The organism is Flavobacterium sp. HJJ, assembly GCF_015351475.1.
Taxonomy (GTDB): domain Bacteria; phylum Bacteroidota; class Bacteroidia; order Flavobacteriales; family Flavobacteriaceae; genus Flavobacterium; species Flavobacterium marginilacus.
Map to the genome: position 1 here is coordinate 1 of NZ_JADKPR010000032.1, position 45,797 is coordinate 45,797.

General features: G+C 36.1%; 27 protein-coding genes. 12 read left to right on the forward strand and 15 right to left on the reverse strand.

The features are described 5' to 3' along the window. Positions 1–229: 229 nt before the first annotated feature. Positions 230–835 (forward strand): nucleosidase, encoded by a 606-nt coding sequence (locus IRZ80_RS18900; RefSeq protein WP_194643594.1) that lies wholly within the window; start codon positions 230–232, stop codon positions 833–835. A gap of 93 nt (positions 836–928) precedes the next feature. Here the strand turns inward: IRZ80_RS18900 and IRZ80_RS18905 are convergent, their stop codons facing one another. Next, a complete protein-coding gene (locus IRZ80_RS18905) occupies positions 929–3,430 on the reverse strand; it encodes a cation-translocating P-type ATPase (protein WP_194643597.1) in 2,502 nt (833 codons plus the stop codon). A 317-nt stretch (positions 3,431–3,747) separates the two neighbouring features. Here IRZ80_RS18905 and IRZ80_RS18910 point away from each other — a divergent pair, with 317 nt between their 5' ends. From IRZ80_RS18910 to IRZ80_RS18925, 4 genes are read left to right on the forward strand one after another with little or no spacing between them, the layout of a single operon-like run. After that, complete coding sequence (locus IRZ80_RS18910) at positions 3,748–4,185, forward strand: thioredoxin family protein (RefSeq protein ID WP_194643599.1); 438 nt, start codon at positions 3,748–3,750, stop codon at positions 4,183–4,185. 40 nt (positions 4,186–4,225) lie between these two features. Continuing rightward, positions 4,226–5,119 (forward strand): FAD:protein FMN transferase, encoded by an 894-nt coding sequence (locus IRZ80_RS18915; RefSeq protein WP_228520957.1) that lies wholly within the window; start codon positions 4,226–4,228, stop codon positions 5,117–5,119. Continuing rightward, positions 5,116–5,349, forward strand: a complete 234-nt coding sequence (locus IRZ80_RS18920) for a DUF4266 domain-containing protein (protein ID WP_194643600.1) — start codon at positions 5,116–5,118, stop codon at positions 5,347–5,349. Before IRZ80_RS18915 ends, IRZ80_RS18920 begins: the two co-directional genes overlap by 4 nt. Positions 5,350–5,367: 18 nt before the next feature. Further along, positions 5,368–6,552 (forward strand): DUF3570 domain-containing protein, encoded by a 1,185-nt coding sequence (locus tag IRZ80_RS18925; RefSeq protein WP_194643602.1) that lies wholly within the window; start codon positions 5,368–5,370, stop codon positions 6,550–6,552. Between the two features lie 292 nt (positions 6,553–6,844). On the opposite strand, the gene IRZ80_RS18930 is transcribed toward IRZ80_RS18925, so the two are convergent. The 13 genes from IRZ80_RS18930 to pnuC form a co-directional block, all read right to left on the reverse strand. Continuing rightward, the gene (locus IRZ80_RS18930; protein ID WP_194643604.1) at positions 6,845–7,342 is read right to left on the reverse strand and encodes a DUF2231 domain-containing protein; all 498 of its coding nucleotides are present in this window, start codon (positions 7,340–7,342) and stop codon (positions 6,845–6,847) included. A 67-nt stretch (positions 7,343–7,409) separates the two neighbouring features. Further along, complete coding sequence (locus tag IRZ80_RS18935) at positions 7,410–8,525, reverse strand: efflux RND transporter periplasmic adaptor subunit (RefSeq protein ID WP_194643606.1); 1,116 nt, start codon at positions 8,523–8,525, stop codon at positions 7,410–7,412. A gap of 132 nt (positions 8,526–8,657) precedes the next feature. Next, positions 8,658–12,992 carry a CusA/CzcA family heavy metal efflux RND transporter gene (locus IRZ80_RS18940; protein ID WP_194643608.1) on the reverse strand — a complete coding sequence of 1,445 codons (4,335 nt, stop codon included), beginning with the start codon at positions 12,990–12,992 and terminating at the stop codon, positions 8,658–8,660. A 160-nt stretch (positions 12,993–13,152) separates the two neighbouring features. After that, positions 13,153–14,532, reverse strand: coding sequence for a sensor histidine kinase (locus IRZ80_RS18945; RefSeq protein ID WP_194643610.1), 1,380 nt, complete (start codon positions 14,530–14,532; stop codon positions 13,153–13,155). Positions 14,533–14,536: 4 nt separating this feature from the next. Further along, positions 14,537–15,205: a response regulator transcription factor gene (locus IRZ80_RS18950; RefSeq protein ID WP_194643611.1), complete on the reverse strand. Its 669-nt coding sequence runs from the start codon at positions 15,203–15,205 to the stop codon at positions 14,537–14,539. A gap of 6 nt (positions 15,206–15,211) precedes the next feature. Continuing rightward, positions 15,212–15,655: a thioredoxin family protein gene (locus IRZ80_RS18955; protein WP_194643613.1), complete on the reverse strand. Its 444-nt coding sequence runs from the start codon at positions 15,653–15,655 to the stop codon at positions 15,212–15,214. Positions 15,656–16,095: 440 nt separating this feature from the next. After that, entirely contained in the window at positions 16,096–17,457 is a 1,362-nt protein-coding gene (locus IRZ80_RS18960; protein WP_194643615.1) for an AMP-binding protein, read from the reverse strand. Further along, complete coding sequence (locus tag IRZ80_RS18965; protein WP_194643617.1) at positions 17,444–18,025, reverse strand: hypothetical protein; 582 nt, start codon at positions 18,023–18,025, stop codon at positions 17,444–17,446. Before IRZ80_RS18965 ends, IRZ80_RS18960 begins: the two co-directional genes overlap by 14 nt. Next, on the reverse strand, positions 18,018–19,769 hold the full coding sequence (locus IRZ80_RS18970) for a hypothetical protein (protein WP_194643619.1): 1,752 nt from the start codon (positions 19,767–19,769) through the stop codon (positions 18,018–18,020). Before IRZ80_RS18970 ends, IRZ80_RS18965 begins: the two co-directional genes overlap by 8 nt. Continuing rightward, positions 19,762–20,733, reverse strand: a complete 972-nt coding sequence (locus IRZ80_RS18975; protein ID WP_194643621.1) for a hypothetical protein — start codon at positions 20,731–20,733, stop codon at positions 19,762–19,764. The genes IRZ80_RS18970 and IRZ80_RS18975 overlap by 8 nt, the downstream gene beginning before the upstream one ends. Beyond that, the gene (locus IRZ80_RS18980) at positions 20,721–22,313 is read right to left on the reverse strand and encodes an AAA family ATPase (RefSeq protein ID WP_228520958.1); all 1,593 of its coding nucleotides are present in this window, start codon (positions 22,311–22,313) and stop codon (positions 20,721–20,723) included. Before IRZ80_RS18980 ends, IRZ80_RS18975 begins: the two co-directional genes overlap by 13 nt. Before the next feature lie 20 nt (positions 22,314–22,333). Continuing rightward, positions 22,334–23,350 carry an AAA family ATPase gene (locus IRZ80_RS18985; protein ID WP_228520959.1) on the reverse strand — a complete coding sequence of 339 codons (1,017 nt, stop codon included), beginning with the start codon at positions 23,348–23,350 and terminating at the stop codon, positions 22,334–22,336. Beyond that, positions 23,319–23,897, reverse strand: coding sequence for a nicotinamide riboside transporter PnuC (gene pnuC / locus IRZ80_RS18990; protein WP_194643622.1), 579 nt, complete (start codon positions 23,895–23,897; stop codon positions 23,319–23,321). Before pnuC ends, IRZ80_RS18985 begins: the two co-directional genes overlap by 32 nt. Positions 23,898–24,279: 382 nt before the next feature. Here pnuC and IRZ80_RS18995 point away from each other — a divergent pair, with 382 nt between their 5' ends. The 5 genes from IRZ80_RS18995 (at position 24,280) to IRZ80_RS19015 (ending at position 41,176) form a co-directional block, all read left to right on the forward strand. Next, positions 24,280–26,709 carry a beta-galactosidase gene (locus tag IRZ80_RS18995; RefSeq protein ID WP_194643624.1) on the forward strand — a complete coding sequence of 810 codons (2,430 nt, stop codon included), beginning with the start codon at positions 24,280–24,282 and terminating at the stop codon, positions 26,707–26,709. 228 nt (positions 26,710–26,937) lie between these two features. After that, positions 26,938–30,882 carry a hybrid sensor histidine kinase/response regulator transcription factor gene (locus IRZ80_RS19000; protein ID WP_194643626.1) on the forward strand — a complete coding sequence of 1,315 codons (3,945 nt, stop codon included), beginning with the start codon at positions 26,938–26,940 and terminating at the stop codon, positions 30,880–30,882. A 334-nt stretch (positions 30,883–31,216) separates the two neighbouring features. Then, positions 31,217–33,589, forward strand: coding sequence for a TIM-barrel domain-containing protein (locus IRZ80_RS19005; protein WP_194643628.1), 2,373 nt, complete (start codon positions 31,217–31,219; stop codon positions 33,587–33,589). Positions 33,590–33,846: 257 nt separating this feature from the next. Continuing rightward, positions 33,847–37,551: a hybrid sensor histidine kinase/response regulator transcription factor gene (locus IRZ80_RS19010; RefSeq protein WP_194643630.1), complete on the forward strand. Its 3,705-nt coding sequence runs from the start codon at positions 33,847–33,849 to the stop codon at positions 37,549–37,551. 637 nt (positions 37,552–38,188) lie between these two features. Further along, positions 38,189–41,176 carry a glycoside hydrolase family 2 protein gene (locus IRZ80_RS19015; protein ID WP_194643633.1) on the forward strand — a complete coding sequence of 996 codons (2,988 nt, stop codon included), beginning with the start codon at positions 38,189–38,191 and terminating at the stop codon, positions 41,174–41,176. Positions 41,177–41,340: 164 nt separating this feature from the next. Here the strand turns inward: IRZ80_RS19015 and IRZ80_RS19020 are convergent, their stop codons facing one another. Further along, on the reverse strand, positions 41,341–41,535 hold the full coding sequence (locus tag IRZ80_RS19020) for a hypothetical protein (RefSeq protein WP_194643634.1): 195 nt from the start codon (positions 41,533–41,535) through the stop codon (positions 41,341–41,343). A 521-nt stretch (positions 41,536–42,056) separates the two neighbouring features. On the opposite strand from IRZ80_RS19020, the gene IRZ80_RS19025 reads away from it, so the two are divergent. Then, on the forward strand, positions 42,057–44,162 hold the full coding sequence (locus tag IRZ80_RS19025) for a hypothetical protein (protein WP_194643636.1): 2,106 nt from the start codon (positions 42,057–42,059) through the stop codon (positions 44,160–44,162). Positions 44,163–44,258: 96 nt separating this feature from the next. Further along, positions 44,259–45,797 (forward strand): hypothetical protein (locus tag IRZ80_RS19030; RefSeq protein ID WP_194643638.1); only part of this gene is annotated, 1,539 nt, incomplete at its 3' end.

Genomic DNA, 45,797 nt, shown 5'->3' on the forward strand with positions numbered 1-45,797 from the left:
ACAGATAAAAATGGTTTTGAAATCTATGAATCTGTAGCAAATGAATATTTATTAGAATCAAAAAGCAAATGCAATAAAGTGCTTAATTTAAAACTTTACTTGAGACCAATAAAAAAGAAAAGTTTTGAAGCCAATGATAAATCGGGAAATCTATAATTTCACCACCACACCGATAAATAGCTGATTAAAATTGAATATTTTTGCACATCCGAAAAAAATATAAAAACCGATGATAAATATAAATACCGATCACTCATTTTCAATAAAAAACACGTTATTCTCTTTTGCCTTAGCCTCCGAAGCTGCCGATGTTTTTGAAGAGTGCAACACTATTATAACAGGAATAGGAAAAGTAAATGCCGCTTACGAACTAACAAAAATCATTCAAGATAAAAAACCCTCATTGATTGTGAACCTGGGGTCGGCTGGAAGTAACTTTTTTCAGAAAGGAGATATTGTCTGCTGTACCAAATTCATACAAAGAGACATGGATGTACGCGGTTTAGGTTTTCAGTTGTATGAAACTCCTCTATCTGGCTTACCTCCTATTTTAGAATATGGTTTAAAAATGGACGGTTTACAGGAAGGAATCTGCGGAACGGGCGATAGTTTTGAGATGGAACACTCCGAAGTGTTATATAATGTTGTGGATATGGAAGCCTATGCCTTGGCAATGATTGCCATGAAAGAACAAATTCCATTTTTGTGTCTGAAATACATCTCGGATGGCGCTGATGATAATGCTGCTGAGGACTGGAGTATTCAGGTTCATAAAGCAGCAATGGCTTATGGAAATCTTTTGGGAATAAATAAGTGCAGCGCTGATAAACTTTAAAAAATCAGAAAGCATTTTTAGAACCAATAAAAACCTCCAAAACTGAATGATTTTGGAGGTTTTATTTTTTTGGCAAAAGGTAACAAAATGGTATTAGCCTCTTTTTCTTCTTCTAAAATACTTCACCCCTTCAAACCAGAGTACAGATAGTGAACCTATTGAAATACATGAAATTAATTGAAAAAATGTAATTGATTCAAAACTAAATAAAGAACGTAAATATGGTATAGCAAACAATAATGTGACCAAAAATACAGTAATGCCTACTATTATAGGAATCAAAACATTTTTGTATTGAAGTGTCACCAATAATGAATAATAAAAAGATCTATTCACCAGCGTAAGAACAACATTGGCTGTTATTAAAGTCAGAAAGACCATGCTTCGCGTACTGTTTTCATCCCATTGATTATATAATGACCACTGATATATTAGTAATACTCCTAAAGTTATAGCAATCCCTTGTAAAACACTTATCGTAAGTTCTTTTATATTAAAAAAAGTCGAAGTCATCGGTCTTGGTCCTCTTTGCATCGTATCAGCTTCTGCAGGTTCGTTTTCATATATTATGGAGCAGGTTGGCCCCATAACAAGTTCGAGTAAAATTACATGAAGAGGACTGAATATATTAGGATAGATCCACCCTAAAGCAAGCGGAAGGAAAACAATCAGGATTATGGGAATGTGTATTGAAATGATATATTGAATAGCTTTTTTCAAATTGGTATAAATCTTTCTGCCCATTGCAACGGCATCCACCATTTTAGAAAGATCATCTTCCACAAGAATAAGAGAAGCTGCATCTTTGGCTATAGCCGTACCTTTTGTCCCCATTGCAATGCCTATGTGAGCCGATTTTAGCGAAGGACCGTCATTGACACCGTCTCCTGTCATGGCTACGATCTGTCCATTAGCTTTTAAGGCATTAACAATCCTTAATTTAGCTTCGGGAAACATTCTGCTAAATACATTAATATTCATTACTTTGCTTTGCAATTCAGCATCGCTTAACTTCATGAGCTCTTCGCCTGTAATGGCTTTATCGGAACCCAAAAAGTTAATTTCCTCCGCAATGGCATTTGTAGTACGCGCATTATCACCCGTAATAATTTTTACCCCTATTCCTGCTGTATAAAAAGACTGTAAGACCTCTTTAATATTGTCTTTTGGCGGGTCATAAAAAGCTACCAAACCTTTGAATATAAATGGTATTTCCTGCTGTGTTTCCGGAAAATTAGTACCCTGCAGATTCCCTTTGGCAACGCCAAGAACCCTGTAACCTTTGCTCATCAGTTTTTCCATAGCCAATGTTACCTTTTCTTTTTCTTCTTTTGAAAGATGACAAACTTCAAAAATAGCCTCGGGTGCACCTTTTGCAGCAATTATACGACTTCCATTAGCTTCTTGAAATACATGCGTCATCATTGGAGGAGTGCCAGATAAAGGATATTCATGAACCATTTTATAACTAATTCTTAAATCTGTATCGGTGAATTTTTTATAAGCATTATGGAGGGCAATTTCCATTGGATCAAAAGCTATCGGCTCGCTTGCCCACATAGCAATTGTAAGGAGTTCTTCTGTTTCTTTTGATTCACTGAAAGTATCTGCTGAAACCTCGGAACCTGATGGCACATAAAGTCTTGCCAATTCCATCTTATTCTGTGTGATCGTTCCGGTCTTATCGGTACAGATTACTGTTGCACTGCCTAATGTTTCGACCGTTTTCATTTGCTTGACAATAATTCCCAGCTTCATCAGTCTGCGGGAACCAAGAGCCATAAATGTCGTGAAAGCAACCGGAATCTCTTCCGGCAGTATACTCATGGCCAAAGTTAGTGCCAGCAAAAGGCTTCCAAGAATATTTCCAAGTTTAATATAGTTGATGCACCAAACCAAAATGAACATTAAAGCTCCGGCAAAAACCATTTTTTTTATAAAATTCCCAATCTGAAGTTCTAAAGGTGTTTTCTCCTCTGAAATGGCTTCCAGACTGCTTCCTATTTTCCCTAAATTGGTCTGATTGCCAATCTCAGTTACCTGAATGACAGCCAGTCCGCTGACAACGGTTGTTCCTGAAAAAACGGTATTATCATCCTTTTTCCTATCCTTGAAAACAGACATCGATTCACCGGTTAGTATCGATTCATTTACTGAAAAATCATTCGACCGTATTATAAAACCATCAGCAGGAACCATACTGCCTTCTTCAATAACGACGAGATCTCCAACCACAATATCATGCGTTTTTATATCCTGCTGTTGTCCTTCACGAATAACTTTGCATAAAGGTTCTGTGAATTCCTGTAATTTTGCCAGCGCATTTTGGCTTCTTTTTTCCTGATAAAGTGAAATGGCAACAATTAATAAAATTGAAACCGAAAGAAAAACAGCATCACTGTATTGACTGTTGATAAAATAAATGGCAGAGGCAATAAGCAATAAAACAACCATTGGTTCGGCAAATACAATTTTTAGAAAAGCCAAAAACCGGTTCTCTTTTTTGTAATCATTCTTATTGATTCCAAATTTTTTTCTATTTTCAACTACTTCGTCAAAACTTAGTCCTTTTAATTCCTGTTCAGTTGTATTCATCGAATATTTCAGATTTTTAATTTTATTTTTTTTAATAACTTTAAATCAAGCATTTATTTACTAATTATAAAGTTTTAAATCGACATGAATCATTCAAATTTTCATAAACAAATTCGTGTAAATTAGTGTAATTCGTGTTTTTTTCAGGTGCTGCCACACCTATTTCTTGTCAGAATAATTTTAAATCTTCATGCTGTAAATTTATTAAATATATGAAGTAACCTTTTTGTCCGATTTTAAAATTAATTAAATCTTAAGCTGAGAAAAAAAATAAGACCAGCTATAATTCGTTATTTCGTATATCTAAAACAATCATTATGAAACTGATAACAATGTTCCTTTTTTTAACATTTATTCCTACAATAAATTGGGAAACTGACTTTACTATTGCAAAAAAAACTGCAAAGGAAAAAAACGAACTGATACTATTAAATTTCTCCGGATCGGACTGGTGCGGACCTTGTATTGTACTGCACAGGGATTATATCCAAAGCGAGGTTTTTAAAGAAATGGCAGACAAAAATTTAGTACTTGTTAATGCTGATTTTCCGCGAAAAAAGAAAAACATAGGCACACCCGAACAAGTTAAGCAAAATGAGCAGCTAGCTGATTTATATAACAAAGAAGGAAACTTTCCTTTTACACTGCTGCTTGACGCGAACGGAAAAATAATTAAAACATGGCACGGAAAACCTCAAAACAGTCCTGAGGAATGGACTGCCGAGATAAAAGCAATCTGTGACAGCAGAAAATAATATGCATAAAGATCAAAAGTATTCTCAATCCCTGAAACTCATGGGTAACATCTTTACCATCACCGTTGTAGCGGCTGATGAAAGGACTGCCAATGGACATATTGAGACTGCCATAGAAGAAATCAAAAGAATTGAAAAGCTTCTTACAACTTACAGCGATGACAGCCAGACCAATCTCATCAATGCAAATGCGGGCATTCAACCCATAAAAGTTGACCAGGAAGTTTTTAATCTCATTGAAAGATCCATCGGCATATCCAAAATTACCCAGGGTGCTTTTGATATTTCGTACGGAAGCATTGATAAAAGTCTGTGGAATTTTGACAGATCAATGACCAAACTGCCGGACAGTGAAACTGCTTTAAAAATGGTACATCTTATTGATTACCGAAATATTATTTTGGATAAAGAAAATACAACCGTTTTTTTAAAAGAAAAAGGAATGCGGATTGGTTTTGGCGGAATCGGAAAAGGGTACGCCGCCGAAATGGCAAAACAGATTCTTCTCAAACAAAATGTAAAGAGCGGAATTATTAATGCAAGTGGTGATCTCTGCGTTTGGGGACAACAGCCCGATAACAAAAAATGGACCATCGGTGTGGCCGATCCTGTTTCTCCCAATAAGCCTTTCTCCTATATGGAAATTTCCAATAGCGCAGTGGCTACATCAGGGAATTATGAAAAATATGTAACAATCAACGGCAAAAAATATTCGCATACGATAGATCCAAAAACAGGACTGCCAATATCAGGCATCAAAAGTGTCACCATTATAGCGCCAAATGCTGAGTTTGCAGATGCGATGGCGACGCCAATAGCGGTGATGGGAATCAAAGCCGGCTTGTTTTTGATCGATCAAATACCCGATTTACACTGTATTATAATAGATGACAACAATAAAATTTACACCTCAAAAAATATCCGTTTAAAATGAAAAAGCCTAATCAGAAAAGACTCCTGCTTGCATGCGGTATCGTTTTATCGACAACGCTCTTTGCTTCCTGCAGTCCTGTGAAAGAATACCAGAAAGGAAAAATCAACGATTCTGAAATGGTACTTTCCAACAGAAAAATCGAAAAAACAGAACTCAGTTTTCAATCCTACCGAGAAGGAGCTTCCGGAGCAAATTCAGGAAAAAGCGGCGGAGGATGCGGCTGTAATTAATTTTTGATAGTATAAAAAATGAAAAGAATATTCATATCAGGGTTTGCTTTATTGGCATTTTTCCAATTAAAAGCACAAAACGTTTCTAAGGACACAACTAATTATGAAAACCGAAAATTAAAAGTTGAGGAAGTAAATTTAGTTTCCAGTTATTATACCCAAAATGGAGATAATTCAGCCGTTACGGGAGGAATTGGCTCGGAACATCTTACCGATATTGCCAATACCATAGACGTCAAACTTGTCAAGTACGGACAAACGGGAATCAGACACACTTTTGATATCGAAGCGGGAATTGATCATTATACTTCTGCATCTTCAGACATGATTGATTTAAGTGCTAATTCATCAGCTTCATCTTCTGACATTCGTTTCTATCCATCTTTAAGTTATCTTAGAGAAAATATTGATAAAGGGAGAAGTTTTGGCGCAGGTGTTTCGTCTTCAAGCGAATTTGATTACCAGTCTTTTGGTGCGAACCTTAGTTTTTCTCAAAAAACAAAAGATAGAAATGGTGAGTTTACGGCCAAATTCCAAACCTTTATCGACCAATTAAAACTAATTGCACCTATTGAACTCCGAACATACGGACATCAAGGCTATGACAGTGCTAACCGAAATACTTTCGTAGGAACGCTTAGTTATTCCCAGATTATAAACAAGGAACTCCAAATAATGCTTGTTGGAGACATTATCAGCCAGAATGGATATTTGAGTCTTCCATTCCATCGCGTTTACTTTGCAGACGGTTCCGTTCACCAGGAAAAAATGCCGGATACGAGGCTTAAAATTCCGCTAGGAATCAGGGCGAGTTATTTCTTGGGAGACAACATAATTTTAAGAGCTTATTACAGATATTATTCGGATGATTGGAGCATCAAGTCACATACAGCCGACCTTGAAATTCCTGTAAAATTAACACAGGCATTTTCACTGAGTCCTTTTTACAGGTATTATACCCAGAGCGGAACCAAATACTTTAAGCCCCATGGCGAGCATACCTCAGCAGATGAGTATTACACCAGTAATTATGATTTATCAAAATTTAACAGTGGCTTTTTTGGAATGGGCGTTAAATTCACACCTCCCGAAGGTGTCTTTGGTGTCAAACATTTGAACACTTTAGAATTGCGATATGGACATTATACCAGAACCACCAACATGGTTTCCGACATTGTAAGCCTTAATATTAAATTTAGATAAAATTTTATTGCCAATTCGAGCGCAGTCGAAACAATTATAGCTTTCGACTGCACTCGATAACAAAGCTATTAAGTTTGGATAAAATTCAATCTCGCAAAGATGCGAAGTCGCAAAGTTGTTAACGTATTACTTTGCGACTTCGCATCTTTGCGAGCCTTATTTAGAAAAAAGATAGCTAGAAAACCTTAGCTTAATAACATTTTATACTCAACTTTATAATCAAAAAAAATAGACCGCTTGAGTCTATTTTTTTTGATTTATATCAATCCCTTGACGAGTATAAATCTAAACCTTAATCTTCTTCCTTTTCTTCCAATTGTTTTACGGCTCCGTTAACCATTGTATTGGCATTAGCTCTAATTTCAGTATGACGAATTTCCCCTCCTGAAGTTCCAACTTTTTGAACCAAAACTAATCCGATGGCAGAAATAACCACAATCAAAAAAGAAAGTAATTTTGCTTTGGCATGATTTTTAAAATTCAGATACAATCCAACAAGCGAAAATGCTCCCAAAACATACAGCAATACCGCTAATTTTTCGGCCAACTCTTCGTGTTCGTGAATAATCTGTTTCCCGACATTTGGCATATCTTCAACGAACTCCTCTGCTCCTTCTCCTGTACCCATACTGATTGCCCCAAAAATGGCCGCAACAATAAATAATACATAAGAGGTATTCATCAGGGTCTTGTTCTTTAAAACCAATCCTGCTATCAAAATTCCAAATCCAAAAATGGTTCCGATAATCGGAAAATGGTTTACTACCATGTGTAAATGTGCATCGTTCATGACTTTATTAAATTTAATGGTTATAAGACTTTTTTAATTTATTTCCTTTATATAAATGTGATAAAAATCAATTTGCTATATCAAACACACCTTTGGTCAAGATTTTAGATGTAGCGTTAATTTCATTATCCGGAATTATCTCGACGTATTTCTCTGATTTTTCACCTAGAGTAACTTTAGTTTTTTTGAAAGAATATTCCTTTTTTGAACTATCTAATAAAAGTACGAAATTTTTATTATTTTCTGTAATTAATGCTTCCGCAGGAATCGCCAAACCTTTCTTGGAATCCACAAATATTCCAGCCTCAACAAACATTCCTGTCAATAATTTTTGCTTAATGTTGTCTTCCAAATGTCCGTGAACATTTATTGTCCTGTCATTGCCTTCAATGGATTTCCCAACCAAATGAACTTCGGCATTAAATACTTCTTTTGTAGCTTCAGGTACCGTAAATTCAATTTTTTGACCTTCTTTTACTTTTAAAATATCTTTTTCAAAAACAGACAATTCCAGGTGCAAATGTTGTGTATCGACGATTTCCAATATTACATCGGAAGGAGAAATAGGCATACCAACATTAGCATTCATAATAACAATATCACCCGAAATTGGAGAATAAATAGTTATTGTCGAAGTTAATTTTCCTTTTTCAACTTGAGCAGGATTAATATTGAGCATCAGCAATTTTTCGCGCAAGCTTTGATACATTGCTTTTGTTTTACGATAATCACTTTCTGCTTTCAAATAATTTTTTTGTGAAGAAATTTTCTCATCATATAAAGTTTTTTGACGCTCATATTCCGATTTTAAATAATTAATTTGTTCAGCCACTTCGAGGTATTCCTTTTGAATATCCAAAAACTCCGTATTCTGCAGAGTCAATAAAGCTTGACCTTTGGTTACTTTATCTCCAACCAAGAGATGGGTTGACTTAACATAACCTCCAATAAACGAAGTAATTTGAGCTCGGTTTTGCGGTGGGACATCAATCTTTCCGGAACATTTGATAACTACATTAAAATCCTGTTCTGATGGTGAAGCAATTTCCATTCCTGAAGACTGAAACTGTTGCTTAGTCACAGTAATCAATCCATCATCTTTAGGCATAGCTTCGGTCTTTTTTGCTTCTTTACAAGAAAAAAACAATGATGTAAACAGTAGGGTGTATATAATTCTTTTCATGTATGTAAAATTTATTTGTTATAGGTCATATATGGTATGCTTCGCCAATTCGCTACCGCTCGGGTCGCCTTTTATTTAGTGGTGTTTGTTTGCAACAAACCATTTGTTAATGGCGATTTCATATATTTAAATTTAAAAATTAAGGTATTGTAAATCCAATTGGGTAAAATTAAACTGCAATATTGCATCAAGATGTTCTATCTGAATGGTGGTTGCGTTTTCTAAACTTTGAATGTATTGAAAAAAGTCAATTTCTCCTTGTTTATAGCTTTTATTGGCCACTTTTAAAATCTCTTCAGACAATTTTTTCCCGTATTTATTATAGTAATCCAAAGCTTCCTGATATTTCATTAATTCATTATTCTTTTGGGTCACATAGTTGTCAATTTTACGCTCTTCATTTTGCTTTCTTTGCTCCCAGCTTTGCAGTTCCAGTTTTGCCACCTTTGTTTTAGACACAGTCCCTGAAAATAAAACAGGAATAGCCAAACCTACTTGAAATCCATATAAAGACTGTGTCAAACCACTATTTTTTCCTTGAAAATAATCGACATTTATGTCGGGCAGCCAGTTTTGTTTTTTTAGTTTCACCTGATTTTCATATACATTGGTCACACTATTCAGATAAGCGTTATAATACGATTTCACAGTGTCGTTTACAACTTTACCGAGAGGCTTAATCTGATTGTTTTTAACTGTAATTTTTTCATCAGCCTGAATCAAAGAATATAAGATTTCGTACTGTGCCCTTTTCTCGCTTTCAATTTGGGAAAGCTTAGACCTGATGTGCCTGAATTTGGATTCTGCCGTAATTTTTTCAAGATAATTGGTTTCACCTAATTCAAACTTTCTCCCGCTTGCATTCGAAAAATTTTGGTACAGACTATCCAAATATATATACAGTTTTTCCTGATTTTGCAGAAAAACAATCTGTTGATAGGTCTTTGAAACCTCCAATGAAAGTTTCATTTTTTGAATATCATAATTGGCTTTTTCTTTTTTGTATTCGGAATTATATACTTTTTTTTGAGCCCCATACACCGTTGGAAATTCGAACTTCTGCTGTACTCCAAATACTTTTAACGGAACATTGTTAATAGCCAAATTGTTTTGGTCATAACTATAATACACATTGGTTTTATCAAAAGAATAGGCCGTTTTTGTATTCTCTTTCATTCGCTGCACCTGAAGTTCGGCTGCTTTTATCCCTTTGTTGTTTCCTAAGGCTTTTGCCACCAGACTATCTAATTCCGAATTATTGTTTTGAGAGAATGCCAATGAAGTACTCAACAGCATTAGTATAATTAAATTCGATTTATTGTGTAATTTGAACTTTGGTTTTTTAACTTCTTTTTCATCCAAAAACTTATATAAAATTGGCAAAACAATCATTGTTAATATTGTTGCAGTGAAGAGTCCACCGATAACCACCGTAGCCAATGGTTTTTGAACTTCGGCACCTGCAGATGAAGAAACAGCCATCGGCAGGAAACCCAAAGCAGCCGCCGCAGCGGTTAATAAAACAGGACGTAATCTATCGGTTGTTCCTTTTAAAATCAATTCATCCAAATCTGTCATTCCTTTATGTTTGAGTTCTTTAAAATGTTCAATCAGCACGATACCGTTCAGCACCGCAATTCCAAATAGTGCAATAAACCCGACACCTGCCGAAATACTGAAAGGCAGATCACGAAGCCACAGAAACAATATTCCCCCAACAGCCGAAAGCGGAATAGCAGAATAAACCATCAAGGCTTCTTTAATCGAGCCAAAGGCAAAATGCAACAGTATGAATATCAACACTAGAGCAATAGGCACTGCAATTGCCAAACGGGCTTTGGCACTATTCAGGTTCTCAAATTGTCCGCCGTATTTCACATAATATCCAGGAGGCAGTTTTATTTTGGTATTAACAATTTTCTGAATGTCAGTCACGACACTTTGCAAATCTCGGTTTCTAACGTTTACTCCTACTACAATCCTTCTGTTGGTATTGTCTCTTGAAATCTTGGCAGGCCCTTCGGTATATTCTATTTTTGCCAATTCACTCAATGGAATTTGCTGTCCATTTGGAACCGAAACATATAAATTTCTCAAATCTTCAATATCATGACGGTTTGCATCGTCCAAACGAACCACCATATCAAAACGTTTTTCTCCTTCAAAAACATTTCCAACCGTTTTCCCTGCAAAACTCAATGCTATCATGTCATTCAAATCTGAAATATTAAGTCCGTACCTTGCAATTTTGGAACGGTCATATTGCACATACATCTGAGGCAGACCAGCTGTTTTTTCGATAATAACATCAGAAGCTCCTTCAACATTTTTTATTGCTTTTTCTATTTCATGTGCTTTTTGAGCCAAAATAGTAAGGTCTTCGCCAAAAACTTTAATAGCCACATCTGAACGTGTTCCCGACACCAATTCGTTGAATCTCATTTCAATTGGCTGCGTAAACTCGATTTCCATATTTGGAATTTCTGCTGTAATGGCTGCTTTTATTTTGTCGGCCAGTTCATCTTTGCTCGAAGCCGAAACCCACTCCTCTTTTGGTTTCAGCTTTACAATAATATCGCTTTCTTCCATAGACATTGGGTCTGTAGGAACTTCGGCAGCACCAATTCTGCTCACAACCTGAAGCACTTCGGGAAATTTCTTTAAAATTATTTTTTCAATTTTGGTAGTAGTGGCAATCGTTTTAGACAACGACGTTCCAGTTTTCAACACAGGCTGAATCACAAAATCGCCTTCATCCAGCGTTGGTATAAATTCACCTCCCATTGTAGAAAACAATGCTACGGCAAAAACCAAAAGTGCTATTGATCCATAAAGGACTTTTTTTGTATTGTGTAATGCCCATGTAATTACCGGCAAATACCAACTATTTAATTTTTGAATTAACTTAGAGGATATCGAATTTGGATTTTCCTCTTTTGGTTTTAAAAACAAAGAAGAAACCACCGGAACATAAGTAAAACAAAAGATCATGGCTCCCAATAATGCAAAACTGAAAGTCATAGCCATCGGTTTGAACATCTTTCCCTCAATCCCCGTCAAAGAAAGAATCGGGATAAATACAATTAAAATGATAAGCTGTCCGAAAACGGCGGAATTCATCATTTTGGAAGCACTTTTATAAGTTATTTGGTCAATTTGAAGTTGGCGGTCTTCTTTGTTCAAACTAACCAAATCAGACGATTTATGGGCAATTTGAAAAGCAATAAACTCAACTATAATTACTGCTCCATCAATGATAATCCCAAAATCTATAGCTCCCAAACTCATCAAATTGGCATCAATTCCGAAAATATTCATAAACGATATGGCAAAAAGCAAACACAATGGAATTACCGAAGCAACCACAAGTCCCGAACGCCAGTTGCCCAACAAAAGAACCACAACAAAAATTACGATAAGACAACCTAAGATTAAATTTTCGGCAACAGTGAAAGTAGTTTTGCCTACCAATTCGCTTCGTTCAAGGAAACCATTGATATAAACACCTTTTGGCAATGTTTTTTGAATTTGGGCTATCCTTTCTTTTACAGCACCAATAACCTGTTTCGAATTGGCATCTTTTAGCATCATCACCTGACCCAGAACTTTTTCTCCTTCTCCATTACCGGTAATGGCTCCAAAGCGATTGGCATGACTAAAGCGAACCTGAGCAACATTTTTAATATAAACAGGAATACCGTTAGTGTTGTTTACCACAATATTTTCAATGTCTTCAATTGAATTGACCTTTCCTTCACCTCGGATAAAATAACTCTGATTTACTTTTTCAATATAGGCACCACCCGCAATACTGTTGTTTTTTTCCAATGCGGTAAAAACATCCCTCATGGTAACGTTCATGGCTTTCAAACGGGAAGGAACAATGGCTATTTCATACTGTTTTAAATAACCACCCCAGGTATTTATTTCAACAACCCCTTTAATTCCGGAAAGTTGTCTTTTTACAACCCAATCTTGAAGTGTACGTAAATCGGTGACTGAATATTGCTTTTTATATTCGGGCTTTACCTCCAAAGTATATTGATAAATCTCTCCCAAACCTGTTGTAATCGGTCCCATTTCAGGCACACCAAAACCTTCCGGAATTTTTTCTGAAGCTGATTTTAATTTTTCGGCAATCAATTGTCGGGGAAGATATGTACCTATACCATCATTAAAGACAATCGTTACCACAGACAATCCAAATTTTGACACCGAACGAATTTCTTCGACTCCAGGTAAATTGGCCATTTCAATTTCAACCGGATAGGTAATGAACTGCTCAATATCTTGTGTAGAAAGATTTCTGGAGGTGGTGATTACCTGTACCTGGTTATTGGTAACATCGGGAACAGCTCCTATAGAAATTTGGAAAACAGAGAACAAACCAAATCCCAATACTGAAGCAGTAAAAAGCAAAACAACCGCTTTATTTTTTAAACTGAAAGCAATAATTTTTTCTAACATTTTTCTTCTTAATTTATTATACAAAATTGCATCTAAGAAATAAAGTTATGCTTAAGAACAAATTAAAAACCGCTTAATAATGTCTTAATAAAAGATCGCTTGGTACGTATGAAATCAATATAGAATTCATAAAACCTTTACTCTAAAAAAAATAAGAGCTTTAACTAAAAATAAAAAAAACTGTAGTTCCTTTGTTTAATTCGCTTTCGATTTTGAATTTAATATTTAACAATCGTGTTATTCGTTCTACAATCGAAAGCCCTAAACCGGAACCTTTTATTTCAGGATGTAACGTTGGATTTGACCTGAAAAATGGATTTACGATTTTGTCCAAATCACTTGCAGGAATTCCTATGCCGCAGTCTGATATGGAACAGATTGTTTTTGAGTCTTTTTTATCAATATTTATGACAATTTTCCCATTTTCATGAGAATATTTTATGGCATTTGAAATTACGTTGCTCACGATTGTAGAAACCAAATAATTATCGGAGGTAACAAAATAGTCTTTTGTAAAATCATGCAAAACCTCCATTTTTTTATCGTTTATTTTGCTTGAATACAATGAAAGTGCATCCAAAATTATGGCATTCAGGTAAATTTGTTCGATACGCAGACTTTGTTTTTGATTTTCAAACCGGGCCAATAAGAGCAGCTGATCCACCAGATTATTCAAACGGTTAACTTCTGAAATGCTGAAATTAATTTTTTCCTCATATTCAGTCTGGTTTCTTGGCTTCCGTATTAAAACTTCCAAGGTTCCTTTTAAAACCGTCAAAGGCGTTCTTAACTCATGAGAAGCATCAGAGGTGAATTGTTTTTCCCTTTCGACTGCATTTTCAATTCGATCTAACAAATCATTAATTGTTTTAGAAAGCACATACAATTCATCCTTATTTTGAGGCAGAATGATTCTGTCTTTCAAATTGTCTTTGGTAATTCTGCTGGAAGTTTCGGTAATTAGGGTTACGGGTTTGATACTGCGCCCTGCAATCAATCTGGCAATAAAAAACAACAGTACTAAAATTAATGGAAAGGCTACAAAAAGAGTGTTTCTAAGATTGGTCAGTATCAATGACGCTTCATCCAAAGACATCGCTACAAAAAGATATCCTATTTTTTTATTTTTATCAAAAAGCGGAATCTGAATCTGCCTGATTGGTTTATTATTCAGATAAGTATCGACAAATTGATTGTCTTTTTCGGGTTTGTGCAGTTTAAGCTGAAATCCTTTGAGATTGGGAGATTTATCAATTAATTTATTGTCATTGTCCAGAAACTGTACAAAAACAGGATTTACATTGACTCTATTATTATCGCTTTCTCTCCATTGATCCACTTGAATCAGATAGGCATTATTGCTGTCAATTTTTATCTGCTCCAAATATTCACTGGATTCCTCTAGAATATCATCATTTATATGCTTGTTAATGCTGTATAAAGTAATTCCATAAATAGTGCAGAACACAACCGAAATCAATAGTGCTGTACTGAGAATGTAATTAAAGGCAATTCGGTTTTTATAGGAGAATGAAAACATCAATTTAATTTATGTCGTTTGCAATATAACCAACCCCTCTAATGGTTTTTATAAGATCTTCGTCTTTAGTCAAATTAAGTTTTTTCCGGATGGCATTTATAAAAACATCAATTACACCAGTATCGTATTCAAAATGTATATCCCAGACATCATTGATAATTTCATTTCGTGTGCATACTTTTCCCTTGTTTTTTATCAAATAAGCAAGCAGTTCGTATTCTCTTTGGGTAAGCGAAACTTCATCATCATTTACCAATACCTGATGTTTGGACAGTATTATTCTGATCCTGCCAAGGGAAAGCACATCATTTTGACTTTCATTTCTAAAATGAATCTTGATACGCTCCACCAATTCGTCAAAACTGAATGGCTTTTTAATATAATCATTGGCACCTGCCTTCAAACCTTCGATGGTTTCCTGAATAGTATCTTTGGCCGTTAGAAACAAAATAGGTGTTTTTGAATCTTCTTTTCGGATTTCTCTGCAAACATCAATCCCCAGCATTTGAGGCAAAATCCAATCCAGCAGAACGATATCTACTTTTTGCTTTTTAGTTAATTCAAGTCCTGACTTTCCATCGTGGGCAACCAAGACTTCGTAGCCTTCCTCTTCCAAACCCTGCTTTAGAAAATTGGCAATACCTATTTCATCTTCAACAATTAAAACTTTCATTTTTTACTATTTTTCAAACGAATGGATGAGCTTAATATATTCGGATGCCGATGCATTTTTGAAACCCGTAGTACCAATTATTTTTCCTTTTTTATCCAAAAGCAAAACCAATGGAAAGCTGCCATGCTTATTATATTTTTCGGCTAATTTATTATTGCTTTCTGCCCGTTCCGGAGAAAGCTGATTTATTTTTTTTCTAGGAAAATCAGCTCTGTAGATAACCCAGTTATTATCAGCTTCGGTTTGAAATTCCTGTGATTTCCAAACTATTTTTTCCAATCTCATACAAGGTCCGCACCAATCTGACCCAGAGAAAACCAACAAAATGTTTTTATTTTCTTTTTCCGCTTTCATTTTAGCATCTTCAAAATTAGCGCTCCAATTTTGGGAATATCCAAAAACTGTGGTTGATAAAAACAAAAAACAGATTAGGTGTTTTATAAGTCTCATTTGTACATTTTATAAAATTAACTTAAATAATTTTGTATGATTGTATGATTGAATCGGTCTTAAGCCAAATTTAAGAAATGAATTCCTTGTGGTATCGTGTTACTCAAAAGTCAGCCGTAGTTGATTTTTGTTAAACGACTTATAAACAGTCTTTTCTTTCCCTTGATTTTGAATATATTTCTGAATCTGGCGGTATATAGTTTTTTCGCTTATTTTATTAATTTAAGCATCAAATATAAAGATTAATTGCAAACAGCTGGATGTACATCATGTATTATGTTTATCATCTGCCCCCCTATCTTCTGTGGATTTAACATGCATATGAATAAATTTCTTAAATAGTGATTAGGTAAATTCTGTTTTCAAAATACACACATAAACCTATTAATCAATACTTAAAATATAATATTGATAACCAGAAACACGGCTATTTTAAACAGTTAACCGATAATCAGATCCGAGGAATACTTAGACTTTTCGGCAGTATTATTTTGAGATACTGCTTGAATAACTGCATGAATATCGATATCATTTTTAAAAATGACATTCAATAGCTCAATAATTTCTTCCGAAGTAATGTCATTAGAATATCCCGTAAATTCAATCAGCTTGTCTTTTTTCTGATGCATCTTAAAACCTGCTAAAGGCAGTTGGGACAAACGGTTTGAAATATCGATGTTATTGATTTTTACATCTGATTTTGTAAAGAAAACTATTGGATTCCTGGCTTCCAGATCCATTAAAAACGGAACGCCGTTTTCTATTTTCAAACTACAGAAATCACCTGTTCTATAACGTATCAAAGGAAGAAAAGGGTTGATGCCTCCTGTAACAACTAATTCGCCTCTTTGCCCGTAAGGGAGCTGTATGTCCTGATATTCATCAAAAATTTCAAGGTATAAATCGGGACGGATAACTTTATGACCGGTTTCGGAAGCGTAGGCTATATTTCTGCACTCCGTCAGCGAATAAAGATCTATAACGGGGCAGTTAAAGTAATTTTCTAATTTGCTTTTTGTGCCTTCTGTCAGCTTCATGGCCGAAGATATCAGTGCTTTTGGAGTAAGCTGAGGCTTTAATTCTGCTAATGCTGTAAAAGCCAGCGGATCACCCGTAAGGAGCTGTGGATTGTATTTTTCAAGATATTTTTTGGCATCATCAGGCCGGTTCCATTCGGATGGATTTAGATTTATTTTCAAGACCCCTGCTCCCTCCAGATAAGTTGATAAAGAAGCATATGTCAATGTTTTTTCCTGAGCACAGATCAAAGCAATTGCAGCAGTATCTTTGCCTTCATCTATAGAAATATTAAAATCACTTAATACAGATTCTATTTGTGGCAGCCAGGAAGCCTGAGAAACAGCATCAAAAAGAACATCCAGCTTTGGTCCGGTAGAGCCAGATGTATAATACACCAGCAGCTCGGCTAAATCAGCCTCATTGGAAACAAGTAAATGAGCATACTCTCTTATATCATCTCTGGAAATGGTTGGAAAAGAATCGAAGTCATTTCCTTTGTGTTTATTTTGGTAAAAAGGAACAGTTTTAAGACACCATTGTAAATAATCAGTTAACCAATCAGGAGTTTGTCCTTCGTTCCAGAATATTTTTTTATCATAATACTTTTTTTTATAATCCTTAACCTTTGAAAGCTGTACGGCATTTAATCTGTCACCGCTTTTAAAATTAAACTTTGGAGCAAACTCATCTTGTTTAAGTGCATTTAAAAAACTTAAATCATTTAGCAGCGGAAAACGTTCCTCGTCTGTTAATGCTATCTGCGGATTACTACTCTCGTCCATAAGTATTTGCGGCTTCTCTTGCTGCTTTTTCAGCCATTTCTCTTTTAATATTCATTATTCTTTCATGTGCTTCATAGGACTGCTTTAAGACTTTATGTCTTTCGGCACTATTTAAAGAGGATAATTTATCTGCTGCTTCGTCATAATTTTCTCCATGAGGTATAATTTCAGAGCAATTCAGCAGTAATCTAACCATTTCTTCGGCACGTTCCTCATCATTTATCCACTCATTAAATTTTACATATTCAGAGGCATCGGATAGACTTGTAAACCAAAAATCATATAATTTATTCTCAATAGCGGGAATAGCTGCAAAATCCTGATGAAAAAGCAGCCAAACCGAAATATGAATTGCACGCCAATGATTATCTTCAATAAGTTTTAAATGAAAATCTGGCGGAATTTTATAATCATTTCTTAAAAAATCATTAGTTACCGTCTTGTAGGTGTCACATATCAAAGCTATTGAATTTACGCCTTCTTTTAATAAAAAATTAGAAGGCAGTAAATAGATATCCGGACATTTTCTTAAATGCGTAACAAGTTCAAAAACATCATATTTAGACATAGGCATAATTTTGTTGTGAAAATTCAGATGCAAATTTTAAAAGTTCCTGTTCATTTGTAACATAGTATACATTCCAGCCCATATTTTTTAATCGGATCACTAACTCATGCTGATAATCAGGACGGGAGTGCAAAACCATTGTTCCGTGTCCTCCAGCATTTTTTAATGCAGTTTCGGCTAATTCCCAATGTGTTTGTTTTGTTTCTGTATCAGCGTTTAACATACTAAATATATCATTGTCCGTAACAATTACAATATGTGATTTTTTATTGGGTTTTTCTTCAAACGGTTTTCGTAACCGCTCAATTCCGTAAGCATAACCTGTACCTAAATATGACGTTAAGGTGGTCAGTAAATCTGTTTCATCGGTAATAAAACCATCCGTTTCCAGATAACTTCCAGGCTCGCCGGAAAGACATCCCATGACAGATGCCCCGGCACGCAAAGCAGATAATCCTATAATTGTAGCTGCCAGAACTGGCCATGAAAAATTGTGTTTCGGATTCATCATTGAACCTGAACAATCAATACCCAGATATATATTTAAAGGATTTTTTGAAATATTAGTATCAGAATCCGAGCCATAAGTTCTCTTTTGAGTCGTTAATCCCGGAATAATCTGAGGTGATAAAATCGCTGACTGCAGCCAGTCTACTTCTTCGATAGAATCTCCAATATCCCAGATCTCTAATCCTTCGGGCAGATCCAGAGAAACATTTTCAGAAATTTCGGGCGGGAAATCAATCAGATGAGGCAAAGCAATTTCTTTATAATAAACATTAATCAAATGCTGTTCGTCTGCGCTTGGATTGACCTGTTTCATTAAATCAATATAATTTCCCGGCCCCATATAACCATTTCTTGGTCCCTGGCCGCCTGCAATATTTTTTTCTACCCCCAAACTATTAGTTTCATCCTCTTCGTTTGAGTCAATGGCTTCTTTCCGCATATCAATTACCTCATCATAACCTTCTAAATCAAATTCGGCCATACCTGAAATATTCATAGCTCCCTTTCCCGCATCTTCTGCATCTAATAGAATTAAAATCTTTTTACGGGCATCCTGAAAAACTTTATCTTCCATTAAATAAGGGTACAGCATCACTGCAAATCTGCCGCCACCGTGAATCCAGCTTTTTGAATAACTCCTGATTAAAGAAGCTAATAATGAAGCATCAGCATCTATCTTTTTGCTGTGAAATGATAAATTTATTGCCAATTCTCCACGATTCAAACGCCATAAATATTCATAAGTACGCATCATCAAAGTCCACAATTCAGAAAAACTATCCATTGAATTGATCGCTTTAAAAACTTCTGACATCCTTAATTTATTGGTGCGCTGCAATTTATCATTGATTAAAAAATCGGTATATAAATTAGAAACCATAGGTGCCCGATCCTCAATACCCGGCAGGGCAAAACGAATCCGATTCAGTAAAACAGCATTGTCGTATAAATTTGCAGGCGCAAAAATATGATGGCCAATTTCGTGTGCCAGTACTTCGAGAGCATAATCTGTAATACCGCGTTCTGTAATTTCTTCTAAATTAATTACAATACGGTGATCGGTTAACCGGATCATTGCAAAACTGCCCGTAAGTCCCTCTTCTGCTGCTTCCTGATGTGACAAGCACCAAATAGGTTCCTGCAGACGCAGGAAAGGATTCCACACCAGTTTTGCCTGCTGCCAATGTGATTTCCACAAGGCTGCTATTTTTTCTATTTCAGATTGATTATGCATCTGCAAGGCTGAATAAATATAAAAAATAAGAATTATGAAGGGTAAAAACTAAAGTGTTTTTAGTTACCACAACAGATGAAAGAGCATTTCCGTCGATTTTTTCATTCTCTTTTCCTAACCATTTTTTCAATGTTTCCAGCCTTTTAGAATTGGATAAAATATAAGATGTATCAACGGAATTGGCCGGAAGTAAAACTTTTCCAAACTGATCTGCAAAAAGCACATAATTACTTTTTGAATCTGTTACAAATATGTTTCCTTCTATCTCTGCCAGCTTTGGAGGATGCTCAAAAAAACCGGCAGTACCTTTAAAACCTCCCTGCACGCCTTCAAATTTTGTATTGTTATTTGTCCATGGGTTTTCAAAAATCTCTACTGTATTTCCAGAATAATTTATAGTATTGGCAACTGCTTCTTGAAGATTTTCAGAAAGTGAATGATAATCTTTCTTTAAACGGGTTCTAAGATGTGCCAAACCGCATTTCCATGCATAAATGCGTCCAGTAATTTTAAAATCTTCAATGGTTTTTATATCGGCAGTACTTGTTTCTATAAGTTTACACCAATCCCTGATTTTTTCCGGTGCATACAAATGGAAATTTGAAAGTACATCATTGAGTAACGAAATGGTTTTTACTGGAAATTTCACCAGCAGGTTAGGCATTTTGACCATTAACAGCCAAGCTTTCTTATATTCATCTTTATAACGGACTGCCTGTCCGCTTCCAATTAATTTAAGCGATTCCTGATACAATGCTTTTACTATTTCATGGATTTTTTCTGGAGCTGCATTTTGCTCCACAGCCGATTTCACAATGGGCTCAACAACTTCTATCATCCAGGCAGCAATGACATGAGACGGCAGACTGCCATACTTCATCTCGCTTTCATTGTACCATTGATTATAAAGTGCACTTTTATCTTTTAGTTCAGTAATAAATTCCGGAAGGCTTATTTTTTCCATTGCAGCCATCTTTTATAATTGGTATAGCGCTGATGCAGATACTTTAATTTTAAAATATCATCGGCTCTGTATCCGTACAGTTTTTTCTCTTCAGACCATTTTTGCAGCTGCTTTTCTATATCCAAAAGTCTATTGTCAATTTCTCTTGAAGATATATTTTCCAGTCCTTTTTTAAATTCTGTTTCAAATTTATCAACTGGATCATTTCGGTCTAAATCCTGACTGGCATATTCATCGCAGGATAAATCGAATAACTTTCTAAGCCACACAATTCTGTCCACTCTGTAAACTTCGTTCCCCATTTGATCAAAAAACGGTGATTCTAAATGAGGAGTTAAACTGTCATGCAGCACGAATGGCAAAACCTGTCTGATATCTTCTAATTCTACTTTTTTATTGCCTCTGAAATAAGCCATTGCTTTGGAAAACATTAGCAGAGTCATAATTTTTCTAACCGACAGACCGTTTTTCGCCTGTGAACCTAAATCTTTAATCGGATCTTTTCCTGTTTCTTTTCTAAAAAGGGAACGCATGTCCATTCCCGACAATTTTGCTGTATCTTTAGTCATGTATTCCAGCCTGTTCGATGCAGGTTCAAAAAACTCAAACTGACGGCAGAAAAACTCAATACGTTTGCGCAGCTCAGGATCTATTTTTACACCTCTAATCTGTTTATTTACAGTGGTCAGCTCTTCTTCGGTAAAAATAATTTCTTCTGGAATTATCGCTTCCGGTTTAAAGTTGAGTTCAATCCGCTGTAATAAATCTTCAATAAACCGCGTGTTAAAATGCATCGCTCTGATTACGATATCAATCCTGTCCTTTAAGGCTTCGATAACCTGATAGGTTCCTCCTCCGGCATCATCATTGGCAGTCAGGTACCATGCTCCCTCCGGACATTCATAAATCTGATCAAAAATCTCTGCATAATTATCTGCCAGAACGGTTAATAATGCCGACTGCGTTCTGGTGGGAATCCTATTGTATTCATCAATAATTTTCACGCGCATTCCTAACCATTTTCGCCAGGCAATTCTAATATCTGAAGTTTTTTCGGCCTTTACCATATCTGAAGGCAATGGATGTCCTAATAAATCTGAAATCGTCATTTGAGGCTGGCCGTGCTGGATAGCCCGCATTACATCCTTATTATCGTATCCCGCTAACAGACCCATCAGCACAGAAGTTGCGGTTTTCCCCCTGCCCGGCCCCCCAACAATAAGGCATTTTCCTCTTGCTGCTAAATTTAACAACGGCATTAACACAAAGCTGGAATAACTTTGGTCAGTAGGTAAATAAACAGGCACTTTACTGTCTCCAAACAAAAACTTTTTGGGATCCCCATCATTGAATTCTATATCATAATAAGGACTGATAACAGCAGTATTGGTAATCCAAAAATAGGCTTGGCGCAGTTTCTCATCCAGAGAAATGGAATTGTCTGATTCATCTTGCGGTGTATCGCTGGAATAAAGATCTTCTATCTGAAATTTATGGCTGCTTTTGATGTCCTGCGGATTTGTAGGCGATTCTGGGACTTTCTTAAAAAATCCCATCGTTTTATTTAATAGATCTGACATTAGTATGTTTTGGTTCTAAGTTAGTTAAATTTATTGTTTTCCGGGGCAGTTAATACTTTTGATACTTGTTCAATTCTTTCATCAACGGTGCCTTTCAATAGGTAATATTTAAGATTTCTTGCATTTAAATCTTCGATTATTGTCTGCTGAAATTCTTTTCTTTTTACATCTCCGGATCTGTCCCAAGTATCATCATAAGGAATGTCTGTATCACATACAAAAATAATATCGTGTCTGTTTTCAGCTGTTTTGGCTAAATTTTCTAACGCTTCGAGAGCCTTTCCATGGTAATCCAGCGAAAACAGGTAAGTTGTAATCGCATTGGTGTCAGAGAACAAAAAACGATTGGATTCTAAAATTAGAGCATCTTCTTTTTCAATATGGATTTCGGCAATTTTCAAAAGATCTTCTAAAGTTAATCTCTTGTTTACCTGATGATTTTCCCAATACTCTCTTCCATATTCAGGCATCCATTGAGTATCAAAATGAACTGCTAATTTTTCTGCCAAAGTCGTTTTGCCGGTTGACGGAGCTCCAAGTAATACGACTTTCGTAATCAAATCTTTATAAACCACAGGATGAATAAATTTTTTATTTTTAAATGCATCTTCTCTGATTTTTGTTGCCGATATCGGAATGCTGTTCCGACTAATATCAACCTGACGATTTACTGCATTAAGGGCAGCGCTCATATGCACACCATAAGGCTCACTCGAGTAAAAATGAGTAATACTGCGGTTTCCTAAAACTTCTGATACATAATCTTCCTGAATTTTCATTATTTCAGGCGTGTAACCAGAATCATTTGGAGAATTTACGCCTTCAATGACTTCAATTTGAGGATATATTTCACGTATCCAGCCAGCCCTGATGGATAAAGGAATGTTTATTATGGGATCATCATAAATTAATACTATCAATTCATTAACCTCCTTAATAGCAGTTTCTATCATTAGCTGATGCCCTTTATGAAAAGGAGCAAATTTCCCCAATGTCAATCCAACTTTATGTCTGTCTTTCATATATAAATTCTTCATTATATGCTTTTCTCCATTCCAAGTAACCAATTACAGCCATAATCAAAAAGAGCAGATACAAAACTGCTGTAAAATATAAGTCTTTATAAAAATATACCCCAATGGCAACCACATCGACTACTATCCAAAACAGCCAGGAATGTAATATCTTTTTTATCATCAGATATTGAGCAGCCAGACTTGCGACTGTTATAAAAGCATCCTCATATGGATAGGAAGCATCCGTTTTTGTCTGCATTGTGTATCCTAAAAAAAAGGCTGCCGTAACTGTTAAACTAATCCAAAAAGTTACATTTGTCAGTAATGTTACCCGTAATGTACTTTCATTGGAACCGCCATACTTCCAATTATACCAGCCATATATTTGAAGAAATATATAAATAATATGCAAAATCATATCCGAATATAATTTTGAGGTGTAAAAAATAAAGCAGTACAGTGTCACCTGAATTAAACCAAAATACCAACACAAGATATTTTGTCTGATAGTAAAATAAACGGCCAAAAAACCAAAAATTGTGCCTAATATTTCCAAAGCTGTATCCATAAATTAGGAGTATAATGATATATAATAATGAAATATTTTTTTAATTGATTACAAATCACATTTAAATTAATTAGCACTATTTTGCTGACGAACTTACTTATTTAAATTAGTAATTCCAATGAATGTTAAACAAAAATAGAGAAAAAATTAAAGCTTTTTTTATATCCAAAATTATGGGAGGGAACTGATATTTTTAAGTAAAAAAGCTGGGCTATTAAATATTTAGCTGATAAATTAAATCAGGATAGCACAAGATAGTTTTCTGGGACATGTACTATATTTTTGAATTGATTACTTTATTAGTACTATTATTTCAATTATAAAAAGCATACTAAAAGTGACATTCACTTTTTCTCTGATGATTTCTTAATTAATACTAACTATGAAAAAAATTATTACAGCCGTATTATGCATTACGTTTTTTGGAATCATGGAGGCGCAAAAAGTTTATGAGATCGATACAAATGTCCCAGATATTGATATATACGAAAAGTTAAAACTTGGCGGTACAAATCCAAAAGGCGAAAAAATAAGTGTAAACAATTATTATATGTCTGTTGGAAATAAACCGGTAATTCCTATTGTGGGCGAGTTTCATTTTTCACGATACCCAAGACAATACTGGGACGAAAGCATCAGAAAAATAAAAGCCGGAGGAGTCAATGTAATTGCTACCTACGTTTTTTGGAATCTGCATGAAGAGAAAGAAAACACATTTGACTGGAGCGGTGATAAAGACCTGCGTTACTTCCTTCAGCTATGCCAGAAAAACAATATTGAAACGATCGTCCGAATTGGACCTTTCTGCCATGGAGAAATACGCAGCGGCGGTATGCCGGACTGGCTGTTAGGCCGCGCTTTAAACATTCGTTCCAATGACCCATTATACTTAAAATATGTGGAGCGGCTGTACAATGAGATCGGAAAACAGCTCAAAGGCTTATATTATAAAAACGGAGGCCCAATTATTGGAATACAGATTGAGAATGAATATCAGCATTCTGCCGCGCCTTGGGGGCTTACCTACCCAGGCCAGCCTCTTGAAATGACGGCTTCCGAAAGAGATATGAGTGTCACACAGGAAGGTGTAGGAATTGCTAATGAAGTCAATCCATATTCACAGCTGGGCAACGATCACATGAAAATATTGAAATCGCTGGCGCTGTCTGCCGGTATGGATGTTCCTCTTTATACCGCTACAGGCTGGGGCAATGCAGCCATTATTCCTGACGAAAGCATACCGGTAACAGCTGCTTATGCCTATCCTTTCTGGACGCCTACAAGGGACTACTCGCCATTTTTTCTGTATAAAGATATGCACCGTTTTCCAGATTATGCTCCAGTGCGTTATTCTCCTGAAAATTACCCCGCTTTTTCGGCAGAACTGGGTTCGGGAATTATGAGCGTTTATACCCGCAGACCGATTGCAGTACACAAAAGCTTTGACGCATTAATTAACCGCTGCCTTGGAAGCGGAGCAAACGGTATTGGATATTATATGTATCATGGCGGATCAACTCCAAAAGGAAAATTCTCTTATATGAGCGATGAGGCATATGGACTGCCAAAAATATCGTATGATTTTCAGGCACCTATTGGCGAATACGGACAGGTACGTGAAGGTTTTCAGCGGCTGAAACTGCTTCATTTCTTTTTACAGGATTATGGACATCTGCTCGCTCCAATGGCCACAGTACTGCCTTTGGATGCCGCATCGCTTGTACCGCAAAACATATCTTCACTCAGATATGCTGTCCGCAAAAAAGGCAGTTCCGGTTTCATTTTCCTGAATAATTTTCAGGATGACACTACTATGGTTGCCCAGAAAAACATACGCTTGAATATAAAAACGGCACAAAAGAATATCATGATTCCAGAAACAGGAAGCTTTGACCTCGACAGCGATGAAAACGTCATATTCCCATACAACCTTGATCTTGATGAACTTCAGCTCAATTACGCAACAGCTCAGCTTTTAGCAAAAGACGAAGAACAAGCAGAGCCGTATTATATTTTCTTTACCCCTTCGGGCATAAAAAGCGAATTTTCATTTTCACCAAACGTAAATTTCGAAAATCTACAAGGCACAGCATGTGATAAAAATCCGCAGAGAATACTGGTTAGCTGTAATGAGGCGGTAAATGAATTTAAGTTAACAGCAAATGGAAAAATTTTGCGCATACTCGTGATAAGCAAAGAACAGGCATTAAAAATGTACAGCATGCAAATTAACGGAAAAAGACATTTTATTTTTTCCAATGCTATAGTATTAGAAAATGGCAAAAACATTCAACTGCTGAATGACGGCAATACTAATTTTGACTTTGAGATATATCCAAAAATTGCTATACTTCCTAAAACTGAATTTGGCAGTTTAGAGAAACTGAAAGACAAAGGAGTCTTTTCATCTTATAAAATCAGCCTTCCGCAAGCAGTGCTAAATATAGAAAGTAAACAGGTAAGCGAAAGAAAATGGGCTTTGAACCTTCCCTTATCTTTGCCAAAATATGTTAATGATGCTTATCTGACCGTACAGTATATTGGAGACACAGCAATGGGATTTATTGATGGCGAACTTGTTACAGATGAATTTTACAAAGGCATCCCATGGGAAATTGGATTGCGCAAATTCCTTACAGGCAAACCGCAGGAAATGGTGTTTTATTTCCGTCCTATGCAAAAAAATGCTTCCTATCTTGTAGATTTACAGCCTTATCCAAAGAGCATACCTGATTTTGGTAATAAAAAAGAATTCTTGAGTGTAAACGGATTTACCTTAAAATTTCAATATACCACACAGATAACTTTTTAGATTAAATACATCTTTAATCCGTTGGGTTAAATTATTTTTAACCACATAGAACATAGATTTTTCTAATGTTTAGCGGGATACAATAAAAACAGTACTGTTTAAAGTTAAATTATTCAGCATCACTGGTACGATTTTGTACCGGCATACCTGTATAAAATAATGGATTTTTTATATTTGTCCAAATACTTCAGAAGCAATCCCGTATTATTCAATCCGCTATTTCTTAAAATGACTGATTTTTTCCGCATTATCATAACCAAAAGAACAGTAAAGACATTCTTAATGACTTTAGCACTTTTCTTAGCATTTTATGGTAATGCGCAGCAAATGCTTTTCTCGGCGGTAGAGGGAAGAGAACAAATGAACGAGGCGCAGATAAGAAACATACTGCAGCTTAAAGACGGCAGAATTGGCGTCTTTACAGAAGGCATGCTCAACCTATATGATGGATCTGGTTTTAAGACTATTCATATAAATGACGAGAACACTATACCGCTTCCCGGTTATACAGGTTTTCATCACAGCTATCTTGAGTCGGATAGAATATGGTTTAAAAACAGAGGCAAACTAGCTGTAATTGACCTTTCGGAAGAACGAACAGACAAACAGCCTGCTGCAGTTCTAAAGGATCTGGGAATAAAAGAAATGCCTGCTGATCTTTATATAGACAGCAATGAGGATATATGGATACTTACCAAAAACAATTCCTTATTATGCAGGGAAAAGAAAACCGGCAAAAAAATTACATTTATAAAAAACATTGCCCTTCCAGATTTTAATGATCAATTATTTGATGTTGTATGCTCTGGTAACAGCATATACCTTCTCTATAAATCCGGTACACTGAGATGTTTTGACCGAAAATCAAAAATTGAACGCTATAATCAGGCATTGGCACCAAATATACAGGGAGCATTTAGAGACTGGGCACACGTTACAGCAGTAAAAAAATGCCTGTTTATTATCCGAGCCGGAAACTCCAAAGGCCAGCTCATACGCTTTAACACCCTAACCAGGAAAACCGATGTCATACTTCAGGTAAATGATTACTGGCTCAACTGCTTTGCAGCAAACAGTAAAGGTGAAATTTCTTTAAGCTGCAAAAAAGGATTATATCAATTCCCGACCTCAACAGACAGACCAGTACTTGTTAAAGACATTCATATTTCTGGAGGCTCAAAAATACAAACCGAAATCAGTACAATACTCTATGACAAACAGGGAGGTTTTTGGTTAGGAACTCTTAACAAAGGACTATATTATTATCATCCCGATCGATTCCGCTTCAAAAAACTGCTGAAAAACAATTTCAAAGCAGAAGACAGTACTGACTTTGTTATTAACACTCTTGAACAAAGTACTGACAATACGGTTATTGCAGGTACCAATAATGCAGTATATAAAATTCCATTTCCTTTTTCTGCTAATAAAACGCCGTTCAAATTATTACAGCAGGGTTCAAATTTTCTATTTAAAGATCCTGCCGGCACAGTCTGGATTGCTTCAGCAGGCGGTCTCTACAGCATTGCGGAGAAAACAGCAAAAAAAGTCCTTGACGGATCATTCAATCATATTACTGCTGCAGGAAATCAATCCATCTATTTAAGTACTGCAGGACAGGGCGTATTAGAATACCAATATAAGTCAAAAGATAAGCACATTAGAAAAATAGCCAGTCCAAAATATGTAAAACAAACTGCAGTTTGGAATAATAAACTCATCGGAATTTCCTCAGAAGGACCATTTATTACTGATATTAAAAATAATACATTCATTTTGCCTCTCCGGCAGGGAATCAGCAGACCTGCCATGTTTCGGCATGCAAACCACAGGTATAATTTTGTTTTTGCCGATTCTGGAAATGATTTATGGATGGGTACCTACGATGGATTATATATGTGGCGCAATAATGAACAAAAACTGTATCAATTCAATACATCAGCCGGATTGGTTAATAATAGTGTAAAGGCTATTGCAGAAGATCTCGACCATTCCTTCTGGGTTACCACATCAAGAGGAATCAGCCATATATTCAAAACTCAAAACAATTCAGGCTGTACATTCAGCATTGAAAACTATAATAGTCTTGCAGGCGTTCAGCAGCATGCTTTTGCCGAACGATCAATATTGCTGGGATCTGACGGTACTTTGTTCGCAGGCGGAATCGATGGCCTTAATTACCTGATGCCGGCACAAAAAGGCAATCTTCCAGTCCTTAACCCAGTATTGCTGTATCTCACAGTATTTTCTAACACCCAAAAATCGTTACCCTATAATGGACTTAATTTAGCTTATAAAAATAAAATTACGCTTAAACATAATCAGAATTTCTTCAAGATTAGCTTTTCGGGACTGAATTACAGTAATCCTGAGCAGGTGAATTACAGATATAAACTTGATAATATTGATGACAGATGGCGTTATGGACAGCCTGTAAATGGTTTAGGTGAAGCCAATTATACCAATCTTGAACCAGGTGAATACCTATTTAAGGTACAGTCCAGTCCTGACGGTATTTATTGGAAAGGAGCTGCTAAAACGCTTTCTATTTCAATCACCCCGCCATTCTGGAAAACGCTCTATGCCTACATTTTCTATATATCTTTCACGATTGCGGTATCGCTTTTTATAATTTTCCGTATTGCATCTGCCAGCAAAATCAAACAGCAGCAACAGCAAGAACAGGCTGTAGCTAAAGCAAAAACTGATTTTATTACGAATATCAGTCATGAACTGCGCACACCGCTTACTCTTGTAATTACTCCGCTTCAAGCTCTTTTAAACAGTGTTGAAGATACCGATATAAAAAAGAAACTGCAGCAAATCAGCGGCAGTGCACAGCTGATGCTGGAAACTGTAAGCCAGCTTCTTGAATTTAAAAAAATGGATCTGGGCGGAGAAACTCTAAACCTGCACTTTTATGAGAGTCTGACTTTTATTAATGAATTATGCCAAGGATACTCACGGCTTGCAGATGAGAAAAGAATTGTTTTAAAAGAAGATATCAGCCAAGACATTGAAGGACTATTCATTGACCGGCAGAAAGTTACCCGTATTATTGGCAACCTGATTTCAAATGCCTTAAAATTTACACCGCAGGGAGGCACAGTCTGGATCTCGGTTTTGCATGATCCGACAGCAGAACTTTTAAAAATAATTGTGCGTGATAATGGCGTAGGAATAGCAGAAAACGAACTTACAAATATCTTTGACCGTTTTTATCAGGCAAATAATCAAAATGAAAGTTCAGCAGGCAGCGGCATTGGTTTATATATGGTAAAACAATATGCTCTGATTCACAGAGGCTCGGTAACGGCATCGAGCGGTTATGAAAATGGAACTTCCATAGAAGTCACTTTATCAGTTGCTGAAGAAAACTCAGAAAATCTTAATACTTTCTTTCCTAAAACTGATGTTAAAACGCTTCTTATTGCTGAAGATAGTAAAGCATTACGAGAGTATCTCGCAAGTGAATTAAAACCAAATTTTAATATTGTTCTTGCCCAAAACGGTGCCGAAGCTTTAGAAAATGCAGAAAAATACAGCCCCGACTTAATTATCTGCGATATGATGATGCCTCTAGTTGGCGGTCCTGAATTCTGTCGTGCTCTTAGAAGCAATTTTAATATCAGCCATATTCCGGTTATCATGCTTACCGGGAGAACTTCAGATGAAGCCCGCTTAGAAGCCTATGAATCTGGAGCAGATGCATTTTTGGTAAAACCTTTTGATATTTCTATTTTAAATGTACGAATCATTAAACTGCTGCAGCTTTGTGATTCCAGAAGACGTGCTTTTAAAGAAGAAAAAGATATAAAGACCGAAACCATTACCAGTAATCCAATAGACAGAGAATTACTTGATGCAGCCCTAAAACATGTATACAATAATATTTCAAAACAAGGCTATTCGGTAGAAAAATTTAGTTCTGATATGAATATGGACCGTACAGGTTTATATCGTAAACTTATGGCATTGACCGGACTCCCGCCTATAGCTTTTATTAGAGAAATCAGACTTCGAAAAGCTGCTGAGATGCTGGCTTCAACACAGGTTCCAATATCAGATATAGCACAGGAAGTTGGTTTCAGCAGTGTATCTTATTTTACAAAATGTTTCCACGAAGCATTTAACAAAACTCCCAGCCAATATAGAGCAGAAAAGACAACTTAAGGCAGTACATACTTAATAGTTTTTTGTACTAATCAATTATCTGAAGTTCTTTACTGTAATCCTGCTATGTTTTTTAGCTGAATAATAAAGGCGGATATAACTGCATCTGCTGTATGCTAGTTTTGTTAAACATATTAACTCAGTCAATATTTTTTTTTACAAAACATTGAAAATAAACAATTTAAAACTATTCAACATTTGTTATAATAGTTTCAACAAATGTTATAGTCTTATTTTTTCTTTCATTATAATTTTACAATTGTCCATAGAACAGTTTAACTGATTAATAATTTCTGTTAGGCAAAATTTATAAAATTTACTAATACTACAACTAATGAAAAACATCTTTTTAACCTTGTTTATGGTTTTAGTCCTTACGCAGGGAAGCACTGCACAGAACTATCAAAAAACAAAACAGGGTCTCAAAACTACGGTAGCAGGAAATGTCATCGAATTACAAATTTACAGCCCGGAAACCATAAGAGTTGTAAAATATCCCACAGGCAAAGATTTCAATAAAGAAAGTCTCTCTGTTATCGCTAAGCCTCAAAGTACACCCTTTCAGATTACCGACAAAGAATCTGCGATAATTCTTAAAACAAAAAAAATTATAGTTACTATTGATACCAAAACCGGTTCCTTAACTTTTCATACCACTGACGGCGGTATGCTGTTAAAAGAAAAAAATGACGGAGTCCGTTTTACTCCTTTTGATGACAGCGGAGTACCTTCGTATATTGTACATCAGTCTTTTGAACTTGACAAAGGAGAACCTATATATGGTTTGGGTCAGCATCAAAGAGGGAATTTAAGCCAGCGAAATCAAAACTACAGACTCGAACAGGGTAATCTTGATGATGTAGTGCCATTTTTTCAATCCATCAAAGGATACGGTATTTTTTGGGATAATTATTCTCCAACCGATTTTAAAGATGATACTGCAGCAACTTCTTTTACTTCTGATGTGGGTGACGGAATCGACTACTACTTTATGTATGGTGCAACTTCAGACGGTGTTATCGGACAAATGCGGACGCTAACCGGTATTGCTCCAATGTTTCCTCTTTGGACATTTGGCTATTGGCAGAGTAAAGAGCGCTACAAAAGCCAGCAGGAAATTGTAGATGTTATAAAAGAATACCGCAGACTTGGGGTACCGCTCGATGGAATTATTCAGGACTGGCAATATTGGGGATCCAATTATCTTTGGAATTCAATGGATTTCCTGAATGCTGATTTCAATAAGCCACAAAAAATGATAGATGAAATCCATGCACTAAACGCTCATTTTGCTATTTCAATCTGGTCATCATTTGGTCCTATGACGAAACAATTCCGCGAGCTTAAAGAAAAGAAAATGCTCCTAAATTTTAAAACCTGGCCTGAGACAGGTTATGACACATGGCCGGCTGACCCAGATTATCCGTCAGGCGTGCTGCCATATGACCCATATAATCCGGAGGCAAGAGCTATTTATTGGAGATACCTAAATGCAGGTTTGTTTTCAAAAGGCATTGACGGATGGTGGATGGATTCCACAGAACCCGATCATATGCAGGCAAAACCTTCAGACTATGACAATCAGACTTATTTGGGATCTTTTAGAAAAGTCCGCAATGCCTACCCGCTTATGTCTGTTGGAGGAGTGTATACCAACCAGCGTGCGGCTGCATCTGATAAGCGCGTTTTCATACTTACCCGCTCTGCATTTGCCGGACAGCAGCGATACGGAGCTAATACATGGTCTGGAGACACAAATTCATCTTGGCAAACTCTTCGCCAGCAGATACCGGCAGGACTTAACTTTTCACTAAGTGCTATACCCTATTGGAATAGTGATATTGGCGGTTTCTTCCTTGGTAATTATAAAAATGCAACGACAAATCCTGAATATAAGGAGCTATATACACGATGGCTTGCTTTTGGTACATTTTGTCCTATGATGCGTTCTCATGGAACTGATGCTCCCCGCGAAATTTATCAATTTGGTAAAAAAGGAGATAGAGTCTATGATGCGATTGAAAAATTCATTAATCTTCGCTACAGTCTTCTTCCCTATATCTATTCTGCATCCAGAGATGTTACGGCCCATAATTCCAGTATGATGCGGGCATTGTTCATGGATTTTAAAAATGACTCAAAAACCTGGGATAATACGCAGGAATATATGTTTGGAAAATTTCTTCTTATAAATCCTGTAACACAGCCGATGTACACTGACAAAAATGGAAGTGTTATTACAGAAAACTACAGCAGTGCAAAATCGCAGGAAACCTATCTGCCGGAAGGTTCAGACTGGTACGATTTCTGGTCAAATACTAAGTTTGAAGGAGGCAGAAAAGTGAGCCGAGAAACACCTCTTGACATCATTCCTGTCTATGTAAAAGCAGGAGCTATACTTCCAGTGGGGCCGAATGTACAATTTGCGAAAGAAAAGAAATGGGACAATTTAACTATGAAAGTGTATCCTGGAGCTGATGGTACATTTACGCTCTATGAAGATGAGTTTGATAACTACAATTATGAAAAAGGAGCATACAGCGAAATTGAATTTAACTGGAACGAAAAACAGCAAAAATTAACGATTAATGCCCGAACAGGGACATTTAAAGGAATAACTGAAATCAGAAATTTTACTATTGTACTGCCCGATGGAAAAAGCAAATTAGTAAATTACAACGGTAAGAAAACCCAAGTAGTATTCTAAAATAGTATTGATAAAAAGCTTCAGCCTTATTAACACTTTCATCTAAGGTAAATAGCTGTACAAATTTTAACGTTTCTAAACATTTGATCTGCCTGCGGTGTTTCTTCCGCAGGCTTTTCTAATTATGGTTTTATCAGTTTATTACATTTTACGAAAAACTCTTCATCATTATAACCTGCATAACACAGCTTATACAAATTGTGAAGCTGTCAATATCATTTTTAAATATATAGCCCTATATTCACAAAATATATTGAATGGGAAATACAGCTCATAAATTAACTTGTATCCAAAACAGAATCATGCATTTAAGAAGAACTAATAAAAAACACAATTATATTTATCTCATCTATTTTATGTGTTTAGCTAACTTAAATGCACAAAATCTTTTTTTTGAAAAAATTACAGGAAGAGATATAAAACCCGTTACACAAATACATGGAATTGTCAAAGATTCTCTTGGTTACATCTGGATAGGAAGCTGGAATGGCGCCTACCGTTATGACGGAAGAACATTCGACTTTTTCTATCATAATCCTAACGATAAAACATCCCTGCCCAATAACCGCATACGCAATATAGTCAGCGATAAGACTTATGGGCTGTGGTTCTTTACCTTTGAAAGAAAATATGTCCGCTTTAATTATAAACTGAATTCTTTTAAGGCTGTTGATGCAGACAAAGTTCCTCGGGCAATTGTTGAAAAAGTACTGATTAACTCAAATACCTTAAACAAAAACAGAACCATTCAGGGAAAGAAATACTCTATAGACGAGCATCTTTTTACCGTTCTAGACATTCAAACAGGCAAAAAGTACCAATACACAGCCAATATCAATAATCCCGGACAGCTGTTAGATGACTACATCACCGATTTTTTTATTGATGAGCAGAATATAATCTGGCTTGGCACAAGAGGCGGTGATGTTTACAAAGCAAATCCTAACCGAAACCCATTTGAATTGCATTACAGCTTTACAAAAGGCAGTGACAATACAAAATTAGCCGATGTCAGAGCTGTAACAAAATGCAAGAGTGAAGTCTGGCTTGGCACTGATGAAGGCATTCTTATCTATAAAGACAATAAGCTCAATTCCAGCCATCCTTTCTATAGATCAAACAGCAGAATCAAAAATGTACGTACATTATTTAAGGACAGTAAAGACAGAATATGGATTGGCGGTATCAGCGGACTCGAATGTTATGATCCAAAAACGAATCAGTGTAAAGCAATAATAAATAATGTACTCGCTCCAAAACTGGAGACATGGTCCGTATTTGCCTTAAAAACATCGGAGCCCAACTATTTATGGGTCGGTTTGTTTGATGGTATTGCACAAGTAAATTTAGCAGACCTGACAATCCGTTTTTTTGATTTAGCCAAAGACATAAATGGCCACAGTGTTATGGATATACTGTCTGTCAGCAGTCATGAGCTTTGGCTGGCAACAGAAGGAAGCGGCATTATAACTGTCCAAATAGATAACAAAGGAGAAATACACAGCAGACTGCAGTTAAATACCTTTCAAAAAAACCGCATGCATATTTCGGACAATATTGTTTTCGCGCTTCACAAGGACAAACGAGGTATAATCTGGACCGGCACCAGTGAAGGTCTGAACAGGATTTCTATTAAAGAAAAATCTATACGTATAGAAAAAGTACAGCTTCTTTCAGAAATCCCAAATACCTACATATCTTCTATAACCGATGACAATAACGGAAATCTTTGGATAGCACACAAGCAGGGAATATCAATGGTCGATATTGTTTCTAATAGAGTATCCAATTACCAGAAAGAAGACCTATTTGGGTCATGGACATTCTCGGAAAGAGCTTTTTACAAAGACACTGCAGATCAAAAAATATATTTTGGAGACAGAAATGGCTATGTGGTTTTTAACCCAGATAAAATAAAGAATATTGAAGATAATAATAAACTTATCTTTAAAAATCTGTATATCTCTAATGAGAAAGTAATCCCTATGAATCCGATTAATGGACAGGATATTTTAACTCAGAACCTTTCGCAGACACAGCAAATAAAATTGGATTACGAAAACCGAAATTTTACAATTGAACTAGCTTCTTTAAATTACAGCAAAACAAACAAAGAAGTTCTCGAGTATATGCTCGAAGGATATGAAGACAAATGGATTAAAACCAGCGGCAGTAAAATCACCTACAATAAAATTCCTCCTGGAAGTTATACTTTCAAAGCACACATAGTCTCTCCTAATGATACCAAATCTACTGTTCAGACACTTGGGATACAAATAGGTGCCCGATGGTTTGAAACCTGGCTGGCAAAAGCACTCTTTCTTTTTCTGTTAATCGGTACTGTTTACTGGGTATTCAAAGAAGTGCTTTATAGAGACCGCCTTAAAAACGAAGTCCGATCTGCCCTATTAAATGCGGAGAAAGAAAAAGAACTAAATTTAGAAAAATTAGAATTTTTCACCAATATTTCACATGATTTAAAAACACCTTTAACACTGATTGCTGATCCAATAAAACAACTGGAAAACAAACAGCTCCCAGCAGATGAAAAAGCGCTTTATTTCTCAATAATCAATAGAAATCTAAATTACCTTACCAAGCTGATTCAGCAGATTTTGGATTTTAGAAAATCAGAAATAGGAAAACTAAAATTAAACATAAGCACTCAGGATTTTAATGCTTTCATAACGGAATGCTATAACACTTTTAAATACATAGCAGAAAAACGCAGCATTGACTTCAAACTTCAGATTGAAGAAAGTTCCCTAAATGTTTATTTGGATTTCGAAAAAACAGATCAAATACTAATTAATATATTGTCAAATGCATTAAAATATACTCCAGACGGAGGCACAGTATTATTTTCAGCTTTTGCTGACAAAGAAAAAAATACTTTGGAAATCATAGTTGAAGACAACGGCATTGGCATCGAAACGCAGGAATTAGAAAAAATATTTGAGCCCTTTAACAATACAGGTCCAAGCCCATTTCATGGTTATTCCTCAGGAATTGGCTTATCGCTGACAAAAATCCTTGTTGATTTTTTAGGCGGAAGCATCACTATTGAAACTGGAGCAGGTACTGGCACTAAAGCCTGCATTATACTGCCGTATGCCAAATCTGAAGAATTACCGGTACAGCACATTCCAGCGTCTTACGCAGAACCAGCAGGAAATAATCCAGAGCAGATAAATACGCCGGCAGATTCAAATATTCCTACCTTACTTATTGTAGAAGACAATCCTGATGTCCAGGCTTACCTGCATAATGAATTAAAAAACAAATACATTATCATTCAGGAATACAATGGAAAAAAAGGTTTGGAAACAGCTATACAGCATATACCAGACCTCGTTATTTCAGATATTATGATGCCCGAAATGGACGGCACGCAGCTCTGCAGAGAACTAAAAACAAATGAAAGCACCTGTCATATTCCAATAATTTTACTGACTGCAAAAGGATCTAATGAAAACCAGATCGAAGGATATGAATTAGGCGCTGAAGCATATGTGACGAAACCTTTCAGTATTGAAATTTTAAAAGCCCAGATCAAAAGCGTCTTAGAAAACAGAACAATTCTTTTAAACCGATTATCCAGCATTACGAATCTAAATCAGCTGAAGGAAGAATCGGCAGACTTAGATAAAATTTTTCTTGAAAAAGTTACAGACATCATTAGCTCTCATATCGAAGAAACAGATTTAAACCCTGAAATACTGGCGCAGAAAATTAAAATCAGCCAAAGACAGCTTTATCGAAAAATAAAAGCAGTCAGCGGATCTACAGTACATGAATTTATCACAAAAGTCCGAATGGAGCATGCTGCAGACTTACTCAAAAATTCTGACCTCAATATTTCTCAGATTGCCTACAAAGTAGGATTTACCGAAGCTTCTAATTTTTCACGGACTTTTTCAAAACATTTTGGATGCAGTCCTTCGCAATATAGTAAATCATAAATTACTTTTTCAATAATTTTCTATCGTCACACGGCATTCGCTTTTAAAAGTTTCTAACACTAATTTGCACGAATTAAGATTGCTGTTTAATTACACAAAATATTCGAAACTGTAAAAAGTTGTAAAATTTGATTTCAATTTTGATAAGAATTAGTGTTAATTGGTGAAATTCGTGTTTATCTTTTTTTAAATCCGAATGCCTCGCAACCGTCAATATCTTTTATTTGACAAATTCTCCTGTATCTGATTTACTTGCTTGTATTTTTTATTCCAAAAAATAAAATATGACTGTCCGCTAATAATACCATGTATTTTTTTTACCATTGATTACATAGATTCTCACAGATTTCAGTACTGTTTTTAAAAAAATCTGTGTAAATCTTTTTAATCTGTGGCTGATTCAATCTGTTTGGTATTAGTTAAGGATAGTCATAAAATAAAAAACAAACAACTAACTATATATCAAAACATTAAAACAGAACAAAACTCCCCAGCACTCTCTTCATTTGGCAGTATATGATATAAATTGGCAGTAACTGATAGCAGAAAATAAGATCTTACATCTAAATTTGCTAAAGCTTCAGCCCCTTACCAAGCTGAAATTTTCCACTATTAATAATTTATTTTAAAACCAAAAATGAATAACAAGTTATCTTATTACGTTTACAGTTTATTGCTCCTCCTCACTTGTGGAGTTTTTGCACAGAAGCAAAATTTAGATGGAGTCAAATATAATTTTAATTATGACTGGAGACTCCAGAGAGGCGATACTGAACAAGCAAAAAATACAGATTTCAGTGACGCTGACTGGACAAAAGTGAATCTTCCGTATGCATGGAATCAAGCTGAAGCATTTAAACTTGATATTGCTAACCTCTCTACAGATATTGCCTGGTACCGCAAAACATTTCAGCTCCCAGCCGAAGCAAAAAACAAAAAAGTCTTTATCGAATTTGAAGGTGTTAGACAAATGGGAGAAATCTATGTAAATGGAAAATTCATAGGAAGACATGAAAATGGAGCAATGGCTTTTGGTTTTGATATCACGTCATTTTTAAATCCATTTCCAATGAACAACATAATAGCTGTTAAAACAGACAATGACTGGAAATACAAAGAGAAAGCGACAGGTTCTGGATTTCAATGGAATGATAAAAACTTCAATGCAAACTATGGCGGAATTTCCAAAAATGTATATCTGCATATAAAATCAAATGTATACCAGACCCTTCCATTATTTTCAACACTAGGAACAACCGGAACGTATGTCTATGCTTCAGATTTTGATATTCCGAATAAAAAAGCTCTAATAAATGTTTCTTCACAAGTAAAAAATGAAAGCCCTGATGCAGTCAATGCTCATCTAAAATTGACTATCCAAGACATGGACGGTAAAACAGTTGCAGCATTCACAGGTACACCAGCCATTGTACAGCCTGGAAAAGAAATCGATTTAAAAGCATCAAAAATAGTAAACAATTTAAATTTTTGGAGCTGGGGATACGGCTACTTATATAATGTTCGGAGCGAATTAATAGTCAATAATAAAACAGCTGATAAAACTACGATACGCACTGGATTCCGTAAAACGAAATTCGAGAAAGGCATGATCTGGCTGAACGACCGCGTTATTATGATGCATGGCTATGCACAGCGGACAAGTAACGAATGGCCGTCTCTAGGCATGTCTGTACCTGCATGGATGAGTGATTACAGCAACAGCCAGATGATTGAAAGCAATGCAAATTTAGTACGCTGGATGCACATTACCCCTTGGAAACAGGATGTAGAGTCTTGTGACAGAGTTGGACTCATTCAGGCAATGCCTGCCGGTGATTCCGAAAAAGATGTTACCGGACGCAGATGGGACCAGCGCACAGAGTTAATGCGCGATGCAATCATTTATAACCGCAACAATCCTAGTATTTTATTTTACGAATCAGGAAATGAAAGCATTTCTGAGGAACATATGGCAGAAATGAAAGCCATTAAAAATATGTACGATCCTTTTGGCGGCCGTGCAATAGGAAGCCGTGAAATGCTGGACAGCAAAGTCGCTGAATACGGCGGCGAAATGCTATACATCAATAAAAGTGCGAGACTTCCTTTTTGGGCTACAGAATACAGCAGAGACGAAGGTCTTCGTAAATATTGGGACGAACTCACTCCTCCATTTCATAAAGAAGGAACTGGCGGCACAAATCATACCAATGTAAACGGAAGTAAAATTACTGATGCCAGCTCTTACAACCACAATCAGGATGCTCATGCCATAGAAGATGTAACACGCTGGTATGACTACTATACTGAACGTCCGGGAACGGGAACAAGAGTGAGTTCGGGAGGGGTAAATATAATTTTTTCAGACAGCAATACTCACTTTAGAGGAGCCGAGAATTACAGAAGAAGCGGTGAAGTTGACCCTATGAGAATACCAAAGGAAGGCTTTTTTGCACATCAGGTTATCTGGAATGGATGGGTCGATATTGAAAATCCAGATATTCACATTATAGGACACTGGAATTATGACAGCGCTGTTACAAAAAAAGTAACCGTAGTATCAACTGCAGATGCTGTAGAATTATTTATCAACGGTAAAAGTCTTGGCAGAGGCATACAGTCAAAAAGATTTTTATTCAGCTTTGAAAATGTAAAGTTTGAACCTGGAAGTATTACTGCTGTTGGATATAACACTGCTAATAAAAAAATATGTGAAACCCAGATTAAGACTGCGGGAAAACCTGCTGCTGTAAAACTAAGCAGTATCCAAAGACCCGGAGGCACGCTGGCTGACGGAAGTGATATTTTACTCGTACAGGTGGAAGTTGTAGACGCCAATGGCAGCAGATGTCCTACAGCACTGAATATGATTGATTTTGATGTTCAGGGACAGGGTACTTTTGTGGGAGGAATTGCTCAGGGACCAGATAATTATATTGGTTCAAAAAGTATTCCTGTAGAATGTGGCGTTAACCGCATAATGCTCAGAGCTGGAGAAAAACAAGGTGAAATTAAAATAAAAGCAATCTCTAAAGATTTAAAATCAGCGGAGCTGATAATTAAAACAATTGCTGCTGAAAATGGTAAACTAACAACAGTTATGCCGAGTAATAAACTGCCTTCTTATCTGAAAAAAGGACCTACTCCGCAGACACCATCGTTTAAAGTGTCACGAACACCGATCCGAATTATTTCGGCAAAAACTTCCTCAAATGAATCTGACGCAGTCAAAAGTTATGATGATGATGAATTAACGCAATGGTCAAACACTAAAGATGCCAGCCCGGTCATTGAATATGAATTGGAACGTGAAGCCCAAATAAACCAAGTGGTATTAAAGCTCGCTGGCTGGAGAAGCAAAAAATATCCTTTACGCATTTTCGTAGACGGCAAAGAAGTTTTCAACGGAGTAACGCCTACTAGTTTGGGATATGTGACTTTGAACTGTAAGCCTGTTTTAGGAAAAAAAGTTAAAATTGAATTGTCTGCATCTGCTGAAAATAGCAGCGAAATAAATCTAGTGGAAATTACCGGAAAAGTAGATGTAGCTGGATTAAAACCAGAACAAAAATCAAATGGAGAACTCTCAATTGTTGAAGTAGAGTTTTACGAACCGATATTATAGTCCAATTTTTAATACTGGGATTTATTTTTAAGAGGGACTTTTCAGTCCCTCTTTTTATTTTTAATCATGCGGAAAATGACTTTGGACATTAGCACAACTGTATTCTTTAGCCATAAAAACAATCAAAATTATTAAATCAACGGACTCTCGTCATACAGCTCTTTTTACAAAAAAAAACATACTGCATTCACTTCTTTATTTTCTTTTAGAAATGTTTCATACGGTATAAATGAAGATGGAAATAATTGGCTGCTGGACACAAAATTCAAACTCTTTTTTCCTGTAAATGGATTTTGTGCACAGGAAAACAACAATCCAATCAAACACAATCCATCACCTAATAATAAGTATTTTTTCACAGCAAAACATTTTAAACTGTTCAATAAAATTACATTTTCAGCAGTGCTGTTATTTATACAATAAATGTAATAAGCATCAATATTTTCAGTTAACGCACATCAAAAGTTTTTATTAAAATCATACCTATTAACCCTTAATTTATTAAAATATAAAAATCTAAAATTCAATATATTAAAGACAAAAATATCAGATAAACATTTCCATACCCTAATACATCGCTTTATGACATGTAATCTTCTTCTTATGCCAATTTTTAAGAATTAATTTGGTATCTAAAGTAATTTTAAGCTATAAATAAGATGTATAAAAGTTTATGTGTCATTCGAAATGTAGGCAATCCCCAAACACTATGCTTCGAAAAGTTTAAAAAAGCCATTAACAAACAGGCTTATTTTTTACAGCCAAAAGTATTTCCAGTTCAGAGGTACTTACTGTCTGGGTATTTGACTCGGACAGCATTTTTTTTCAAAAATTTAATTGCAATTTTTTTAAACCCCTTAAATCACAAAAAACTAACATTATGGAATTACAAAACACAAACGAACTGGATGATGTCGCTGTATTGAATAATACTAGCGGCAGTTTTACATTCAGAACGCCAGCTGGAATTCAAGATTTTCAGAATGATCCAGCTAAGCAGACGGCTATGAATTCATTATGGAGTTCAAATCTAGATGAATTTACACAACAGGGAATGTTAAGCAATCCTTGGAATTCTACCAATACTCCTAGTGTTACAAATTATTACAATCCTATACAGAATAATCCAAAAAGCAGTACTTACCCAGTTTTATGGTTTGCTTTTCCAGGAAGACTGCATTATAATTTTCCCAACGCAAATCAAGATCAGTTAAACGAAATGGCCGATACTGGCAATATGCCGAGTCTCATTAATAATAATCCATGCGGTACTCCTACTCAAACTATTCCATATTTTCCATATGGCCCCAGAGGCTGGCAGGATGAATATTGCGAATGGGCTGTAACAAGAAACTCAAAAAACCAGATTACCCGCATTGATTTTACCTGTGAAAATCCAGAATACTGGAACAGCCTCTGGCTTGTTGATCCTAATAAAGTGGTGTCCCTTTATCAATCCGTATTGAACAAACCGCAAATTACGCTTGCAGATCTAAGTCTGTCTGGTGCGGTTAATCCAATTACTGGAGGACCAGTATATAATCCGCTGAACAAATGGAACAGCGGTACTGTTTCTTCTGAAACTACTGGAGGTGCGATACATTTAACCAGTACACCCAATACTTTACAAACAGAGATTGGGCTGGCAACTGCTGCAACCGTTCAGCGCAATAATCCGTCTGGCACTACTGGAAATACTGTTTGGCCTCAAAGGCTTTATAACAATTTATTATGCGATGCACAATACGGGCAAAAAAACCGCAACAGCGACCCTACAATTGGCGGAAATGTAAACAATCTTGTAAATGGTATTCTTACTGCAAATGTACCTCAGGTTGCTACACTGGCCGATCCTCCGGGACTGTACATACAAATGCCTGACTTTACTAATTATAAAACTCCAGATGGAACTGATGCATCAGCTTTTTGGAAAATTGTACGCGGTTCTAAAACATTAAATGACCAATACGGCAATCCGATGCCGGGGAACTTTATTCTGCATGCAGTATTTGAAGTGCCTGCAGATAAAAATTATACCGTTAGTGATATAAAAATAAACGGCCAGCCGATACAATGGGGGTCACAGATAGCATCAACTTTCCAAATGCAGATTGTTGCCAGCGCGTATGCCACCTCAACACAGCCGATAGGATATGACGCTGTAGGCTCAAAAGATCCTGCATTTGCACAGCCATTACAGCTGTTTTATGCAGATTATTTTAATGCCATGTACAGCACTATGGTTCCAAATCCGGTAAATCATCCCATTTCATTATTAAGTAACAGTACATTTATTCCGCCAACACTGTTTAAATCGGCAAATGGAGTAAACATGGTTTTAATTAGTGATACCTGTACCGCAGTGCCCGGCGATTCTTCTACTTACCCAAAGGTAACTTTTGATGATGCTAATATTACTGCTGTGGTTAATTCTGTCCAAACCGGCATTAACTATGCAGTACCGGGAAACAGTATGCCGGGCAGTTATACCGCATTATTTATCACAGTAAATGTGGGACTAAACACTGCTGCAGGTCCTCACGGAATTTATATTACCAATTCCGGACAAAGCCAAAGCACAGCAATGCCTGCATTATTAACCGTTGCTCCTACAACTATACAAGCCAATGTAAAATGGCAGAATACAGGAGTAATGGTAACCCCTGGCATCCCGGTGAATATTGCTTATCAAAACGGTCTTTGGACAGCAAATCCAAATGATAACGGCGGACGGCTTTACAACGCAGCCGGAAACCCTTCATACATAACAGCGAAACCAGGTTACACAATGCCTGGCCAAAATGAAGGTGCACTGATAGGACAAGTAAGCGGTACTGTATTTTTTGTTGGTATGGGCGCAACTGTACCAAATAACGTTCAGGGTGAACTGCAGTTATGTATTAATGATGATTTAGATGGAATTTACGGGGTGGGTTTTGCTGATAACATCGGTAGTATATCAGTTACTGTAACAATTGGACAATAAACCACTCTTTTTCAATATTATGGGGAAGGCATTATGGCAGCGAACCTGCTTCATGCCATATGCTTTCCTTATTTTTTTAAACACAAAAACAAAACAATGAATAAAAAAACTACTTTTTCAAAAAAAAAACTTTGGATTTCATTTGCCATGATTCCGCTTGCAGCTATAGCAACAGGATTGGTATATGAAAAATCAATATCGCCATATAGTTCTATTCCTCCTGATTATATATATTCTGATACTGATTCTAATGCTAATACCTGCAGCTGCTATGCAGCTGATTCAACAAGTTTTAAGCTTCCGATAACTTTCAATAATGAAGTGCCGGGCGATCTGCAGCTGTTTAATCAGACATTAGCTGACTGTTTTGCATGGCAGGAATTTATTGCTTTAAATTGGCCTACAAACCCGTCTTCTTCTTTTGGTACGCCAAATGATTATTCCTTTGTCCAATGGGAAACCTATATGCCAAGAGAAGTACTGTTTCCTGATGACGGTTCAAAACCGCCTGTTTGGGGAACTTTAGTTTCTGACGAATACAGCAGCCTGTTTAAATCACAAAAACTGCTGATGAAAAAAACACAAACCAAACTATTGACGTTTGTCAGCAAAATTGAAAAAAACGGTTCAGAAGTAAGTTTCAGTCCCAATCAGGCTGCGCCATTTAATAAACCAAGCTGGCTTGGTGCACAAAACAATACCAATGTATGGTATGAAATTATGCTGAATAAAGACTACTATGATTTTATTGTAAAAAAAGGATTCTATAATGCTCAGGTGCAGCATGACACAGTACAATTGAACCAGCCCATTAATTTCCCGCAAGGGGAATATAAAGGAATTGTTGGTGCAATTGAATTAAAAGCGGCGTGGCTCGAAGTCCCTGATCCGCAGTCACCAAAATGGACAAGATATAAACTTTCTAAAGCAACGGTATTAGACCCAATCACAAAAAAACTAAGAAATACTGTTGTAGCACTTGTAGGACTGCACATACTGCATAAAACACAAAACCAGCCTACATGGGTATGGGCAACATTTGAACAGATAGACAATACACCTGATCAAAGTGATCTTAACGCTCCTGCACCTTCTCAATATGGCTATAATTTTTACAATGCAAAATGTACCAACAGGCAGGTAACTGTTAAAACCTCTCATGGAGATTCTACAGCAGTTGTTAAATGTGTTCCTAATACTCCGCCTCCGTATTATTTAAATCAAGCAGGTCCTGTAGCCACACAAAGTACTAGGATAAACAGTATTGACCAAAAGTATGCTGCTCCAATTAATAAACTGATGCAGCAAAAAATTCAAAAATTCTATCCTAATTCAGTCTGGCAGTATTATGAATTAGTAGATGTTATATGGTCTATAACGGTACAGCCTGATCCAACAGTGCCTATTCAATCACCAAGGAATATAAATACTTCGTCAATGCTTAGCGGTGTATCTATTGTTGCCAATTCAACAATGGAAACCTATGTACAGTCAACCAACACCTGTTTTAACTGTCATATATACAGCACAATAGCACCTTACCCAAAGGATTCTGTAAATAATTCTAAGTTTGGTGATTTTAGCTTTGCTATATCTTTCGCTAAATATCCTGTTTCCTATCAAAAGAATAAAGGA

Bases quoted from the DNA above. Each gene is read 5' to 3' on its own strand.
- IRZ80_RS18900 (WP_194643594.1), top strand. From the start codon at position 230: ATGATAAATATAAATACCGATCACTCATTTTCAATAAAAAACACGTTA.
- IRZ80_RS18905 (WP_194643597.1), bottom strand. From the start codon at position 3,430: ATGAATACAACTGAACAGGAATTAAAAGGACTAAGTTTTGACGAAGTA.
- IRZ80_RS18910 (WP_194643599.1), top strand. From the start codon at position 3,748: ATGAAACTGATAACAATGTTCCTTTTTTTAACATTTATTCCTACAATA.
- IRZ80_RS18915 (WP_228520957.1), top strand. From the start codon at position 4,226: ATGGGTAACATCTTTACCATCACCGTTGTAGCGGCTGATGAAAGGACT.
- IRZ80_RS18920 (WP_194643600.1), top strand. From the start codon at position 5,116: ATGAAAAAGCCTAATCAGAAAAGACTCCTGCTTGCATGCGGTATCGTT.
- IRZ80_RS18925 (WP_194643602.1), top strand. From the start codon at position 5,368: ATGAAAAGAATATTCATATCAGGGTTTGCTTTATTGGCATTTTTCCAA.
- IRZ80_RS18930 (WP_194643604.1), bottom strand. From the start codon at position 7,342: ATGAACGATGCACATTTACACATGGTAGTAAACCATTTTCCGATTATC.
- IRZ80_RS18935 (WP_194643606.1), bottom strand. From the start codon at position 8,525: ATGAAAAGAATTATATACACCCTACTGTTTACATCATTGTTTTTTTCT.
- IRZ80_RS18940 (WP_194643608.1), bottom strand. From the start codon at position 12,992: ATGTTAGAAAAAATTATTGCTTTCAGTTTAAAAAATAAAGCGGTTGTT.
- IRZ80_RS18945 (WP_194643610.1), bottom strand. From the start codon at position 14,532: ATGTTTTCATTCTCCTATAAAAACCGAATTGCCTTTAATTACATTCTC.
- IRZ80_RS18950 (WP_194643611.1), bottom strand. From the start codon at position 15,205: ATGAAAGTTTTAATTGTTGAAGATGAAATAGGTATTGCCAATTTTCTA.
- IRZ80_RS18955 (WP_194643613.1), bottom strand. From the start codon at position 15,655: ATGAGACTTATAAAACACCTAATCTGTTTTTTGTTTTTATCAACCACA.
- IRZ80_RS18960 (WP_194643615.1), bottom strand. From the start codon at position 17,457: ATGGACGAGAGTAGTAATCCGCAGATAGCATTAACAGACGAGGAACGT.
- IRZ80_RS18965 (WP_194643617.1), bottom strand. From the start codon at position 18,025: ATGTCTAAATATGATGTTTTTGAACTTGTTACGCATTTAAGAAAATGT.
- IRZ80_RS18970 (WP_194643619.1), bottom strand. From the start codon at position 19,769: ATGCATAATCAATCTGAAATAGAAAAAATAGCAGCCTTGTGGAAATCA.
- IRZ80_RS18975 (WP_194643621.1), bottom strand. From the start codon at position 20,733: ATGGAAAAAATAAGCCTTCCGGAATTTATTACTGAACTAAAAGATAAA.
- IRZ80_RS18980 (WP_228520958.1), bottom strand. From the start codon at position 22,313: ATGTCAGATCTATTAAATAAAACGATGGGATTTTTTAAGAAAGTCCCA.
- IRZ80_RS18985 (WP_228520959.1), bottom strand. From the start codon at position 23,350: ATGAAGAATTTATATATGAAAGACAGACATAAAGTTGGATTGACATTG.
- pnuC (WP_194643622.1), bottom strand. From the start codon at position 23,897: ATGGATACAGCTTTGGAAATATTAGGCACAATTTTTGGTTTTTTGGCC.
- IRZ80_RS18995 (WP_194643624.1), top strand. From the start codon at position 24,280: ATGAAAAAAATTATTACAGCCGTATTATGCATTACGTTTTTTGGAATC.
- IRZ80_RS19000 (WP_194643626.1), top strand. From the start codon at position 26,938: ATGACTGATTTTTTCCGCATTATCATAACCAAAAGAACAGTAAAGACA.
- IRZ80_RS19005 (WP_194643628.1), top strand. From the start codon at position 31,217: ATGAAAAACATCTTTTTAACCTTGTTTATGGTTTTAGTCCTTACGCAG.
- IRZ80_RS19010 (WP_194643630.1), top strand. From the start codon at position 33,847: ATGGGAAATACAGCTCATAAATTAACTTGTATCCAAAACAGAATCATG.
- IRZ80_RS19015 (WP_194643633.1), top strand. From the start codon at position 38,189: ATGAATAACAAGTTATCTTATTACGTTTACAGTTTATTGCTCCTCCTC.
- IRZ80_RS19025 (WP_194643636.1), top strand. From the start codon at position 42,057: ATGGAATTACAAAACACAAACGAACTGGATGATGTCGCTGTATTGAAT.